Here is a 57,671-nt window from a genome sequence, read left to right as displayed (position 1 = left end):
AAACGCTCAGGCAGTTACTTTGTCAATAAATGAAATGTTGGGCAGTATTGCTTATAGCCCAAGTGTGCCAAGATATATCAGACAGGGAAATAGCCAGGCTGTTAATAAGCTCATTCAGGATATGAATTCCGGAAAAGTGGGCGCTTTAATCATGGATGGTGTTAATCCTATGTATACGCTCCCTAATGCTACTGAGTTTTCTGAAGGTGTTGCAAAAGTAGATTTATCGGTCACTTTCTCTACAAATTGGAATGAGACTACGGAAATTACAGAATTTACAGCGGCAGCTAACCACTTTTTAGAATCCTGGGGGGACGCTGAACTTGTAAAAGGATATTACAGCCTGATACAGCCTACCATAAAGGAACTTTTTGACACCAGGCAATTTCAGCAATCACTCCTTCAATGGATGGGTAGTGATTTAAGTTATTACGACTACATTAAAGAGACATGGAATTCCGGTATTCTGGGAGATGCTTCTTGGAATAAAGCACTTCATGATGGTGTTTTTGTATTGGAATCAAACACTGAAGGAGGAACTTCTGCTACAAATAATAGGTCTGGTAATCAGACAATGGAACAACAATCCGAAGCTAATACAGCTATAGCTCCAATTTCTTCAGCGGTAAGTTCGCTGGCCAATGCATCGGCCGATGGAATGGAACTGATCCTTTATCCAAAAATTGGAATGGGTGACGGTAAGCAAGCCAATAATCCTTGGTTGCAGGAATTTCCGGACCCCATTAGCAGGGTCTCATGGGATAATTATGTTACCGTATCCAGAGCAGATGCCTCCTCATTAGGACTTATAAATGAAAATGTGGCTAATGGCGGCTTGAACGGAAGTTATGCCAAACTTACGGTTAACGGCGTGGCACTTGAAAATGTTCCCGTACTCATTCAGCCAGGTCAGGCAGCTGGTACTGTGGGTCTATCATTTGGTTATGGCAGGCAGGTAGGTATGAAAACTGAAATGCAGACCGGGGTTAATGCATATGCTCTATATCAGGGATTTAATAGCATTCAAAATGTCACTCTTGAAAAGGCAACAGGAATGCATGAGTTTGCATGTATTCAGCTTCATAATACCCTTATGGGCAGAGGTGATATCATAAAAGAGACCACCTTAGAGATATTTAATACAAAAGATCATTCGGAGTGGAATCATGTACCTCAGGTATCATTGAACCATCAGGAAGTTCCTGCTACAACGGTTGATCTTTGGGATAGTTTTGACAGGTCTATAGGGCATCATTTTAATATGTCTATAGATTTGAACGCCTGTACAGGTTGTGGTGCTTGTGTTATTGCTTGTCACGCAGAGAATAATGTGCCTGTTGTTGGTAAAGAAGAGGTTCGCAAATCGAGAGATATGCATTGGTTGCGAATAGACAGATATTATTCCTCAGAAGATACTTTTGATCAGGACAATACCAAAAAAGATGAATTTTCAGGAGCTTCACAGACAAAGTCGGGCTTTGAAGAAATGGAGCAGGCGGCAGTCAATCCACAGGTTGCATTTCAACCTGTCATGTGTCAGCATTGTAACCATGCACCTTGCGAGACCGTATGTCCGGTAGCGGCAACTTCACATAGTCGTCAGGGCCAGAATCATATGGCTTATAACCGATGTGTGGGTACCAGATATTGTGCCAACAACTGTCCTTATAAAGTGAGGAGGTTTAACTGGTTCCTTTTAAATAATAATGAAGAATTTGATTACCATTTCAATAACGATCTTGGTAAAATGGTAATTAACCCTGATGTTACCGTACGTTCGAGAGGGGTAATTGAGAAGTGTTCTCTTTGTATACAAATGACCCAAAAGACCATTCTTGATGCAAAACGTGAAGGAAGAGTAATTGTAGATGGCGAGTTTCAGACTGCTTGTTCCAATGCTTGTAGCAATGGGGCAATAGTGTTTGGGGATTCAAATGATGAAGAAAGCCAAGTAACAGAATTAAAGAAAGATGACAGGATGTACCACTTATTAGAGAGTGTAGGAACAAAACCGAATGTGTTTTATCAGGTAAAAGTGAGAAACACAAATGAAGCATAATCAATAAAGAAAGAATACAACTATAATAGAACTATATGGCGTCGCATTACGAAGCACCAATACGTAAACCCTTAGTCCTTGGGGACAAAGGCTACCATGATGTATCGGTAGATATTGCAGCTCCGGTTGAAGGACGGGCTAACACACAGTGGTGGATTGTTTTTTCCATTGCATTGGCAGCACTCCTTTGGGGCGTAGGTGCTATAATTTATACAATTTCTACAGGTATTGGAACCTGGGGACTGAATAAAACAGTAAACTGGGCGTGGGATATTACAAACTTTGTTTGGTGGGTTGGTATTGGTCATGCAGGAACCCTGATTTCTGCGGTTCTATTATTATTCCGACAAAAATGGAGAATGGCGATTAACCGATCTGCGGAGGCCATGACCATATTTTCTGTAATCCAGGCGGGTTTGTTTCCAATAATTCATATGGGTAGACCTTGGTTGGCATATTGGGTGGTGCCTATTCCTAACCAATTTGGTTCACTATGGGTTAATTTTAACTCTCCCCTGTTATGGGATGTTTTTGCGATATCAACGTATTTGTCTGTTTCATTGGTTTTCTGGTGGACAGGATTACTTCCTGATTTCGGTATGATCCGGGATAGGGCCGTTAAGCCTTTTCAAAAGAAAATTTACGGTCTGGTAAGCTTCGGGTGGACAGGTCGTGCAAAGGATTGGCAACGTTTTGAAGAAGTTTCCCTTGTTCTCGCTGGTTTGGCAACACCGCTGGTACTTTCAGTACATACCATAGTATCTTTTGATTTTGCCACTTCAGTTATTCCGGGATGGCATACCACCATTTTCCCGCCTTACTTTGTTGCCGGGGCTATTTTCTCAGGGTTTGCCATGGTTCAAACGCTGTTAATTATCATGAGAAAAGTAAGTCATCTTGAGGATTATATTACGGTTCAGCATATTGAACTGATGAATATAGTGATCATGATTACTGGCTCTATTGTAGGATGTGCTTATATCACAGAGCTTTTTATTGCCTGGTATTCGGGAGTGGAATACGAACAATATGCTTTTCTAAACAGAGCAACAGGACCGTATTGGTGGGCCTATCTTTTAATGATGAGCTGTAATGTTGTTTCACCACAAATTATGTGGTTCAAGAAAATCAGGACCAGTATAGTAATTTCATTTATTATTTCTATTGTAGTAAATGTAGGTATGTGGTTTGAAAGATTTGTGATCATAGTTACCTCATTACATCGTGATTATTTGCCCTCTTCATGGACCATGTTCTCACCAACTTTTGTAGATATTGGAATTTTCATAGGAACAATAGGATTCTTCTTTGTACTCTTTTTACTATATTCAAGAACCTTCCCGGTAATTGCACAGGCTGAGGTAAAATCAATATTAAAATCGTCAGGAGCCCGTTATAAAGCCCTTCGAGATGCAGGTAAACCATTATATACAATAAGTAAAAATGGTATTGTAAGAGAAACCATTATTAATAATAATCCGGAGGCTGAAGTCTCTTCAGAATCAAATCAAGGAGAAAGTTTACTTAGTGCACTAGGTAGTTTTGATTCGGGAACTCAGGATCCAGACGATCTTAAGAAAGTAAAGGGGATTGGTCCTTTAATGGAAAAGACCCTAAACAAATTGGGAATTTTCAGCTTTTTACAAGTGAGTAAAATGACCCAAAAAGAATATGATTTGCTTGATTCCCTTACAGGTGCATTCCCTGGCAGAGCACAGAGAGATGATTGGGCAGGACAGGCAAGAATGTTTTTAAACAACGATAAATAATTATGGCAGCTACTACTGTTATCCACGCATACTATGATGATGATGATGTATTGATGCACGCCGTTAAAAAGGTTAAAGCTGAAAAACATCATATAGAGGAGGTCTATTGTCCGTTTCCTGTGCATGGTTTGGACAAAGCAATGGGCTTGGCTCCAACCAGAATAGCAATTACATCCTTTATGTATGGCTGTTTGGGATTAATTGTTTCGATTGTTATGATGAAATACATAATGATTGACGCCTGGCCAATGGATATTGGGGGGAAACCCAGCTTTAGCTATATAGAAAACATGCCTGCCTTTGTACCCATTATGTTCGAATTAACGGTGTTTTTCGCTGCACATTTAATGGTGATCACATTTTATTTGCGCAGTAGGCTATGGCCATTTAAAAAGGCAGAGAATCCTGATGTGCGAACAACAGATGCGCATTTTATTATGGAAATTGAAGTACATAACAATGAGTCTGAATTAAAAGATTTATTGTTAGATACGGGAGCTGTAGAGTTGAACATTATTAAAAACAGTCATTAGATAATGAAGCGTTTTATAAAAATAGTAATGATTCTGGTAGTAATTGGTTTTGTTTCTGCCTGTGCAGATAACAAGACTCCAAACTATCAATATATGCCAAATATGTATGAACCGATAGGTTATGAGACTTATCAGCAGGTTGATTTTCTTCCAAGTGGATCTGAAGCTATGACCCCGCCGGAAAATACCATTCACAGAGGATGGTTGCCTTATGAGTTTGCTAATGATCTGGAGGGTAAGGAAATGGCAAGATTGCAAAATAGTCCGTTGGATTCTTTGCAAAGGGAAGTTAATCTTGCAAAGGGTAAGGAACTATATACTATATATTGTGGCATTTGCCATGGCAATCAGGGTAAAGGACAGGGAACTCTTGTAAAAAGAGAAAAAATACTAGGTGTACCCAGCTATGATGATGCTGCGAGGAATATTAGTGTTGGAAGTACCTATCACACGATTTATTATGGGTTAAATTCCATGGGATCATATGCGGGACAACTTGATTATGAAGAACGTTGGCAGGTGTCGGAGTACGTAATGCAATTGAAACAAGACTTAACAAAATAATACATAGACCTTTAATATGTACACGTTTTCAAACAGACTAAAAATAACTTCTTTAATTCTCATGGCCGTTGGGGTATTGGGAATTGGCATTGGCTTTGTATCCGCACCTGGTACGGTAGAGGAAGCCAAAGCTATGGTTGCCGCGCATGATGACGGTCACGGAGATTCACATGGGGAGGAAGCATCACATGCAATAGCCTCCGATCATGGAGAGGCCACTGATCACAGTGCAGCTCATGATGAGCACTTGCTGCATCAACTACAGAACAGACCTTGGTCTGCCTTATATGTGGCAGCTTTCTTTTTCTTTATGATTGCCTTAGGGGTTCTTGCGTTTTATGGAATTCAAAGGGCATCGCAAGCTGGCTGGTCACCTATGCTATTCAGGGTAATGGAAGGAATCACAGCATACCTTGTTCCGGGAGGGATAATAGTATTTGTTATTCTGGTACTATCTGTATTACATTTTAATCATATGTTTACATGGATGGATGCTGATGTTGTGGCTCATGATAAATTGCTGCAAAATAAAGCGGGGTATCTTAATCCTACTTTCTTTCTCATAAGAGCTGCAATTTTCCTTGGAGGATGGATTGGTTATCGTGAAATATCGCGAAAACTTTCTATTGCGCAGGATAATGCGGATGATAATTCCAATTTTAAAAAGAACTTCAGATTCTCTGCTGCTTTCCTGGTGTTTTATCTTATTTCAGAATCCATTATGTCCTGGGATTGGATAATGAGTGTTGATCCGCACTGGTTCAGTACGCTATTTGGATGGTATGTTTTTGCGAGTATGATCGTTTCTGGGATAACTGTAATTGCTATGGTAACCATCTACCTCAAATCTAAAGGATATTTACCGGATGTTAATGATAGTCATATTCATGACTTGGCTAAATTCATGTTTGGCTTTAGTATATTCTGGACCTACCTTTGGTTTGGTCAGTTTATGTTAATATGGTATGCAAATATTCCTGAAGAAGTCACTTATTTTGTTACGAGAATTGAAGACTATAATCTGCCGTTTTTTGGTATGGTAGTAATGAATTTTGTGTTTCCATTGTTACTGCTAATGAATAGTGATTTTAAAAGAGTGAATTGGTTTGTGATTATGACGGGTATCGTGTTACTTGCAGGACATTATTTAGATATATTTAATATGATAATGCCGGCAACGGTGGGCGACCAATGGTATATTGGGATTCCTGAATTGGGCGCTATCCTCTTTTTCGCAGGAGCATTTATTTTCTGGGTGTTCAGAGCATTAACCCATGCGCCCTTGCAACCTACCCGAAATCCTTTTATAGAGGAAAGCAGGCATTTTCATTATTAGTAATTTTAAAGTATAATTTCAATACATACAATGACTACATTATTGATCTTAATTGTTTTAGTACTAGTGGCAATTGCAATTTGGCAAATGACCAAAATCTTTGAATTGTCCAAACTAAAGACAGTAGATTCACAAGTGGCAACCGATAAGGATAACAAGTATAATGGTTACTTGTTGTTTGCTTTTTTGATATTTATTTATGGGATTACCATATTTAGTTTTTATAAATACACGAAAGTATTATTGCCTGAAGCTGCTTCAGCCCATGGGGGGGATTATGATTACCTATTGCTTGTTTCATTTATTATCATCTTTTTTGTTCAAACCATTACTCAGGCTTTATTGCATTATTTTGGGTTTAAATATCGCGGGGAAAAAGGGAAAAAGGCCTTATTCTTTGCAGATAATGACAGGTTGGAATTCATTTGGACGATAATACCAGTGATCGTTTTGGCCGGATTAATCTTGTGGGGTTTATATACCTGGACCAACATAATGGATATCAATGACGAGGATGACCCACTAATCGTTGAACTTTACGCTCAACAATTCAATTGGACGGCAAGATATGGTGGGGCAGACAATGTATTAGGAGGTGCCAATGTTAGAATGATTGATATTGATAAGGCAAATGTTTTAGGATTGGATGAATCTGACCCTAATGCTTCTGATGACGTTATTGTAAAAGAATTGCATCTCCCTGTTGGTAGAAAGGTAAATTTTAAAATGCGTTCACAGGATGTATTGCATTCCGCCTATATGCCTCATTTCAGAGCTCAGATGAATTGCGTACCTGGAATGACCACTGAGTTTTCTTTTACACCAACCATAACTACTGAGGAGATGAGGATGAATCAGGATGTGGTAGATAAGGTAAAAAGGACAAACGAAATCAGAGCAGAACGCGCAGCTAATGGAGAAGACAACTCGGATCCATGGGAATTTGATTATATCCTGCTGTGTAATAAAATTTGTGGTAAATCGCACTATAATATGCAGATGAAGATTATAGTAGAAAGCGAGGAAGATTATAATGCATGGATGGAAAGTCAGCAGACTTTTAGTCAGACTATGGCATCAATGCAATAAATAAAGCTATAAAGAAGTAAAATTAATATAAAAAAAATTCGATTATGTCTGTTACTGCACATGCCCACGTTGATGATCACGCAGATGATCACGTACATCATCATAAAGAGACATTTGTAACAAAGTATATTTTTAGTCAGGATCATAAGATGATTTCAAAACAGTATCTTATTACTGGTTTGATTATGGGTTTTATTGGTATTGCAATGTCTCTTATATTCAGAATGCAATTAGCCTGGCCCGGTGAATCATTTCCTATTTTCGAGACTTTATTAGGAGGTTGGGCTCCCGGAGGTGTTTTGGATGCAGATATGTACCTGGCATTGGTTACTATACACGGTACTATAATGGTATTCTTTGTTCTAACAGCCGGTTTGAGTGGTACTTTTAGTAATCTTCTAATACCGTTGCAAATTGGCGCAAGGGATATGGCCTCAGGTTTCCTGAATATGTTATCATATTGGATGTTCTTTGTGTCCAGTGTAATCATGATTATTTCACTTTTTGTGGAGGCAGGACCTGCAGCTGCAGGATGGACTATCTACCCTCCTCTTAGTGCATTGCCTATGGCTCAGCCTGGATCTGGAATGGGAATGACACTTTGGTTGGTTTCTATGGCTATCTTTATTGCCTCTTCCTTATTAGGGTCATTGAACTACATTGTTACAGTAATCAATCTAAGAACCAAAGGGATGTCTATGACAAGGCTTCCTTTAACCATATGGGCGTTTTTCGTTACCGCAATAATTGGAGTAATTTCTTTCCCTGTATTACTATCTGCAGCCTTACTCTTGATAATGGACAGAAGTTTTGGAACATCTTTCTTTTTATCGGATATTTTTATTCAGGGTGAAGTCTTACATTATCAGGGAGGATCTCCTGTATTATTTGAGCACTTGTTTTGGTTTTTAGGGCACCCTGAAGTATACATAGTGCTCTTACCTGCTCTTGGAATTACTTCTGAAGTTATGTCCACGAATGCCCGTAAACCAATATTTGGTTATAGAGCTATGGTGGCATCAATTTTAGCAATTGCATTTTTATCTACAATTGTATGGGGACATCATATGTTTATTTCGGGAATGAATCCATTCCTTGGATCCGTATTTACGTTTACTACCCTTTTGATAGCAATCCCATCTGCGGTTAAAGCATTTAATTATATAACCACATTGTGGAAAGGTAATTTGCAACTTAATCCTGCAATGCTATTCTCAATAGGATTAGTGTCAACATTTATTACCGGAGGTTTGACAGGGATTATTCTTGGCGATAGCACATTGGATATCAATGTTCACGATACGTATTTTGTAGTTGCTCACTTTCATCTGGTAATGGGTATTTCGGCCTTATATGGATTATTTGCCGGAGTCTATCACTGGTTCCCCAAAATGTTCAAAAGAATGATGAATAAGAACTTGGGCTATGTACACTTTTGGATTACGGCGATTTGTGCATATGGCGTGTTCTTTCCCATGCACTTTGTTGGAATGGCAGGGGTACCAAGGCGTTATTATGAAAACACCGCATTCCCTATGTTCGATGAATTAACGGATGTAAATGTTCTTATTACTGTTTTTGCACTGATAGCCGGTCTGGCTCAATTAGTTTTCTTATATAATTTTATCAGTAGTATTTTTTATGGGAAACCTACTGAACAGAATCCATGGAAATCTAATACACTGGAATGGACTGCACCAATTGAGCACTTCCACGGAAACTGGGAAGGTAAGATTCCAGAAGTACATAGATGGGCTTATGATTACAGTAAAACTCAGGATAATGGAGAATATGTAATCCCTGGTCAGGATTTTGTGCCTCAAAACATTCCGCTTCAGCAGGATGAAGAAGAATTGAATCATTAAAGAGAAAATTGTTAGTTCATATAATATAGCCCATCTTTTGATGGGCTTTTTTATATTAGTATTGGAGGATTATGTATAAGCCTTTTATAAAATAATTAGCTTGACTTATTTTTAGCGGGAATAATTATTAAATTCGTTATCGTGAAGAACTTTATTCTATTTTTTTTAGCATTCACCACTTTAGCGGTTAGTGCCCAGCGAAAACCTAAAATTAAAGGCAATAAATCCATCGTGGACGTTAACGAAGATCTGCCATTCTTTAATGCCATTGAAGTTAAGGATGATCTTGAAATCTTTTTAAAAGAGACCACTATTCCCGGATATTCTATTTCTGCAGATGATAATTTGATAGATATTTTAAGATTTGATGTAGTAGACAGCACGCTTATTATAAGATCGTTTTACAAGATTACAGCCAAAAAACAACTTGATATAACGGTTAACTACAATGAGTTGGAGAGTATAGTTCTACATCAAGGGAAGGTTGTTACAAAAGATTTGATTAATGCCGATAAACTTGATATCAGCATATTTGGTTCTTCCAAACTTGAATTAAATGGCAAGGCTTCAATTGTCCATATAGAGATGGAAGGAAGCAGTTCCGGGGATCTTAACCTGCAGTCAGATTCTTTAAATCTTATATTAAAGGATAAAATAAATCTTAACATTTATTCTATAACAGGTAAAAGTAGTATCGAAATGCATAATAATGCCTCCGCGGTGGTTGAAGGAACTGCAGATACGTTGAATATAAAATTATCTGGAAGCAGCGACCTCAAGGCAGAAAAAATGGAAAGTGCAGTCATTAACGCGCGTCTTGAAGAAACAACCAAAGCAAGGTTATACGCCTATAAAAGTATTGAGCTCTCTTCAGCCGGTTCGGCCAAGACTTATTTGTGGGGTAACCCAGTGATAATTTTGAATGAATTTCTGAATACTTCAGAGTTATATAAGAGGGAAGATTAGTTTTTAGAATAAACTGTAAACAAAAAAAACCCCCATGGCCCGAGGCGATGGGGGTTTTAACTAAACTCAAACTTGTCAGGACTGCAAGGCATGGTCTACGCTTGGCCCTGCCTCCACAATCTTGGCGTTTACGTTAGCTGCAAACTTTTTAAAATTTTCATTAAAAAGCCCTACAAGTTTCTTCTTAACTTCCTGATATTGCTCCTTATCTTCCCAGGTATTCTTTGGTATGAGAATTTCAGAAGGTACATTCGGGCAGCTAAGTGGAATTTGAAAACCAAATTCCTCATCTGTTGTAAATTCAACATTGTCAAAATCATGATGGTGTATTGCATCAATCATTGCACGGGTATACTTCAGGCTCATCCTTGAACCTACACCATGTGCTCCACCGGTCCATCCGGTATTAACCAACCAGGCCGTAGCTTTATGTTCTTTTATTTTTTCTGCCAGTAATTCAGCATATTTATTTGGGTGCCACATCATAAATGCTGCTCCAAAACAAGCACTGAATGTTGCCTGTGGTTCTGTTACACCCATTTCAGTACCGGCTACCTTTGCAGTATATCCTGAAATAAAGTGATAACTGGCCTGTTCAGGAGTTAGTTTACTTACCGGAGGCAATACACCAAAAGCATCACAGGTAAGGAATATTATATTTTCCGGATGACCTGCTACACAAGGTATTTGTACATTATCTATATATTCAATCGGATAAGAGGCTCTTGTATTTTGTGTTATAGAGGTATCTGTGTAATCTACTTCCCTTGTGAATTTATCATAGACCACATTTTCCAGAACTGTACCAAACTTAATGGCATTATATATATCCGGTTCTTTCTCGGGTGAAAGATTTATGGCTTTAGCATAGCATCCTCCTTCAATATTAAATGTACCCTTGTCTGTCCAGCAGTGCTCGTCGTCTCCAATTAACCTGCGTTTAGGATCAGCACTTAAAGTGGTCTTTCCTGTTCCTGATAAACCAAACAAAATAGTTACGTCATCCTTTTCGCCCACATTTGCAGAACAGTGCATGGGCAATACATTTTCTAGTGGCATTAAATAATTCATAACGGAGAAAATACCTTTCTTCATTTCACCGGCATACTGCGTTCCGAGAATGACGATTTCTTTGCGTTCCAAATTCAGATCTACACTGGTCTTAGAAGTCATTTCTGATGTATACCTGTTAGCCGGAAACCCACCTGCGTTAAGAACAACATAATCCGGTTCTCCAAAATTTTCCAATTCTTCTGCTGTTGGCATGATTAACATATTCTGCATAAACAGAGCATGATAGGCTCTTGTGCATATAATTCGAACTTTAAGCCTGTATTTTGGATCCCAACCGGCATAAGCATCAACTACGAAAAGGTGATCACAAATATTTAAGAAATCTAATGCGCGTTCATGATTTACCATAAAGGTATGTTCATCTAAACCTATATTGATAGGCCCCCAGTCAATATTATTTTCAGAATCGGGATGTCTAACGATTCTTTTATCCTTTGGGCTACGACCTGTTTTCTCGCCAGAGTAAGTCATCAGTGCGCCTACACTGGAAATAGCCGTTCCCTTTTCTAATCGCAATCCTAATTCATAAAGCACAGGAACACTACTATTCCTATATACCTGCTCCGTTTCTATCCCGTATTTTTGAAGATTAAATGATGTTTTCATTAATATTTTGTTTTTGGTGATTGTACTTTTCTAACTCTCGATAATTTAGTGATAATTCATAAATTCTATGCAAAGAATACAATAAATTTTCGCAAAAAAGATGACGAATATCATATAGTTGCCGGGAATTGCGACATTATAAAAAAGTAAGAACATTTTGTGATATTTACCCCTTTTGTTTTTTAGTATCTTTGAAAATATGAACGATAATCTTGATCCAACAGGCTCTTCATTTTCACAAGAGGAATTGGATATTGAACGTGTACTAAGACCCATAACTTTTGATGATTTTACGGGTCAGGAGCAGGTATTAGAAAATCTCAAGATATTTGTGCAGGCGGCCAACCAGCGCAATGAAGCCTTGGATCATACCTTATTTCATGGCCCGCCTGGTTTAGGAAAAACTACACTGGCACATATTCTTGCCAATGAATTGGGGGTTGGAATAAAAATTACTTCAGGACCAGTTTTAGACAAACCCGGCGATCTTGCAGGATTACTAACCAATCTGGATGAACGCGATGTATTGTTCATTGATGAAATTCACAGATTAAGTCCTGTAGTTGAAGAGTATTTGTACTCAGCTATGGAAGATTACAAAATTGATATCATGATTGAGACCGGCCCAAACGCCAGGTCGGTGCAGATAAATTTGAACCCCTTTACACTAATTGGTGCCACCACACGCTCGGGATTGTTAACGGCTCCTATGCGGGCGAGATTTGGAATAACCAGCAGACTTGAGTATTACAGAACTGAACTACTATCCACTATAGTATTGCGAAGTGCAGAGATTCTAAAAGTTCCTATTACAGATGATGCAGCAATTGAAATTGCGGGAAGAAGCAGGGGAACACCAAGAATAAGCAATGCCTTGTTAAGAAGGGTAAGGGATTTTGCTCAGATAAAAGGAGATGGTAATATTGATATGGACATATCCAGATATGGATTAAAAGCCCTTAATGTAGATACTCACGGATTGGATGAAATGGATAATAAAATATTAACTACCATAATCGATAAATTTAAGGGCGGGCCTGTAGGCATTACTACATTGGCTACAGCCGTTTCAGAAAGTGCGGAAACAATTGAAGAGGTTTACGAGCCTTTTTTAATCCAGCAGGGATTCATTATGCGCACACCAAGGGGGAGAGAAGTAACAGAACTGGCATATACCCATTTGGGCAGAACAAAAGGAGGCACACAACCCGGTTTGTTTTAGTTTATTTATAGTATGTCAGGCTGAGCGCAGTCGAAGCCTAAAATAATTAAAGATTCCAATAAGTCAGGCTGAGCGCAGCCGAAGCCTAAAATAATTAAAGATTCCAATAAGTCAGGCTGAGCGCAGCCGAAGCTCAACCATAACAGAAAATGTATAGTTATTACGTTTATATATTAAAATGTTCAGATCAATCCTATTATACAGGAATTACAAATGACCTTGACAAACGAATAGAACAACATCAATCGGGATGTAAAAAAGATAGCTATACTTATAATAGAAGACCTCTTGAACTTGAATTTTATCAGGAATTTAGTGATGTATTGCAAGCTATCTACTTTGAAAAAAAAATAAAGGGCTGGACTAGAAGAAAAAAAGAAGCTTTGATTCGTGGTGATGATCAATTGCTTCAAATTCTGTCCGAGTGTAGGAATGCAACACATTATAAATACCACGACCGTTACAATTAATGGCTTCGACTGCGCTCAGCCTGACAGATAGCTTATCAATGAAAGACCTCCATACCATCTCTCAATTCGACGTTTTTAAAAACAGAAAAACAATTCTTAAAAACCCCTTGCCTTTTCACAGGGCGAATTTTGAAAAATATGGCGATATTTTCAGGGTCAAAATTGGGTTTAGGAAAGCTGTAATTTTCACTCGGGATGCTACCATAATTAGACATATACTTCAAAAACAGCATAAGAAGTATCAGAAATCAGAACTTCAAACAGTCGATTTAGCCAAATATATTGGACACGGAATTCTTACTTCTAATGGAGAACACTGGCGCGTACACCGGCGGATGGTACAACCTGCATTTCACAAGAAGAAGCTCCAAGGTTTATTGAGCATCATGAAACAGGCTATTGATGCTGAATTAAAAAGAATTAAACCCGGCACTTCTCAGGATGTTTTTCCTTTAATGGGCGATTTGGCATTCCAGGTGGTCGCACAAGCCCTTTTTAGTCGGTCAGATATTCAAAAAGACATGCAACGACTACAGGATTTTACCGAGCGCAATCAGAAGATGTTAATTAAAGAAATGAGGCAACCTTACCTTAAGTGGTGGTTTAATATAAGTGGTGAAATAAAAAAGCATCTGAACCTCGCCGAACAGGGAAGGAATATTTTAAATAATATTATCGAAGAACGCCTGGCTTCTAAGGAAGATAAGGATGATTTGCTGGACATGCTTTTAAATGCTACCTATGAAGATGGTACACATATGCCCAGGCATCAGTTAATAGATGAAGTCCTTATTCTGTTTACCGCGGGCCATGAGACCACGGCAAATGCGCTTAGTTTTACATTATTTCTGTTGGCTAAACACCCGACCATTCAGAATAAAGTTTTAAAGGAAGTTGAAAATATAGATCTGGAAGCTGATGACCTGATGCAGTGTCTGTCTCAATTAACCTATACGAAACAGTGTATAGAGGAGGCCTTAAGACTATATCCGCCGGCATATGTCATTGATAGGACTGCTATAGCGGATGATGTGGTTCAGGGGCAAAGCTTTCCCAAAGACACCTTGGTTTTAATGTCTATTTACGAATTGCACAGGTCATCTGCTTTTTGGGAAGCCCCTGAGAAATTTAATCCGGACCGTTTTGATACCGCATTAAAAAGAGACTATTCTAATTATTATTATCCTTTTGGTGCTGGTCCCAGAATGTGCGTGGGGAATAATTTTGCCATGTATGAGATGATCATCGCCATAGCCCAAGTCATTAAGAAATTTCAAATTAGTACAGATCTTAATACTGTTGAAGTTAACCCCCTGATCTCATTGAAACCCATAACAGTCCCTCTCTTTTTTGAAGAACGATCAATTGTATGATAATTAAAATCGTATTTAGTTAGATAAAGAAGAGATTATGGAATATGTAAAAAATGAGGGTTTACTGTAAGTATGAGAAATGAAATTGCAACCATAATCCGCCCGGCAACAGCTAGTTAATTTTCAATAGGATAAATTGTATCTTAGCTTGAAGCCATCGCAGGTATTATCCCTTAAAAGCTTAAAATACTTTGTTTAGCACAAAAAATAAGAATGCTCAGCTCATAAAAACCGAAGCCAAACGCCTCGGTTTTTTGTCTTGTGGGTTTTCTAAAGCAGAATTTTTAGAGGAAGAGGCACCTCGGTTAGAGAAGTGGCTGAAGAACAATATGCATGGGGAGATGCGGTATATGGAGAACCACTTTGACAAGCGCCTGGATCCCCGCTTGTTGGTAGATGGGGCCAAATCTGTTATTTCACTCTTACTGAATTATTATCCTCAGGAAATTCAAAACGAAGACACCTATAAAGTCTCCAAGTACGCCTATGGCCAAGATTACCATCATGTTATCAAATCCAAATTAAGACAACTTCAGGAATTCATCTCGGAAGAAATTGGAGAAGTACATGGCAGGGCCTTTGTAGATTCCGCCCCTGTGCTAGACAAGGCTTGGGCAGCCAAAAGTGGCCTGGGTTGGATGGGGAAACATTCTAATCTTCTCACCCAACAAATAGGTTCCTTTTACTTTATTGCGGAGCTGATTGTAGATCTGGAACTGGAATACGACTCCCCGGTTACGGATCATTGTGGCAGCTGTACGGCCTGTATAGATGCCTGCCCAACAGAAGCCATTGTGGAACCTTATGTGGTGGATGGCAGCAAATGTATTTCTTATTTTACCATAGAGCTTAAGAATGAAATTCCAACCTCTGTAAAAGATAAGTTTGATGACTGGATCTTTGGTTGTGATGTTTGTCAGGATGTATGTCCCTGGAACAGGTTTTCCAAAGCTCACCGCGAACCGCTATTTAATCCGCATCCGAAACTTTTGTCTATGACCAAAAAGGATTGGGAAGAAATCACGGAAGACGTTTTTAAAAAAGTATTTCAAAAATCCGCAGTGAAGCGAACCAAGTATTCCGGCTTGGAGCGAAATATCAAATTCCTCAAATAGGCAAAGGGTGGTAGTGTAATGAAGTTAGTGTAACTTCATTTATGGGCCAAGGGCCAACTACAACGTTTTCGGTAATTTTCGATTTGTTTTAAGTGTTAAGTTTCAGTTGCCAAACCATTTAATATACTATATTGTGAGGCAGAATAAGCGACCAAACCACCTTTATCATGAGTATAATTAAAAAGCCGACCTTAAGTTTTTGGCAGATTTTCAACATGAATGTTGGGTTTCTTGGAATCCAGTATAGTTTTGGACTACAACAAACTGCTATAAATCCTTTGTTTTTATTTTTAGGAGCTTCTGAAGAAATGCTTCCTATTTTAAATATCGCGGGTCCAGTTACGGGTCTGATCGTGCAGCCTATTATCGGAGCAATGTCAGATAAAACCTGGTCTCCAAAATGGGGAAGACGTAAGCCTTATTTTTTAATAGGTGCGCTAATCGGAAGTATGTGTTTATTTGTTTTTCCGTCTAGTCCAGTACTTTGGTTTGCCGTAGGCCTTTTATGGATTTTGGATGTTGGCAATAATATGGCTATGGAACCTTATCGTGCCTTTGTAGGGGATAAATTACCTGAAAAGCAGTTGAGCCTAGGGTATCAAATGCAAAGTTTATTTGTAGGGGCTGGTATCTTATTGGCTATGGGTTCTATAGTTTTATTTCAAAAGATATTTGGTGCTGAGGTTGTTGAAGGCACAGATGTTGTTCCTACCTGGATGTATTATTCTTTCTATGTAGGAGGTGTCCTTTCTATAACTACTGTTTTATGGTCTGTTCTAAAGACTCCGGAAATTCCTCCTTCCGCAGAGGAATTAGAAGAAATCAATCATGATAAGAGCCAACCGATTGGTGCGCGTATTGCCAAGCCTTTTGCAGAAATAGCAAGTGCTATAAGAGAAATGCCATCGTTTATGTGGAAGATAAGCGCGGTGTATTTGTTTCAATGGTACGCTCTTTTTGTCTATTTTCAATACATTACCCCACTGTTTATGAAAACAATGGGTTATGGTATTTCGGAAGCTGCATCGCAGTCCGCTCAAATGAGTTTGACCTATAATATAGTTACAATGGTAGTTGCGCTTGCCCTAGTACCGCTTACCTTAAAATATGGAGGTAAAAAAATATACGCTTTTAGTCTAGTAGGTACCGGCTTGGCACTCTTCGTAATACCATTTATAGAGAATTCCCTACTGGTTTTAGCGCCTATGGTTTTATTCGGAATTGGATGGGCCGCCATGATGGGTATACCTTATACCATGGTTTCAAAAGTGGTTCCTCAAGAACGGAGAGGGGTTTATATGGGAATTTTGAATATGATGATTGTGATACCTATGGGAATTGAAACCTTAACGTTTGGCCCGATTTACAAATATTTGTTGGGGGGCAATGCAATCAATGCGATTCTTTTTGCCGGAGGGTTCTTTATTATTGCCGCGATATTGGCCATGCGCTTAAATGTGACCGCGGAAAAATCCCAGGCATAGGGTAATACCGAAAAAGGAAAACTCAATTATCCCATAACTTCTATAGATGGATAGTGCATTATGAGAATTTTCTTTATTTCTGCAAAAATTAATGAAGGTTCCAAAAGAATTATCCAAAGATTGATGTAATTTTAATTGTATTCAAAGATATGTTCGTATCCCAAGAAATACTCTTAAATTTGAGATTCAAAATGTATTCATGGCCGACGAGAAAAAAAGAAGAGAGGCACTGATCTATCATGCCAAACCTACACCGGGTAAAATTAAAGTTGTTCCTACGAAGCCCTACGCCACTCAACGAGATTTGGCTCTTGCATATTCTCCCGGCGTAGCCGAGCCTTGTCTGGAAATTAAAAAGGATAAGGAAAATGTATATAAATACACTGCCAAGGGAAATATAGTAGCTATTATTACCAATGGTACTGCTGTCCTGGGACTTGGAGATATTGGCCCGGAGGCTTCCAAACCAGTTATGGAGGGCAAAAGTTTACTATTTAAAATTTTTGCGGATATAGATGGTATTGACATAGAACTTGACACTAAAGATGTCGACAAGTTTGTTGAAACCGTAAAGATTATTGCACCCACTTTTGGGGGAATAAATCTGGAGGATATTAAAGCTCCTGAAGCTTTTGAAATTGAAAGAAGATTAAAGGAAGAGCTTGATATTCCTGTGATGCATGACGATCAGCACGGAACGGCTATAATTTCATCTGCAGCATTGTTAAATGCATTGGAGATAGCAAATAAAAAAATTGAAAAAGTAAAAATCGTTGTTAGTGGAGCAGGGGCTGCAGCGGTTTCATGTACAAGACTTTATAAAGCCTTTGGAGCTGTATCAGAGAATATCGTAATGTTAGATAGCAAAGGTGTAATTCGCCAGGATGCAGAGAATCTTTCCAAAGAAAAACTCGAGTTTGCCACAAAGCGGAAGATAAACACTTTGGAGGAAGCCATAATTGATGCAGACGTATTTATCGGCCTTTCAATTGCCGATATCCTGACTCCGGCAATGCTTAAATCTATGGCAAAAGACCCAATAGTCTTTGCTATGGCAAATCCTGATCCTGAGATAAAATATGACTTGGCCTGCAGCACCAGAGATGATGTTATTATGGCTACCGGTAGATCCGATCACCCCAATCAGGTAAATAATGTGTTGGGTTTTCCATTTATATTTCGAGGGGCACTGGATGTCAGGGCAACCAAAATTAACGAAGCCATGAAAATGGCGGCTGTAAAGGCATTGTCTGAATTGACCAAGCAACCAGTCCCTGAACAGGTAAATATTGCTTATGGCGAAACCAGATTAACTTTTGGCAAGGATTATATAATTCCAAAACCTTTTGATCCAAGACTCATAGCCGAAATACCACCTGCGGTAGCAAAAGCAGCCATGGAGAGTGGTGTTGCCAAGGCCCCTATAGAAGACTGGAACAGGTATAGGGAAGAACTTCTAAAACGATCCGGAGATGATAATAAGGTGATGCGCCTGTTGATGAGTAGAGCCAAGAGAAATCCAAAAAGGATTGTTTTTGCCGAAGCGAATCATATTGATGTGCTGAAAACTGCTCAAATTGCCCATGAGGAGGGTATAGCTATCCCTATCTTGTTGGGAAACAAAGAGGTCATCCTTGAATTGAAAAATGAATTAGAGTTTGATGCAGATGTGCTAATTATTGATCCTAAGGACGAATCTTCTGAAGCGAAAAGAAAAAGTTACGCAGCTAAGTTTTTCGAAGCAAGAAAAAGGAACGGAGTTACCTTATATGGTGCGAGCACTAAAATGAGGGAGCGTAATTATTATGGGGCAATGATGGTCCTTGAAGGAGATGCAGATGGAATGATTTCAGGGCATTCAAGGGCATATGCAAATGTGGTGAAGCCAATTTTTGAAGTCATAGGAAAAGCAAATAATGTTTCAAAGGCGGCAACGGCCCATATTATGATTACCCAAAGAGGTCCTTTAATTCTTGCAGATACCTCAATAAATATTGATCCTACTGCAGAAGAATTGGCAGAGATAACTCAGATGACAGCCAATCTGGGTATGGCCTTTGGTTTTGATCCAGTTTTGGCACTTCTATCGTATTCTAATTTTGGTTCTTCCAACCATCCACATGCAATTAAGGTAAGGGAAGCGGTCAAGATTCTACACTCAAGAAGTCCAGAATTAATAGTGGATGGCGAAATACAAACTGATTTTGCGCTCAGCAAAAAACTTCGAAAAAGTCAGTTCCCTTTTTCCATGCTGGGAGGGAAAAAAGTGAATACATTAATTTTCCCTAATCTTGAATCTGCAAATATTACTTATAAACTGCTTAAAGAACTTCATGCTGCGGATTCAATTGGTCCAATTATGCTGGGCCTAAGAAAAGCGGTTCACGTTTTGCAATTGGGGGCTAGTGTTGAGGAGATGGTAAATATGACTGCCGTGGCAGTTATAGATGCTCAGGAGCGAGAGAAAAGGCGGAAAGTCAAAATGGGATTAAGTAACGAGACGGATCAATAAACCATTTCATCAACAAATAAAGTACGAATGATTACCCATTTAAAAGGCAGGCTTGTAGAAAAGAATCCCACTTATGTGGTAATAGAATGTGCCGGAGTTGGTTATTTCGTAAATATTTCACTTCATACTTTTTCAAAAATCACAGATTCTGAAAATATTCAACTTTACACGCACTTACAGGTAAAGGAAGATTCGCATACCCTTTATGGTTTTGCAGAAAACTCTGAAAGAGAAATATTCAGATTATTACTGTCTGTTTCTGGAATCGGATCAAATATTGCAAGAACCATGCTTTCTTCACTAACACCCTTACAGATTAAAAATGCAATTGCATGTGGGGATGTTCCTACAATTCAGGCGGTTAAGGGTATAGGTGCAAAAACAGCCCAACGCGTTATTTTAGACCTAAAAGACAAGGTTTTAAAAATCTATAATATTGACGAAGTTTCACCAAATTTAAACAATACAAATAAAGAAGAAGCGTTATCTGCTTTAGAGGTTCTCGGGTTTGCCCGAAGGCAGTCAGAAAAGGCTGTAGACAAGGTTTTATCCCAGGACCCTACTCTAAGCGTAGAGGACATTATAAAACAAGCGCTTAAAAATTTGTAAATAAGTTTGAAAACAGGGGCAAAATCAATTCTTAAATCATATTCATTTAAGCTTTTTTTACTTTCCTTCATTTTTCTTGGAGTTATAAATACAATACGGGCTCAGGAAACTAATGAACAGGAAACCGATTCTGTACAGATAGATTCTGTTCAGACAGGATTTGCCTTGGGGAGAATTTTACTGGAGAACCCTAATAGCATTGTTTCCAAATATACTTATGATCCCAAGCTTGACAGATATATCTATTCTGAAATGGTGGGAGATTTTGATATTAGCTATCCCATAATACTTACACCTGAACAGTATTTGGATCTGGTACAACAAGAAAACATGAAGTCCTATTTTAAGGAGAAAATAGATGCCTTCTCAGGAAAAAAAGCAGGTTCCGAAGAAGCTCGAAAAAACCTGCTTCCTAATTTCTACGTGAATAGCGGATTTTTTGAAACCATATTTGGGGGGAATACTATCGAAGTAATACCTCAGGGATCTGTTGCCATGGACCTTGGTGTAATTTGGCAAAAAAATGATAATCCGGCACTTTCTCCAAGAAACCGTACCAATCTCTCATTTGATTTTGACCAGCGTATTAGTTTAAGCTTGCTGGGAAAAATTGGTGAGCGTCTGCAGGTAACTGCTAATTATGATACTGAAGCTACTTTCGACTTTCAGAATTTAATAAAATTAGATTACACACCCACAGAAGACGATATTATAAGAAAAATAGAGGTTGGTAACGTAAGTTTCCCTCTAAACAGCTCTCTGATTAGAGGAGCACAAAGCCTTTTTGGTGTAAAAACTCAATTGCAGTTTGGCAGGACCAGTGTAACTGCGGTTTTCTCTGAGCAGCAATCTCAAAATAGTTCAGTAGTAGCTCAGGGTGGCGGCACCTTGAATGATTTTGAATTGTCTGCTCTGGATTACGATGAGGATAAGCACTTTTTTTTAGCTCAATATTTTAGGGATCAGTATGATGGGGCTTTAACCAATTATCCTTTTATCAAAAGTCAGGTTCAAATTACACGTCTTGAAGTTTGGGTCACAAACAGGGGTCAGCAAACACTTAATGTAAGAAACATAGTAGCCATCCAGGATTTAGGCGAGGCGCTTAAGGAAAAAACAAGGATTGGATTGGCAAATGGTGAACCGGCAGGGTTTTTTAATACCTCAGGTTCCAACCAGGATTTACCCAGAAATAATGCGAATGACTATGATCCGCTGTTAATTGATAATGGAGGGGTGCTAAACTCGAACATAAGGGATATTGCTACGGTTGATGATGGTTTTGACATAAATACTGGATATCAGGTAAATCAGGGATTTGATTATGCTATTTTGGAAAACGCCAGAAAACTTGAAACGGGAAGGGACTTCCAGTTTGATTCTCAATTGGGATATATTTCTTTGAACCAACGCTTAAGTAATGATGAAGTACTCGCTGTAGCCTTTCAGTATACCTACAATGGCGAAATATTTCAGGTTGGTGAATTTGCGAATGGCGGAATTGATGCTACAACGGTTACCCCAGGTGTCGAAGTTCCGCAAATTAATAACAATACACTTGTTTTGAAATTGCTAAAAAGTAATATTACCAATGTGAATGACCCTATCTGGGACCTGATGATGAAAAACATATATGCCACGGGTGCTTTTCAATTAAGTCAGGAAGATTTTAGGTTCAATATCTTATATTCAGATCCGACCCCAAGAAATTATATTTTACCGGTGGTTGAAGGTCCGGGTTCCGGATGGCCCGATGAAAATTCTCCTGATGGGGCTTTGCAGGATAGAATTCTTCTGGATGTTTTTAATCTGGATCGCCTTAATACTTTTAATGACGTTCAGAGTGGTGGAGATGGTTTCTTCGATTTTGTTCCCGGGATTACCGTCAACACTCAAAACGGCCTCTTACTTTTCACAAAAGTTGAACCTTTTGGGGAGTTTCTGTTTGATGTATTAGGGGGTGGTACTTATGATGTTGATAATGATCAGGGATATAATGAAAACCAACAAAAATATGTTTTCAGAAATATGTATGCCCTAACTAAAGCGGCATCTTTACAAGATGCTGAGAAAAACAGATTTAAGCTAAAAGGACGTTATAAATCGGAAGGATCAAGCGGTATCCCTATAGGTGCCTTTAATGTTCCCAGAGGATCAGTACGAGTAACTGCGGGTGGCCGGCAATTGCAGGAAGGAATAGATTATACGGTAAATTATCAGGCAGGAACAGTTCAGATATTAGATCCCAGTTTGCAGGCTTCAAATACACCAATAAATATCTCTGTAGAGAACAATGCGATTTTCGGTCAGCAAACCAGGAGATTTACTGGTTTTAATATTGAACATCAATTCACCAAGAATTTTATTTTAGGCGGAACTTTTCAAAACTTAAATGAAAGGCCTCTTACCCAAAAGTCTAATTATGGAGTGGAGCCGGTAAACAATAGCATCTTTGGTCTTAATGCTAATTTTTCCACCGAAGTTCCTTTTTTAACCAGGTTGGTAAATAAATTACCTAATATAGATACAGATGTTGCCTCAAATGTATCTGTTCGTGCTGAAGCCGCATACCTCAACCCTAACTCTCCTAAAAATGCAGACTTTCAGGGAGAAACTACAACTTATTTAGATGATTTTGAAGGAGCCCAGGCACTAATAGATATCCGTTCTTCATTAGGCTGGTCATTGGCCAGCACACCGGAAGAGTTTAGAATTGATGGTGAGCAGGATTTGGAAACAGGTTTTGAAAGAGCAAAAATGGCCTGGTATACGATAGATCCTATATTTTATACGAATCAACGTCCTTCTGGTATTAATGATAATGATATATCTACAAATGAGACCCGTAGAGTTTTTATAGATGAAGTATTTCCACAGGTAGATATCGCCCAGGGTCAAACTACCGTTCAGAATACGTTCGATATGGCCTATTATCCGGGTGAAAAAGGACCATATAATGCAAGCTCAAATTTTGATGGCCTCCAGCCAAATCAAAAATGGGCGGGAATGATGCGTTCTTTGAGCAGTACAAATTTTGAGCAATCGAATGTTGAGTTTGTTCAGTTCTGGGTTATGGATCCATATGTAGATGGTATAGCTACCGGTCCGGGTGAATTGGTTATTAATTTAGGGAATATCTCTGAGGATATTCTGGATGATGGAAGAAAACAATATGAAAACGGTTTACCGGGACTAGACAGCAATGATCTGACCACAGCAACCGATTGGGGCGTGGTTCCAGCTACCCAATCTCTTGTTTATGCTTTTGATGCCAGCGAAACTAACCGTTCTCTGCAGGATATTGGTTTTGATGGCCTTGATGATAGTCTGGAAGCTGCACAAGGGTACAATGGTCCCGCTGAAGATCCCGCTCTCGATAACTTCCAATACTATTTGAACAGAGATGGGGGCATTTTAGAACGTTACCTTGACTTTAATAATCCACAGGGAAATTCACCTGTTACCGTAACAAATACCGATCGGGGGTCCACAACTTTGCCCGACGTGGAAGACGTTAACCGTGACCTTACAATGAATACTATTAACAGCTATTTTGAGTATCGTATTCCTATTAAACCTAACACCACTATTAACGATCTCTATGTTACTGATATCAGTGAAGGATCAACGCCAGAGTTGCCAAATGGAACTACACTAAACCGCAGATGGATTCAGTACAAAATTCCATTAAGTGATTTTACGGATGCAGTAGGAGGAGTAACAGATTTTAGATCTATTAGTTTTATGCGGATGTATCTTACGGGCTTTACAGATGATGTGGTTTTGCGATTTGCTACCCTGGATCTTGTACGTATCGATTGGAGAAATTATTTAAAATCCCTGTCATCAAATAACGATGATCCAACGGATGATGCTACTATAGTTGATGTTAATACTGTAAACATAGAAGAGAATAATTCCAGAACGCCTATTCCTTATGTTTTACCTCCGGGAGTGCTAAGAGAACAATTAAATAATAATAACACTATCATTCGTCAGAATGAACAGTCGTTATCATTCAAAGTCGAGAATCTTGAGCCTCAGGACTCCCGAGGTGTCTTTAAAAATGTAAATATTGATATCCGACAATACAAGAAGTTAAAAATGTTTTTACATGCTGAAAAGATTGTGAATTCTGATTATCTGGATGATGATGTACCGTTGGTCGCATTTCTAAGGATAGGTACAGATTTCTCTGAAAATTTTTATCAGATAGAAGTCCCTTTAAAGTTTACTCCTTTTGGTTCTACAACTCCGGAAGAAATTTGGCCGGAAATAAATGAATTGGATATTGCTCTAAGCGACCTCACGAAAGTTAAATCACAAGGTATTGCTGACCAAACCCTAAATGAAATTAGTTTTTATGAAATAATTGATGGGGAAGTTGTTTCGGTTGATGAATTTGCTCCCAGGGTATTGGGGCAGATCCGAATTGGAATCAGGGGAAACCCTTCTATAGGTACGCTGCGAAGCGCTATGTTGGGAGTTAAAAATATTGATAATCTTCCCGCTCGCGGTGAAGTTTGGTTTAACGAATTACGTATGGCAGGTTTGGATAATAATGGGGGTTGGGCAGCACTTGCCGCCGTTGATGCTAACATAGCTGATTTTGCTAATGTCACTGCCACGGGAGGTAAAAGCACTCCGGGATTTGGTTCAGTAGATCAAAGGCCAAATGAACGTTCCAGAGAGGACGCAGTAGCCTACGATGTAGTCACGAATGTATCTGTCGGACAACTTCTGCCTAAAAAATGGAATGTTCAAATTCCTTTTAATTATGGAATTTCAGAGCAATTAATAACACCCGAATTTGATCCTGTCTATGACGATTTAAAACTTGAGGACAGGATAGATGCGGCCGCTACGCAGGCCGAACAGGACGAAATTAGAGAGCAGTCAGAAGACTATACAAAGAGAACAAGTATAAACTTTATTGGTGTACGCAAAAATAGGGGTCCTGAAGCTAAACCCCATATTTATGATATTGAAAATTTTACTTTTAATTACTCTTATAACCAGACAGATCACAGGGATTTTGAAGTTGCGAGTTTAAAGGATCAGAATATAAAGACAGGTTTTGTTTACAACCATAATTTTAACCCTGTTTCGGTCGCACCTTTTGAAAAAAAGGATTCCTTATTTACAGGGAGTTACTTAAAATGGTTGAAAGACATAAATTTTAATCTGTTGCCGACCAGTTTTTCAGTTCAGTCAGATTACAATCGTCAATTCAACCAGCAACGTTTTAGGGATGTACTGGAAGCTGGTGTAGAAAAACTTGCATTACCATTGCTCCAGCAAAGAAACTATCTTTTTAATTGGCAATATGCGCTAAATTATAGTTTATCCAAATCATTGCGCCTGAATATCACGGCCTCCAACAATAATATTGTAAGAAACTATTTTGAAGAAGATGGCAACCCTGATTCAGATATTAACCAGGACCTGAATATTTGGAATGGCTTCTTTGATATCGGAGAACCCAACAGGCATGCCCAGCAGTTTCAGTTAAATTATGATATTCCACTAAACAAGATACCTATCCTTGATTTTATCAATGCGCAATATACTTACACCAGTAATTTTGATTGGCAACGAGGTGGCGACGCTCTAAATGAAGTGGTACAGGAAGCCCTTGGAGATCCCAATGCTGTTATTAACACTATTCAAAATGCCAATACACATACGATTACCACTGCACTGAGCATGCAACGACTTTATGATCAAATAGGTCTTAAAAGGAGGAGCGGCAAAGGGGAGGTTGGGGATACTCCTGTTCGCCGCGATAAAGCCGGAAATCCTGCTGCCGGGGAGAAAAAGCCCAAAAAGAAGAGTAGTGCCGGATTCAACACGGTTATTGATATAGTAACAATGGTAAAACGTATTAACGTCAATTACAGAGAGAATAACGGTACGGTTTTACCCGGATATACCCAGTCTATCGGATTTATTGGAACCACAAGGCCAACTTTAGGTTTTGTCTTCGGAAGCCAGAAAGATGTGCGTTTTGAAGCAGCACGTAATGGCTGGCTTACCCCTTATAATGAATTTAACGAACAATTTATAAAGCGTACAAACAAACAGCTGAACATTACCGCTACGGCGCAACCCGTTCGGGATTTGACTATTGATTTATTGGCAGACAGGCAATTTTCCAGCAGTTTACAGGAGAATTATGAGATCGACGCGGGAGAGTATATCCCGCAAACACCTAACACTTTTGGAAACTTCAGTATATCCACAATAATGATTGGTACATCATTTAGTAAAAGTGATGAATTTGAATCAAAGAATTTTGAAACTTTCAAAAATAACAGGCTTGTTGTTTCAGAAAGGTTATTCTCAGACAGGTCGAGTCCGGATGAAGGCCTGGATGAGAATGGATATCCTTTAAGATATGGCCCAACAAGTCAGGACGTAATTCTACCGGCTTTCTTTGCAGCCTACACCGGTCAGGATGTAAATAGGGTTAATTTAGATGCTTTTAGAGATATTCCCGTACCAAATTGGAATATTAAATATACCGGGTTAATGCGGATTAAATCCTTTAAAAAGATGTTCAAACGTTTTTCATTGAGCCATGGTTACCGATCTGCCTACAGTATAAATACTTTTCAAACTAATCTGGAAAGATCTCAGCTTGTCAATGATAATCTTCCGCCCATTAATCCGGAAACACAGGATTATCTTCCGGAGAATATTATTAATAATGTTGTCCTTACAGACCAGTTTAATCCTTTAATTAGAGTGGATTTTGAAATGCAAAGTTCGCTGAGTATTTTGGCAGAAATAGGTACGGACAGAGCGTATTCTTTTAGCTTCGACAATAACTTACTTACAGAGATTAATGGCCAGGATTATACCCTTGGGCTGGGATATCGTTTTAAGGATGTAAAATTTGTAACAAATATTGGAGGGCAGAAGCAACGACTAAAAGGCGATTTAAACCTTAAGGCAGATTTTACTCTAAGAGATAATCTTACCATTATTAGAAATCTCAGCTTGGATAACAATCAGATAACTGCTGGGCAGAATTTATTGTCTACTAAATTTACAGCAGACTATGCCCTAAGTAAAAACCTGAACGCTTTATTCTTCTTTGATTATTCATTCTCGAAGTTCGCTGTTTCTACTGCATTTCCTCAAACTACAATCAATACCGGGTTTACCATTCGATATAATTTCGGAAACTAAAGTTGTTTTAGCCGTTTATTAGAATAAACGTCCTTACAATATTTATTTAGGATATTGTTTTTATATGTTATCCGCACAATAGAGGATTTAACCTCTTATCCTGTCTATTTTTTTTGAAAACCAACAGATTATCTACTACATTTGCGGGCATAACAAAATAAATTAAAATGAATATACCATCCGAATTAAAATATACCAAAGATCACGAATGGATAAGGATTGATGGGGATATCGCTACCGTTGGCATTACAGATTTTGCACAGGGGGAACTTGGTGATATAGTTTATGTTGAAGTAGAGACACTGGATGAAACTTTAGATAAGGATGAGGTTTTTGGTACTGTCGAGGCCGTAAAGACAGTTTCTGATCTTTTTCTGCCACTTAGCGGGGAGATCATTGAATTTAACGAATTGCTGGAGGATGAACCGGAGAAAGTAAATTCAGATCCCTATGGTGATGGCTGGATGATTAAAGTAAAGATAAATGATGCCTCGGAGATTGACGGTCTTATGAGTGAAGCAGATTATAAGGAGCTTATTGGTGTTTAAACGTTATGGGTTTACTATTGGCTTTATCTGCTGGATTTTAATTATTACTATACTCAGCCTATCCTCATTTGAAGACATAGACACGGAGGGGATAAACATCCCTCACCTGGATAAATTGATTCATTTCTTTTTCTATTTTGTTGCTGCAATCCTGGGAATACTGTTAATTAGAGAACGCACAAAGGGCCAATTTAAGCTGTCCCGGGCTATTATAATTACTGCGCTGAGCGTTATTATTTATGGTATAATTATTGAAGTAATTCAAGATACATTTACCGAGAACAGAAGTGGTGAATTATATGATGTTCTGGCGAATAGCCTTGGTGCTTTTTTTGGTGCAGTTTTTATAATTATACTTTTTTCGGGTAAAACGCAGTTAAAATGGAAAGATTAATTGCTTTTTAATCAAATTAATAGTTAAATTAGCGAATATTAAAATTTTAGAAGATGGAACTAAAAAAGAATCCAAAAGCCGATTTAAGAAACAATAGTGGACTCTATTTTGTTTTAGGTTTGGCCTTTGTTATGTTAATTGTTTGGGGTGCATTTGAGTGGAAAACTTACGATAAATCCAATGAATATGACATTTCTTTAAATGTTGAGGATAATTTGGATGAGGAAGTTCCCATGACAGAACAGATCAAAACACCTCCACCACCTCCACCACCAGCTGCTCCTGAAGTAATTGAAGTCGTAGAGGATGAGGAAGAAGTAGAAGAAACTGTTATTGAATCAACAGAGACTAGTCAGGAAGAAGAGGTTATTGAAGTTGAGGATGTTGATGTTGAAGAAATGGAAGAAGATGTAGATGTTCCATTTGCGGTAATTGAAGATGTGCCTGTATTTCCTGGTTGTGAAGGAGCCAGCGATAAAAGAGCATGTTTTAATGAAATGATGCAAAAACATATCCGTAAAAATTTCCGTTATCCAGAAATTGCTCAGGAAATGGGTGTTCAGGGAAGAGTAAATGTAATGTTTACGATTCAGAAAGATGGAAGCATTGGAAATATTAGATACAGAGGTCCGGATAAAAACCTGGAAGCAGAAGCATTGCGAATTATTGAAAAACTTCCCAGAATGACTCCTGGCAAGCAGAGAGGAAGAGCGGTTAGGGTACCTTTTAGTATTCCAATTACCTTTAAATTACAATAAGCTCAAAAACTATAAATATTTTTAAACCCTGACCAGACAACGGCAGGGTTTTTTTCTGTTCCAAATTATTCGCCCTTTAAACTTTTATAGAAGGTCTCGCGCATGACTTCTGGTTTAATAAAGCCATTACCATGAGTGTTATCATAGGCCGCACTAATGCTGGTGTCGGTTTTTACTTCTTCAAGGCTTTTTCCTGCTTCAATAGCAGCCAGAATACCAGTCTTTACATCTTCTAACATGGCAACATAAATTTCCAGCTCTTTTTTTGTGGAAGGCCCGCCATGACCAGGAATAATTTTTGTCTCTTCACCTATTACCATGAGCACTTTTTTATGAGCATCAATAAAACCCTGTAAACTACCACCACTATTCAAATCAATATAGGGATACCTCCCGGCAAAATAAGTGTCACCCAAATGTATAACGTCATTATTAACAAAATAGACCATGGCATCGCCATCTGTGTGGGCATTATGAACATGAAAAGCCATGATCGTTTCTTCTCCGTCATGAAATGTAATATCCTCCGAAAAGGTAACTTCGGGCAGCATTTTATTGTAATACTCTTTGGTAATTTTTTTATCATCTAATTCTTTTTGCTGATTGGCCATAACCCGTTTCCGGACATTGTCGTGTGCTACAAGTGTGGTAAGGTCATTATTGAAATTCGCGTTTCCTCCGGTATGGTCACCGTGCATATGTGTGTTAAAGAGAAATGCAATGGGCTTATCGGTCAGCGATTCAATAGCTTTTTTTATTTTCTCGCTTAACCGATCAAATTGGTCATCGATCATAAAGACATTCTTTTGACCGATGTAGACACCTATGTTGCCACCTTGCCCTGTAAGCATATAAACTTCATCCGAAAGCTTATCAATGCCAATAACCACTTCCTGGTCTTGCGCAGATGACAATGAAATGCAAATGGTTGAGATAAAGACCAGAAACATAACTTTAGTTTTATAAATATTCATAGATTCCTATATTTATTAGTGTATACTTTAAAGATAGCATAAACAAACGTATTTCGTTGCAGGAAAATGTAATGGGCCTTATCTTTGCCACCGCATAAAAGCGAACATTTTACTTCGCATTCAATAGATTAAGGATTTCAAATGAAGACGGTCGTTGGAACGGCAAACAATACAAAAAGCGTATTGACTTTTGCTGATTTTAAGGAGATTACCAAATCGAGACTCGCACTCAGCGTTGTCTTTTCATCTTTGGCCGGCTATCTTTTAGGGGCCTATGAGGTAAATCCCTTGTCACTTCTTCTGTTGGCATTTGGAGGTTACTGCATGGTAGGTGCGTCAAATGCATTTAATCAGGTTATAGAAAAAGACCTTGATGCTTTGATGAACAGAACAAGGAACAGACCCATTCCTGCGGGTAGAATGTCTAGTAATAAATCCATGACCCTGGCTATAATTATGACAATTTTAGGCGTGGTTAGCCTATATATCCTCAACCCTAAAACGGCTATGTTTGGGGCTATTTCAATATTCCTTTATACGAGTGTTTATACTCCTTTGAAAACAAAAACTCCGCTATCAGTTTTTGTTGGCGCAATTCCGGGAGCAATTCCGTTTATGCTCGGCTGGGTAGCTGCCACGAATAATTTCGGAATAGAACCGGGAACACTTTTCATGATCCAGTTTTTCTGGCAATTCCCTCACTTTTGGGCGTTAGCCTGGATGCTGGATGAAGATTATCAAAAAGGAGGATTTAAAATGTTGCCTACCGGGAAAAAAGATAAGGGTACCGCAATTCAGATAATAATGTATACAATTTGGATGATAATTATCTCCGTAATTCCGGTTTTTGGAATAACCGGGAGATTACATTTATCTATTCCGGCTGCTTTAATAATCCTTATTATGGGATTAGTAATGTTGTTTTTTGGCTTTAGATTATTTGAAAAAAGAGATAATAAATCGGCCAGGAAACTCATGTTAATTAGTGTAAGCTATATCACTCTTATGCAATTGGTTTATGTTATTGATAAATTTTTATAATTCATATGGATCTTACACAAGGGACAAGTAAAGAAAAGAATGCCAGGGCGAAGAAAATGATGCTGTGGTTTGGAATAGCAAGTTTGCTTATGGGATTTGCGGGATGGACCAGCGCCTATATTGTAAGTAGTTCTCGTCCAGATTGGCTTAAAGAATTTGAACTACCATCGGCATTTTTATATAGTACTCTGATTATCATACTAAGTAGCGGCACTTATATCCTGGCAAGTAAAGCGATTAAATCAAATAATGCAAGCCTGGGTACCAAATGGTTGCTGCTTACACTAGTATTGGGTATTGCATTTATTTTTATTCAGTTCTCTGGATTTTCACAGCTGATTAACCAGGGTTATTATTTTACGGGTCCTACCAGCAATATTACAATGTCCTACATTTTTTTAATTGCAACTGTGCACATTGTTCATGTCATTGCAGGACTAATTTCACTTTTGGTAGTATTGTATAATAACATTAAGAATAATTACTCCAATACGAACATGTTGGGAGTTGAACTGGGGGCGACTTTTTGGCATTTTTTAGATCTGTTATGGGTCTATCTAATACTGTTTTTTTATTTCTTTGGATAATAAATGAATACAAAATTTGATTTGTATCATAATTGGGCTTTTCTATAGTTGAAAAAAATGTAAATTTGCCATTATTCTTATAACACGATATATTTGTTTATGGATTCTACGGTAACAACGAGTACAGAAGAAAGCGTTTGGGGAGGCGGAAACCGACCTTTAGGAGCAAGTTATGGAAAGCTAATGATGTGGTTCTTTATAGTTTCCGATGCTTTGACGTTTTCAGGATTTTTAGCCTCTTATGGTTTTTCTAGGTTTAAGTTTATTGAAACTTGGCCAATAGCTGATGAGGTATTTACTCACGTTCCATTTTTTCATGGAAATTTCCCAATGTACTATGTTGCATTTATGACATTTATCTTAATTATGTCATCGGTAACTATGGTACTTGCAGTTGATGCTGGTCACAAGATGATGAAGAATAAGGCCATTATATATATGTTCCTTACCATTATCGGAGGAGCTATCTTTGTGGGCTCACAGGCATGGGAATGGGCTACATTTATAAAGGGTGATTATGGCGCGATAGAAACAAGAGGTGGAAGAATTTTGCAGTTTGTAAAGGCAGACTCCGGTGAAAGGGCTGCACTATCAGATTTTGCGAAGACATTGCCATCTGAACGCGTTGATCACGAAAGTAGAAATGGAGTATGGTTTTACCAGGGTGAAGCACTTCCAACTTATAGTGTAAATGAAGTTGTAGAAGGATTAAAATCGAATCCCAACATCCTGATCAGAACGGAAACCATAAATGAGGAAGGAGAAAAAACTCTTTTGACCAGGGAAGAATCATTGACAAAAATCAAGGATGCAAAATTAGTGGTTGAAGGAGCCAATTTAATAAGGAACGAATATGGGAGTCGACTTTTTGCTGATTTCTTTTTCTTTATTACAGGCTTTCACGGGTTCCACGTATTTTCAGGTGTAATTATCAATATCATAATTTTCTTTAATATTATCCTGGGTACCTATGAGAGAAGAGGTCACTATGAAATGGTTGAAAAAGTGGGGCTTTATTGGCATTTTGTAGATTTGGTCTGGGTATTTGTTTTCACCTTTTTCTATCTGGTTTAATAAAAAAAGAAGTACTAAAAGAATATCATATTTAATATAATACTATTTAAAATGGCACACGCGCACAAGCTGGAGATTTTTAGAGGACTAATAAAATTTAAATCCAACACTCAAAAAATTTGGGGTGTATTGATTTTCCTGACGATTGTTACCGGAATAGAAGTAGCGCTAGGGATATCTAAACCGCATGTTCTGGTAGTTAATACTTTTTTGGGGATGAAACTGCTTAACTGGATTTTTATAATCCTAACCCTGGTGAAGGCTTACTATATTGCATGGGATTTTATGCATTTGCGTGATGAGAAAAGTTCCTTGCGAAGGGCTATTGTATGGACACCAATTTTTTTGGTAGCCTACCTTATTTTTATACTCTTGTTCGAAGCAGATTATATTTATAATGTCTTTAAAGACGGCTACGTAACTTGGAATTTCTAACAAGGAATTAACAGCACTTAAAGACGGTATAACAGCCGTCTTTTTTATTTTTGTAATGTCTAAATAAATAACCAATGAAAAAGACATTCGTCTTAGTGGTACTTTTTATCTTGCCACTGGTTGCCTATTTATTTTTTGCCTCAGGGGTAAACAATTTTGGAAAACTCCCTATACTGACTGAAGGGGTATTAGATATTCCTGAAAATACAGATAAAGTTACCTTCGAGGATAAGATTACTATTTTGGGTTTTTTGGGAAATAATGTAGAACTTAAAAAGGGCAACGCATTTAATCTGAATCAAAAAATCTACAAGCCGTTCTATGAGTTTAATGATTTTCAAATGGTAATGATTATGCCCATGGGAACTGAGGATAAGATTGAGGAATTAAAGTTGGAACTTGGAAATTTAGCGGATATTAAGAACTGGAAATTTGTATTTATTACAGATGAAGAAATCAGGGCGGTTTTCAATTCACTAAAGACAAATCTTAGTCTTGATGAAAACTTGGGAACCCATTATGTTTTTATAATTGACAAGAAGAAAAACCTCAGGGGTAGAACAGACGATGAAGAGGAGACTACCAAATATGGCTTTAAGGCCACTTCTGTTGCAGAGCTTAACAACAAAATGGAGGATGACGTCAAAATCATTTTAGCGGAATACCGTTTGGCCCTTAAGAAGAACAATGCAGATAGAACAAACTAATGAAAAATAAATACACGTATGTCTGGGTCTCACTGGTTGTCCTGGTTTTTGGTATCATTTTTATACCTAAAATCATTGAACGCATAAAGACAGGGACTATCACGCAACATGATCGCATGAATCTTGCTGACAATGGTGAAACACTTGGTTTTATCTATTTGAATAATGAGAAAAGAAAGGTTCCGGCTTTTTCATTTCTAAATCAGGATAGTCTGTTAATTTCACAAAAAGACTACGAAGGAAAGGTGTATATAGTTGAGTTTTTTTTCACAACATGTCCTTCAATTTGTCCTGTTATGAATACTAATCTGGTTGAAATTCAGGAAGAATTCAGGGATTTTGATAATTTTGGTGTAGCCTCATTTACAATTAACCCGGAATACGATACACCAAGGGTGTTGAAAGAGTATGCTGAAAAATATGGCATAAATGATATGGATTGGCATCTAATGACGGGGGACCGACAAGAAATCTATGACCTTGCAAATATTGGGTTTAATATTTTTGCTGCGGAAAATTCGGGAGTCCCCGGCGGATTTGAACATTCTGGTTTATTTGCACTGGTTGATAAAAATGGATATCTCCGCTCAAGAACTGATGATTTTGGAAACCCAATTATTTATTACCGGGGAACAATAAGCGAATCTCAGGGAGAAAATAATGAAGGAGAAAAAGAAGAGATTAGTATTTTAAAGGAAGACATAAAAAAACTTCTAAGTGAATAAACTAAACAAAACAATAAAGGAACGGAAGTTTAACAGGATAATTACCATAATATCAATTTTGGTTCCTTTGGTAGTAGCTGTTTTATTTGGCGTAAAAATTCCAAATTCTGAACCTTTAGGATTTCTGCCTCCTATTTACGCAGCGATTAATGGACTTACAGCAGTCTTACTTATTTATGCTGTTTGGGCCATTAAGAATGGTAAAAGAGTTTTGCATCAGAATATTATGAGTGCTTGTATTATCCTGTCTTTGCTTTTCTTACTCATGTATATTGCTTATCATATGACCGCAGATTCCACATCATATGGAGGAGTAGGTGTAATAAGGTATGTTTACTATTTTATACTTGTTTCGCATATAATTTTATCCATTGTCATTATACCGCTTGTTCTTAAGACTTATGCCCGGGCGTACTTAAAAGATTTTGAACGCCACCGTCAACTTGCCAGAATTACATTCCCTATCTGGTTATATGTGGCCGTTACAGGAGTTATTGTTTATTTAATGATTTCACCATATTATGAATATTAAAAGTTTGTATTTTATCAATACCATTTATAAAAAAATAGTAGATTGAAAATTAAAGGTCTTTTACTCGTAGTTTTATTCTTTGTACTGCCAAGGCTATCAACAGCTCAATGTGCAATGTGCAGGGCAGTTCTTGAAAGTCAGGACGACAATTCTATGGCTGAAGGAATTAATAATGGGATTGTATATTTAATGGCGCTTCCGTACATTTTACTAGGTGTTCTTTTTTACTTTGTTTACAGGAAAATGAGGTCATAAGATTAAAGGCTCAACTTTAACACTATTTTACAAATCCTACTGTAACAATTCCGGTTTCTGAAAGTCTTATTTAGTAGTAGTTATAACACCAATCGTTAATCATCCAACTCCATGTTCGATCTCGAAAGATGGCAGGAAATATTCGATACTATCCGTAAAAACAAATTACGGACCTTCCTTACTGGTCTTTCTGTTGCCTCTGGAATTTTTATACTTGTAATTTTACTAGGTTTTGGTCAGGGGATGCGTAACGGTATTGCCCATGAATTTGAAGAAGATTCTGCCACCAGTGTATGGGTTTGGCCAGGAGTTACGTCTAAAGAATTTAAAGGACTTAATCCGGGTAGGAGTATCCAACTGAAAAATGAAAATTATGCATCTTCCCTGGCCTTGTTTGGAGATGAAATTGAATACAAATCGCCTAGGGTATTTGTGCGGAATGTCACGGTAAATTACGGAAAAGAGGCCTTGGTTTATGGAATACAGGGCGTTTCCTACGATTTTCAGTTTATTGAAAATGCAAAAATGTCTGAAGGGAGATTTTTAAATTACCAGGATGAAGTAAATACGGCTAAGGTCGCCATTATAGGAAATAAAATTAAGCACGATGTATTTAAGGACGTTGAAACCCCTTTGGGTGAGTACATAAATATATCTGGTGTATTATTTAAAATTGTTGGGATCTATTCCGAGAGGGAAGATCGGGAAGAAGAGCGTATTTATATCCCAGTAACTACAGCACAGCGAGTATTTAATGGGGGAGACCGGATTAATAATATGAGCTACACAATGCCAATGATGGAAAATTTTGACGAGGCTGTGGTTCAGGCTATAGCTTTTAAGGAAAATTTACAGGCACACCTTCAGAAGGTTCATACAGTGTCCCCAGAAGATACAGGCGCAATACAGGTATGGAGTGCATTGGAGGAAGCGAAGCGCTATTATAGTCTCACTGGAAATATTAAGTTCTTTTTCTGGTTTGTAGGGATCTGTACAATTATTGCCGGGGTTGTGGGTGTAAGCAACATTATGTTGATTGTTGTTAAGGAAAGAACAAGAGAAATAGGAATTCGAAAAGCCTTGGGAGCAAAACCCTGGTCGATTGTAGGAATGATTTTGCATGAATCTATTTTTGTAACAGCCATTTCCGGTTTTGCAGGACTTATTTTTAGCATGGGGCTTTTGGAAATAGTAGGGCCATATATAGAAGTGGATTACATCCTAAACCCTTCGGTTAATTTTAATGTTGCCATTTCTACAGTTTTCGTTCTGATTTTTGCCGGAGCAGTTGCTGGATTTTTCCCTGCATGGAGGGCGGCAAGTATTCATACTATCGATGCCTTAAGAGACGAATAATTTATTTGAGAATATGTTTAACAGAGATCGATGGAAAGAGATTTTAGAAGTACTGACCACTAATTGGTTCAGAACTTTGCTTACCGCTTTTGGTGTTTTCTGGGGCATACTCATATTAATTATTTTACTTTCTGCAGGAAAGGGCCTTGAAAATGGTATAAAAGCAGATTTTGGAGATATTGCTACAAATTCTATGTTTATGTGGACGCGCAGTACAACTAAAGCACACATGGGCTTACCTATTGGAAGAAGATTTCGATTTAAGGTAGAAGATGTAAAGAGTATAAGTGATAATATACCCAATCTACGGTTTATATCACCCAGAAATCAATTAAGGGGCTTTGGGAACGACAATAATGTGGTAAGAGGGCTAAATACCGGGGCATATAACATATATGGTGACTATCCTGAGATAATCAACCAGGACCCCATGACCATTACCGAAGGACGTTTTATAAATCAGAATGATATTCTGGAAAAACGGAAAATAGCAATTATTGGGGCCGGAGTTAGAAATGAGTTGTACGATAAAGGAGAAGAAGTAATAGGGAGCTATATAAAGATTCAGGGGGTAAATTTTATGGTAGTGGGTACCTATAAGAAGAAGAGTAATGATGGAGATGGGGAAGAGGCACAAAAGGAAATATATGTACCATTTACTTCTTTTTCGCAGGCATTTAATATGGGCAATGACGTAGGTTGGATGGCTATTACCGCCCATGATGGAACGTCTATTTCCAGTATAAAAGAAGATATTGTTAATTTAATGAAAACCAAACACAAAATACATCCTGAAGACACAAGGGCAGTTGGTTATTTTGATCTCTATGAACAGTATAACAGAGTAGAAAGCTTATTCGGGGCAATGAGTTTTATCGCCTATTTCGTAGGGATTTTAGTCTTATTATCCGGAATAATCGGTGTGAGCAATATTATGCTGATTGTGGTTAAGGAGAGGACCAAGGAAATAGGAATACGCAGGGCATTAGGTGAAGATCCCTGGTCTATTAAAAAGCAGATTCTTTTAGAGTCAATCTTTCTTACAATTATATCAGGTATGACAGGAATTATCATTGGAGCACTATTTATTTATGGTGTTAATGCCTTATTAGATGCTAACGGCCCTGTGGATATGTTTCTGAATCCCAGTGTGAGCTTAGGTGTAGTTACCGTGGCACTACTCATTCTGGTATTGTCAGGATTACTTGCAGGTTTTATTCCCGCTCAAAGTGCTATAAAAGTAAAGCCAATAGATGCTTTACGAACAGAATAAATTTGAAACATCAATCATTTAAACTATAAAAAATGAAAAAGTCAGTAACCATTATCATTCTAATTGTCATTTTTGTGGCTTTCGGAGGATCTATGTATTACCTCTATCAAAAGAATGAACAGGATCCAATAGTATATGAAACCGAGAAACCTTCTACCCAGACCATTATCAAAAAAACAGTGGCTACCGGCAGTATACTACCTCTGGAAGAAGTCCTTATAAAACCCAATATTTCAGGGGTTATTGAGGAAATTTTTGTCGAGGGAGGAGATTTTGTAAAATCTGGGGACTTACTGGCAAAAATAAAAGTAGTGCCCAACCTTAATGCACTTAATGATGCCAAAAATAGTATTGATGAGGCTAAAATTGCTTTGAATGACCAAAGGCGAAATTTTGATAGGCAAAGCAGTCTTTTTAGCAAAGGGGTAATCTCAAAAGTAGACCTGGAACGAGCACAGGTAAGCTATGACCAGGCAAAGCAATCCTATAGTGCAGCAAATAAAAGATATGATATTGTTAAAACAGGAACTACTAAAGGTTATGGTAATTCCGCAAACACCTTGATCAGGTCTACTGTAACCGGAATGGTCTTGGAAGTACCTGTAGAAGTAGGTAACCAGGTGATTGAAAGTAATAATTTTAATGAGGGGACCACCATTGCAGCTATTGCAGATGTTGATAAAATGATATTTGAAGGAAAGGTGGATGAATCTGAGGTGGGAAAAATAAAGGAGGACCTGCCATTGGAAATTACTGTTGGAGCTCTAGAAAATGTAACTTTTGATGCTATTTTGGATTATATCGCTCCTAAGGGTAATGAGGAAAATGGAGCTATTCAATTCGAAATTAAAGGAACCCTGAAGAAACAGGATTCAGTCTTTATTCGGGCAGGTCTTAGTGCTAATGCATCTATAATACTGGACAGAGCAGATAGTGTTCTTTCTATAAAAGAAGCGTTGGTTCAATTTGACCCGGAAACCAAAAAACCATTTCTGGAAATTGCTACCGGGGATCAGCAATTTGAAAGAAGGGATATAGAATTGGGGATTAGCGATGGAATTTATGTAGAAGTGAAGTCTGGTTTGGATAAAGAAGATGAAATAAAAGTATGGAATGAAGTGAAACCCGATGAGTTTGAAGGATAGCTTTTTAACAAAATATTTTGTAGATTATTTGTAACATTTTAACAACTTGTCTGTCCTATTGTCGGATTTGAATTAGTTTAACTCTTAAGACACTAACCATGATTGAAATAAAAGATTTGCACAAATCCTATAAGATGGGGAGCAATGTCCTGCATGTTTTAAAGGGTATAAATTTTACTGTTGAAGAAGGAGAATTAGTTGCAATTATGGGCTCATCCGGTTCGGGAAAATCTACCCTTTTGAATATTCTTGGGATGCTGGATGTGGCCGATTCCGGCGAATACACCCTGGATGGTGTGCCAATAAAAAACCTCAATGAGACTAAAGCTGCCAATTACCGGAATAAATTTTTAGGATTTGTTTTTCAATCATTCAATCTAATCAATTATAAAAGTGCCCTTGAAAATGTAGCCTTGCCCTTATATTACCAGAAAGTTCCCAGAAAAGAACGGCAGGAAAGGGCATTGAAATACCTGGACCAGGTGGGCCTTAAGGAGTGGGCTAATCATTTGCCCAGTGAACTTTCAGGAGGTCAGAATCAAAGAGTAGCCATCGCGAGGGCTATGGCGTCAGAGCCAAAGGTTCTTCTTGCAGATGAACCTACAGGAGCCTTAGATAGCACTACTTCCTATGAAGTGATGGATTTAATTCAGAAAATTAACGATCAGGGCAATACCATTTTAGTGGTAACTCACGAAGATGATATAGCACATATGTGTAAACGAATCGTTTACCTTAAAGACGGTGTTATTGTTGAAGATAAAAAAGTAAAGCAAGTAAGGGCATCAGCGCATGTTTAACCGAGACACCTGGAACGAGATATTTGAAACTATTCAAAAAAATAAACTTAGAACCTTCCTTTCAGGTTTTACAGTGGCCCTGGGGATATTAATTTTTGTTTCTCTTTTTGGTCTGGGAAACGGCCTAATTAACACCTTTGACAAATTTTTCCAGGAAGACGCCACCAATGTACTCTATCTGTTTCCGGGAAAAACGACACTCCCATATAAAGGGTATAAATCATCGAGGCGAATTGAATTTGAAAATAGCGACCTTGCCGATATTAAAAAGAATTTCCCGATGTTCCTTGAATATGTAACCCCGAGAATTTCAAGAAACAGGTTGGTAAAATTCGAGGAAGAATCTGATAATTATACAACCACCGGTGTAGATTGGGGCCACCAATTTGCTGAGAAGACAATTATAATGAAAGGCCGGTACTTAAATGTGGAGGATATTAAGAAAAAGGCAAAGTATGCAGTGATTGGGCGTTTAGTGGAACAGGACTTATTTGGATCTAAAAATGCGCTAGGTAAATATTTGGATATTGGGGGAAGTGTTTTTAAAGTCATTGGCGTTTTTCAGGACGATGGGGGCGATAGGGAAGAACGTGGCATATATGTCCCTTATACCACGCTCCAGCTAATTGAAAAAAACACTGATAAAATAGACCAGATAGTTGTAGCCTTTAAACCGGAAATGGGTTATATGGGAGCCATGGCCTTCGAAAGTAGTCTGGATAAGTTCTTCAAAGACAAGAAATTCATAAGCCCGAAAGATCAAAATGGAATTTTTATCAGAAATGTTGCAGATCAATTAGAGCAAAATCAACAATTTGCGCGCGTCCTGCAAATTATCGTGGCGTTTGTGGCTTTTGGGACTATAATTGCGGGAATTATTGGGATTAGTAATATCATGGTGTTTGTCGTTAAGGAACGCACTAAGGAATTGGGAATACGAAAAGCCTTGGGCGCTACGCCAAATGCAGTAATCAGTACAATTCTGCTCGAATCGGTGTTTATTACAACAATATCAGGCTTTACGGGGATGCTAATTGGAATTGCATTGCTAACCTCTTTAGGAGAAAGTTTGGCTGAAGATTATTTCATTACTAATCCATATATAAATACTGGCGTGGCAATATTTGCAACCCTGATATTAATAATATTTGGTGCAATTGCGGGCTATATTCCGGCTAAAAGGGCAGCCCGTATTAAACCTATAGTAGCATTACGAGATGAATAGTATTCGATTTCTTTTTGACAAAAATACCTGGCAGGAAATTTTCGGATCTATCGGAAAAAATAAGACCAGGACTATAATTACGGTTATAGGAGTGCTATGGGGTATTTTTATCTATATCGCTCTGGCTGGCGCCGCAAAAGGAATGGATAACGGATTTGAAAAAAACTTCGAAACTGTTGCCAAAAATAGTATTTGGGCCTGGTCTCAAAGTACAAGTATGCCCTACGCAGGTTTTAAGACCGGCAGGCAGTTACGACTAAAAGTCCAGGATGCTATTGTGTTGAAAAACCGAATTCCTGAAATACAATATATAGCACCTGTAAATACACGAGGAGCATTTGGAGGAGCATCCGCTTTGACAGTACGGGGAATTAAATCCAATAGCTATGCGGTGTATGGCTACTTTCCCGAAATAGCAAAGATTGCTACACAAAAAATTTATGATAACGGAAGGTTTATAAATGATGAAGACATCGCTCAGGCGAGAAAAGTTTGTGTTATTGGTGATCGCACCCAGCAGGAGTTATTTGATAAAGATGAGGATCCAATAGGCGGTTATATTAGGGTTGAAAATATTTATTTCCAGGTAGTTGGAGTACATAAATTTACGCAGACTACGCCATTTGGTACTGACGGGGACATCTTTATTCCCTTCACAACTTTCAAAAAACTTTATAATACAGGGAATGATGCTCAGTTTTTCACAATAGCGGCATATGACGATGCCGATGTTGTTCAGGTAGAAAAGGATATTAAAGCTGTTTTACGAAGTATTCATAAGGTTCACCCAGAAGATGAACGCGCTTTTGGAGCCTTTAATCTTGGTGAAATATTTGGTAAGATTATGGGCTTTGCCAATGGGATAACCTTTTTATCCTTAATTGTTGGGATAGCCACCATCCTGGCCGGGGTGATCGGAATTGGCAATATTCTGCTAATATCCGTGAAAGAGCGAACCAAGGAATTAGGAATTCGCCGGGCTTTAGGCGCAACACCTAGGGAAGTGCGTTCTCTGATTATTTTGGAATCTGTATTTCTTACCATGTTTGCAGGGGTTATAGGTATTATACTTGGGGCAGGTGTTTTAAGTTTGATCAATAACCTCACCAAGGATGTTAATTTTCCATATACGAATCCAACGGTTCCTATACCATATGTCCTGGGAGCATTAGCTATTATGATAATATTGGGAACACTAATAGGTTCAATTCCTGCACAGCGGGCAGTGAGCATTAAGCCCATAGATGCGTTAAGAGAAGAATAAACAAAACCATTAACTATATACTAACACATTAGATTAAGATGAATAAAATTGTAAAATATGTATTGATTGGGATTGTAGGGCTCGGAGCATTGTGGGCTGCTGCTTTTTTTATAAAATCCAATAGCAAATCAGCCATAACATACGAAACTAAAAAGCCATTTATTTCAAATATTGAGAAGAAAACGGTTGCTACAGGTAAAGTAATCCCGGAAGATGAGATTGAGATCAAACCTCAAATTTCCGGAATTATTGAAACAATTTATCTGGAAGAAGGGGCCCAGGTTAAAGCAGGCGATTTAATTGCCGTAATTAAAGTAGTGCCCAATGAGCAATCCTTAAATCAGGCCCGTGGAAGGGTAAGGAATGCTGAGATTGCACTGAATAACACAGAAATTGAATACAAAAGGAATAAGGCCCTTTTTGATAAAGGGGTTATTTCCAGTCAGGACTTTAATGCCTTGCAGTTGCAATATGATCAGGCAGTTCAGGAATTGGACAATGCCCGTGCAGATTATCAGATTATTAGAAGAGGTTCTGCCGGAGGTTCTTCAAGTGCTAATACCAACATTAGGGCAACGGTTGCGGGCACATTGTTGGAAATTCCGGTAAGGGAAGGAGATCAGGTAATTCAGAGCAATAACTTTAACGATGGGACAACCATCGCTACCATTGCCGACTTGGGCAAGATGATTTTTGAAGGAAAGGTTGATGAAGGGGAAGTAGGGAAACTAGAGATAGGCATGCCCCTTGAAATTAGTTTGGGAGCCATTGATGATCAAAAATTTGAAGCAAAGTTAAAGTTCATCGCGCCAAAAGGAATAGAAGAATCAGGTGCCGTTCAATTTAAAATTGAAGGTGATGTGGTCGTTGAAGGCGACTTTATGATCAGGGCCGGATATAGTGCTAATGCATCACTGGTACTTGAGAAAAAAGACAGTGTTATGGTAATACCTGAAGCACTCCTGCAATTTGATAAGGAAACAGATGAACCCTATGTTGAAATAGCTGTGGGCGATCAGAAATTTGAGCGCAAAAATGTTGAAATAGGAATTTCCGATGGCGTTAACGTGGAAATTATCTCGGGCTTAACTGAAGAAGATGAAGTGAAAGTCTGGAATAAAACTGAACCTATTAAAAAAGGTGAAGACGAAGAGGAGGAAAGTGAAGAAGAAGATTAATTAACCTAAATACGAATAGTCAATCAATTATAATTATCAAAAAACGACAGATGAAATTTAAACTAACTGCACTATTATTCTTATGTGCTATAGGAATGGCAATAGCACAGAAAAAGATATGGACCCTTGAAGAATGCGTTACTTATGCGGTAGAAAATAACCTCTCCATCCAACAATTCGAACTGGATCTGGAGAATGCTACTATAGATAAATCGGATGCCGTTGGGGCCTTTCTTCCCAATTTAAACGGGACTTTAAATGGTCAGAGCAATACTGGTTTGTCTTTTGATCCAACTAATAATCAACCGGTTAACACCACGCAAATTACTTCTTCGGGGAGTGTTACTTCATCAGCGGTACTATTTAATGGCCTTAGGAACATACACAGGCTTAACAGGGCTAAACTTAATGCAATAGCAAATCAATACCGTTTAGACGACCTGGTAAACGATATTCGTTTAAATGTGGCCATAAATTATTTAAATATTTTGTCCAATAAGGAAGCTGCCAAAGTTGCTAAAGCACTATATGCTGTAACGGAACAGGATTTAAAAAGAACCAGAGAATTAGTTGAGTCAGGCGTTGTTGCACGAGGAGATTTATTGGAAATAGAGGCAACTGCTGCAACCCGTGAACAACAAATTATAAATGCTGAAAATGACGTGCTCATATCACGTATTAATTTGGCCCAATTACTTCAGATTACGGACTATGAAAATTTTGATATTTCGGATACGGAATTTGAGGTACCTCCGGCGGACATATTGAAAAATTCACCAAAAGATATTTTTAATAAAGCCATAAGTTATTGGTATGAGACCAAATTTTTCGAGACCAATGTCGAATTGGCCGAAAAAGACCTTTCCATAGCCAAAGGAGCAGCTTATCCAACACTTAGTGCTTTTTTTAATTACAATACCCGTTACTCGGATCAGTTTTTGGATCCTATTACCGGGCAGGTAATCCCCTTTAAAGAACAACTTTGGATTAATGATGGTATCGCTTTTGGCGCACAAATAAATATACCCGTCTTTAATGGCTGGAGTACACGGAATAATATTAAGCGCTCACAAATAGATGTCAAAAAGGCTGAATTGGAACTGGAGCAGAATAAACTGAATCTGGAAACAAATATAAATCAGGCCTATGTGGATGTTATTAATAGCTCGAAAGCCTATGACGCGGCTCTTAAAACCCGGGAAGCGAGGGTATTGGCTTTGGACTACTCCAAAGAAAGATTTGATGTTGGTATTATGAATTCATTTGATTATAGCCAGTCGCAAGCAAGGGTTGATAATGCAGAAGCAGAGGTAATCCGAACTAAATACGACTACGCTTTTAGAATAAAAGTATTGGAATTCTACTTTGGACTTCCTATTGTAATTGATTAAATATAAATTTTAAATTAGTTTGGGCCTGTTGAGTGTTTAAACCCCAACAGGTCTTTTTATATTTGCTCCTCAGATATGGCTTTAATTTTAAATATTGAGACGGCAACCACCAATTGTTCTGTAAGCATTGGTGAAGATGGCCGTATGCTTGCACTAAAGGAACTGAATAGTAGTTCCTATTCCCATTCAGAAGATTTACATTTTTTTATAAAGGAATCTCTGGAGGCGGCATCCCTATCAACCAATGATCTCGATGCCATTGCGGTAAGCAAGGGCCCGGGTTCTTATACGGGCTTGAGGATAGGTGTTTCCGCAGCAAAAGGTCTTTGTTTTGCCCTGGACCTTCCTTTAATAGGAATTTCCACTTTAGAGAGTATGGCTTCTCAAATTAAACTAAAGGATAGCGTAATAATACCTGTTCTAGATGCCAGACGTATGGAGGTGTATTCCGCAGTGTATGATTCGAATTATAAGAAGCTAAGGGAGACTAAAGTAGAGGAGGTAAAGCCAGATTCGTTTGCCCAATATGCGGCGCAGGGAAAGGTATATATCATTGGAAGTGGAGCAGTAAAATGCAGGGAAATATTGCAACATCCGAATTTTGTATTTGATGATTCCATAATACCTTCAGCCAAAGAAATGTGTCAATTATCCTATAGGCAGTTCAGGGCGAATAATTTTCAAAACACCGCTTATTTTGAACCGGATTATTTAAAGGATTTTATTATTCAGCAAAGCAAGAAATAAATACCTTTCTACGAAATAATGACTTACAAAAATGGCCCCTTATATTACTTGGGGTTATGCACCACTCTTTGTGGAAATGGAATTTCGATATTGGCTTCATCAAATCTGCTTTTAAGTTCTTCCATTACAAAAAAATGAGCTGCCCAAAAGTCTTCGTTTTTAGCCCAGAAACGCAAGGTCAGATTTACAGAACTATCTGCTAATTCGCCGACAAATACCTGTGGCTCGGGTTCTTTTAGTATAGTTGTTTGTTCCGCACATATTTCCAATAAAATGTCTTTAGCTTTTTTAATATTGGAGCCGTAGCCAATACCCACATCAATTTTGTCCCTCCTGGTTTCTTCTGCGTTGTAATTAATGATGTTATTGTTAGAGAGTTGTCCGTTAGGGATAATTGCTACCTGATTACCAAAGGTATTTAACTTGGTAGTGAAAATGGTAATTTCCTTGACCGTACCATCTACTCCCTGAGCGGAAATAAAATCTCCTACTTTAAAAGGCTTGAATAAAAGGATTAATATTCCTCCCGCAAAGTTGGCCAAAGAACCCTGAAGTGCGAGGCCAATCGCTAGTCCGGCAGACCCCAAAACAGCGAGTAGTGAAGAAGATTCCACGCCTAACTGCGTTATCACCGCAACAAAGAGAACAACCTTTAAGCCCACACTTATCAAATTCATAAGAAAAGATTCCAGCGTAGGGTCGTAATCTTTTTTGTCAAAAAATTTGCGCGTAAGGCGGTTGATAAATTTAATAAACCATAAACCGGCTATTAAAATAATAACAGCTGTGATCATATCGGGAAAAACCTCCCAAAACCAGCTTATGGCGTTTTCTACATGTTTGTCATAGTTGGATAAATCTTGCATAGCTTATTTTTTTGAAAGGCAATATTATTAAAACAAATCAAATATTACCAGTAAAAGGGGTGAAAAAGTAATGGAAATAGGCATTCTTATTTAAGTTGATTTAATACATGTTCAATATTGGTGGTTGGTAACTTGCAGGAACCATGTTCACAGAGGTAAATAAGCGTACTATTTGCTACAAATCTGTTTTGAATTAGTGATAACTCGCTCTCTTCTTTAGCGCCAGCAAACACCGCGTTGGGTAAATAAGATTGCTGCATGTTACCAGCTGTTTTCAAATAGTCTTCCCCAACTATACTTATTTCATAAAAGGGATTTTGAAAATACAATACCAGATGAAGCCAATTGGCATAACTGGCCGTATCTTTCTCAAAACTTTGCTGCAGATTCACCACCATTTGATGTGCAATTTTTTCGTAATTCATATCCGGAAAAAAACGGGATAATTTAAATAGATTTTTAGCCATAATAGAATTCGAAGATGGTATCACATTATCTGCCATTTCTATGGTTCTCCTAATAATAAATGAATCTTGTTTGGGAGTGAAGAAAAATAAACCACTGCTGTCATCTGTAAAATTGGCAATGCAATAATCTGATAACTCTTTTGCCTCATTAAGCCAATTTTCTTCAAAGGTTATTTCATAGAGACCTATAAAGGCATCTATGACCGAGGCATAATCTTCCAGATAACCATTGATGGTACTTTTTCCGTTTTTATGATTGTGGTAAAGGCTGCCATCTTTTTTTATAAATGTTTCCTTAATAAATGTGGCATTTTCTAAAGCCAGATCCATATATTCATCATTTTTGATAAACCTGTAGGCGTCTGTCAATCCTTTCAGCATTAATCCATTCCAGGAACAAAGTATTTTATCATCTAATCTGGGGCGCTCTCTTTTTTCCCTGACCTTGTTTAAGATTTGTTTACATTCTGCAATAGCTACATTCAATTCTGAAACAGAAAGTTTGTGTTTTTTAGCTATTGCCTCGTCCGATTCATCCCTTATTAATACGTAGTTACCATGCTCCCAAAGTCCAAAGTCATTGATGTTGTAATAGTCTTTGAACAACTCAAACTTATCGGCAAGAAGGGTCTGTAATTCTGCTTTCTGCCATACATAAAATGCACCTTCTTCTAATTCCCCGGTTTCATTTAGGCTATCGGCATCCAGTGAAGCATAGAAAGCCTTGGTAGTGTCCATAAGCTCTGAGGTAACAAAGTCAATGGTTTCTTCCACCACTTTCTTGTAAAGAGGGTTTTGTGTTACGGCATATGCTTTGGAATATAGACTTATTAATTGGCCGTTGTCATAAAGCATTTTTTCAAAATGGGGAACATGCCATTTTCCGTCAACAGAGTATCTTGAAAAACCACCCCCCAGATGATCAAAAATTCCTCCGTAAGCCATTTTCGTAAGTGTTAAATTGACGTACTCCAAAATGTCATCATCTTTTCTGGTAGTGCCATAATGCAATAAAAAATCCAAGTTGCCGGGCATCATAAATTTAGGGGCCCGGTTATACCCCCCATAATTATGATCAAAATAGCGAGACCATTTTTTAACCGAATCATCTAATTGATCCTCAGTTAAAATCTGAGAATTGGAGCCAACTTCAACAAGATTAATTGCCTTAATCCCTTCTGCGAGGTCTTTAGCATATCCGTTTATTTTATCGGGCTGTTCCTTGTAAAGTCTGGTGAGCTCTTTTAAAACCTTCATCCAGTCGTCTTTCTTCACATAAGTCGCTCCCCAAAACGGACGCCCGTCTGGTAAGGTGACTACGTTTAATGGCCATCCACCTCTTCCTGTCATCATTTGAACTGCATCCATATAAAGATGATCTATATCCGGGCGTTCTTCCCTGTCTATTTTTATATTGACAAAATTTTCATTCATCAGATTTGCAACTTCTTCATCTTCGAAGCATTCTTTTTCCATAACATGGCACCAATGACATGCAGCATAACCTATACTTATAAGCACTAATTTATTTTCATCTTTGGCTTTTTCCAAGGCTGTTGTACTCCAGGGTTCCCAGTTTACAGGATTATGAGCATGTTGCAGCAGATACGGGCTGCTTTCGTTTATTAGGGCATTGGTATGTTTGTACGACATGGTTTCTTTTTTTTGAGAGCAGCCATTTAAGGTAATTAATACTAAAAGTAATGTGTAATTAAACTTAGACATAGACAAAGTTACTACTAATTAAAGAGCATAAAAAAAGCGCCATAAAGGCGCTTTTAATTTTTTTCAGACTCATTACTTAACTTCAAAAGTGATTTTAACATTTACGCGATAGTCGTCTATTTTACCATCTTTAACAGTAGCACTTTGTTCACTTACATATACGGAACGTATATTATTAACAGATTTGGAAGCATGAGTAACCGCATTTTTAGCAGCGTCTTCCCAGCTTTCATTTGAGTTTGCTAGTAATTCAATAACTTTTAAAACTGACATAATACTTCTTTTTAGTTGTACGTTAAGGTAGCAAATTAAAAGCTAGGGAACAACAACTTCAGCTGAATTTATCCGTTTAAAGCAACCACTTCAGACACCTTATCTCCCATCATATTTTTTAACATGGTTTCAATACCATTTTTCAGGGTATAGGTAGAAGAAGGACATCCGCTACAGGCACCCTGGAGAATAACATTTACTGTTTTACTCTCTTTCTCATAAGACTGAAAAAGTATATTTCCGCCATCGCTGGCAACAGCTGGTTTTACATATTCTTCCAGAATGTCAATGATCTCCTGGGAGGTATCATCTATTGTTTCGTTCTCTGTATTTGGATTAGATGTGGCTATAGATTTAACAGCAACTTCTTCACTGGAGACTACTTCATTTCCATCGGCAATAAAATTCCGGATCAATTCCCGGAGCTCCATGGTAATCTCATCCCAGCTTGCAGCATCGTATTTCGTTATGGAAACATAGTTTTCATCCATAAAAACCTCTTTAACATAAGGTAGATGAAATAACTTTTTGGCCATGTCAGAGCCTTTTGCTTCATCAAGATTTTTAAATTCAAACATAGCAGGAACTATTTTCCTATTTGCAACGAATTTCATCACGGCCGGATTTGGAGTGATTTCGGCATATATGGTAACAGCTACTTTCTTGTTATCTTCTTCTTCATTAACAATAGGTTCCCCGGCGTTTAAATATTCAACCAACTGTTGTGCCACCTCGTCCTTAACTGATGGCCAATCTACAATGTCAAAGCGTTCCAGGGCTATGAAATTCCCCGAAATATATACTGTCTTTATAAATGGAAGGTAAAATAATTGCTGAGCCAGCGGAGAATTTTTGGCATCATCTATATTCTTGAATTCGAAATTACTACCATTGGTTAGAAAATGATTAGCCTCAAATTTTAAAATGGCCGGGTTATTGGTTTCTACTACTGTAATAACGTATTCTTTCATGGTATTTGTTTTCTGCAAAAATACAACCATTTTCCCTTCCTACGCATATATAATAATGTTGTATTTCATCCGTTATACTTTATATTTGACCTAAACTTCAATAATCACGCCCTATTCTTAAATGAAAAAACTCCTGTTGATTTTGTTAGCCTCTGTAGCTTTTTCCAGCTCTTTGACCGCTCAGGAGGGTGTTCCTGTGTATTTTGATTATTTAGCCGACAATTACTATTTAGTATTCCCCTCTATGGCAGGTATTAGCGAGGGTGGTAAAATAAGACTCACGGCCAGAAAACAATGGTTTAGTGTGGATGAGGCTCCAAGTTTACAGACACTTAGCGCAAATTACAGGATTCCCGAGAGTTCAAGCGGAGTAGGGGTTATCATTTTTAATGATGCCAATGGCTATCACTCTCAAACGGGAGCAAAACTTACTTATGCGCATCATTTGCAGTTAGGACCGGAAATCAGGATATTAAATCAGTTGTCATTCGGGTTGAGTGCAGGTTTTATTCAAAGTAGTCTTGATGAATCAGAATTCAGGTCGGTTATCCCTGATCCTATAATAACGGGCGGAAAAAATAGTGTTGGTTATTTTAATATAGATTTAGGCATGTCCTATAACTATATGGAATTCTATGCAAATTTCGCAGTCTTAAATCTTTTGGGTACCGGACGAGACCTTTATACAGCTATTGAATTTGATAATTTAAGAAGGTATTTAATTAATGCTGGCTATATCTTTGGTAAAAACTTGTGGAAGATTGAACCTTCGGTTCTTTTTCAATTAACAGAATTTACCGAAGAGAAAACCGTGGATATCAATGCCAAGGTTTATAGAGAATTAGGCTTCGGTACTATTTGGGCAGGTCTCTCATACAGAAGAAGTTTTGATGGTGCCCAATTCCAGGTTGATGGCACTCTTGGTGAACAGAGACTTCAATTGTTTACTCCAATCGTGGGCATTAATTATAACAGATTTATGTTTTCCTATAATTATTCTTACCAATCCGGAGATATTAGATTAGATAACGGAGGGTTTCACCAGATTACCCTGGGTTATGACTTTGGACCTGCCAGGGAAAACAGATACGACTGTTTCTGTCCATCTGCAAATTAAAAATGGGCTTAACAACGTATTCTGCTAAACCCACTTTTAATAATTAGTACAACTTTAGTTTATTCCCATTTAAAACTTTTCCTTGCAGCCTGTCTTTTTATGGCATTTAACATTGCATTTTCAAGCTCTCCTTTTTCCTGTTGGGCATGCTTGCTAATATAGATTTCCCGTTTGGCATTTAGTTCCTGTATTTCTTTTTGAATCCTTTTTCTTTCGGACTTTTTCTTACCTATGAATGAAGTAAGTTCTGCCTTCGACTTATCTCTTAGTGCTTTGGGTAATGCCTCTTTTTTTATTGCTGATACATCAAATTCATCCTCCTCCGATGCATCTATCAAATCCCATGACGAATTCTTATACATCCCTGAACTTTTACTAACTGCCCGCTTGACGGCTACAGCCTCTTCCAGCTCCATAGCGTTGCTGTCTTGTTGTGACTGTAATTCCAGTTTTCTATTTCCCATGGCACCATAGGAGATATAGGTGCTGTTCAATTTTGAATTTAGTTTAATGATAACATCATCATAGGGAGTATTTATATGAACAATCTGTTTATTATGATCTATTGCCATATATTCTCCACCGGTGAGGGTAGCTCCCTTTTTCCAATCCGTGTTAATACCTTGCTGATAGTTACCGCAAAATATGGTGTTCACAATGATCTCTTTTTCTCTGGCATTAGTCACGGCATCCCTGTAATTAAGTTTCCCCTGAGTAAAAGGCTCATTTCCTGCGATAAATATCATTTTTAAATTATCAGGATTTTTACCCCAGTCTAATTGACGTAGGGAGGTTTGAATAACTTCACCACAGTATTCTTCTCCGCCATTGGTGCTTAGTGAAAAAAGCTTTTCAGAAATCTCATCCAGATCGCTGCTGAATCCGATAACCTGTTGAATATAGCCTTCCCTTGAAGAAAGTCCGTCATTTCCATATTGGTATAGTGCAATCTGAAGATTAGGCCTGTGCCCATTACCACATTTTGCATAAGAGAACTGATTCACAATATCCCATAGTTGTGCTTTGGCCTGATTAATTAACCCGTCCATACTATTACTTGTATCCAACAGTAGTGCTATTTTTACAGCGTTGTTGTCCTTGCCTTTTTTGTCAATTAAAAATTTTTCTATCCCGGAGTTATTTATTTCCTCCTTGTTTCGTGGGGCATAACCGAATGCCGTGCCAAGAGTCAGAGTTAAAAATATAAGACCAATAGTGTGTTTTAAATTTTTCATGATGTAATTTTTTAATGATAATTATTAGCTAAATGTAGGTCCGAACTTTTTCTCAAAAAATAAGGAATGAGCAAAACGACCCCCTGGTTGAGTGAACCGGCACAATGATTGCGTAAAGCTTATTATTCAGGGATAAACGGACCAGGATTTGAAATGAGGGCATTTTTTAATACCGTATAAATCAAGTAAGTTTATCCTTATAAATGCAAATCATGCAAAAGAAGAGGTACCTGTTTATGGCTTTTTATCTTGCTCTTTTTGTAGGCTATTCTCAGCCGCAAAAGAAGGCAGAAGATTCAGGGGAAACTTCCTATCTGGTTTATTTAGATTCAGCGCAATTTTATAAGAAAGCCAATATTGCAAAAAGCATTGATTTTATCGCACAGGCAATTGGTAGTCTTGGCAAAAATCCCGGGAAGAAGGAACTTGCCTTGGCGCTCACTTATTTGGGGGAGGTGTATCAATATCATAAACAATACGATCTCGCTATTTCTAATTTTGAGGATGCTCAGGAAGCCTATAAAACCTCCAAAACTGCTTTATTGCTTGGCAAGGCCTATCTTCAATTACAAGAGTATGAAAATGCGGCAACAGTATTGCATCCTCTTGAGGAAGTAAAAGGCCTGGTGCCTTATCAAAAAATTGGGTTATATGAACTATTAGGGGATGTCTATAAGGGATTTGATGAAACTAATAAGGCGATCGCCTATTATGAAGAAGGTTTAAAAGTAGCGGTTAAAAATCAGGTTAGCCCAAAAATACCCGACTTAAATTCTAAAATTGCGGATGCCTATGCCCAGGATAACAGGCTTGAAGAAGCGGAAAGTTATTACGGTAATTCATTGGAGCTTTCAAGTCAGCAGGCTCCCCAACGGGCTATTCAGGAAAAAGAAAAGGTGGCAGATTTCTACAATAGAAAAAATCAGTATGAGGATGAAATAAAATTGAGAAAAAAAAGTCTGAATGAATTGCAGGCACTGCCGGGGATGGCAGCAAAATCTGCAGGAGCTAAAGCTGAAAAGGATTCTATTACGGCTCAACGGATTAACTACAAGATAGCAAATGCCTATGCCGCTCAGGATAAGTACGATGAAGCCATACCCTATTTGGAGGAGAGTATAAAAGAAGCGGATAGTGAAAATGACCTTATTGTTCAAAAGGATGCTACGCGTAAACTTTCTGAGGTATACAGGGATAAAGGTGATTTTTCGAAAGCCTTTGAAACCTATCAGAAATATGTAGCAATAGTAGATACACTTTATCTTCGAAAAGAACAGGAAATTTCTCAGGCCTCGAGATTTAGCAGAGAAATTGCCGCTAGTCAGGGTAGAATTACGGGCCTGGAAAAAGAAAGGGAACTTTCACAAAGTAAATACGATCTGGCATTAACCGAGCAACAACTGGCCCTGGAAAGCAACAGAAGGCAAAAATGGATAATTTATTCTCTTGTAGTGGGAATGTTGCTTACTGCTCTCGCTGCCTACTTTTTTTACAGGAGTAACAGACAACAGCAGTTGGCTAATAACTTATTAGCCTTAAAGTCTTTGCGTTCCCAAATGAATCCGCACTTTATATTTAACGCTCTGAATTCGGTAAATAATTTTATAGCCAAAAATGATGAACGTAGTGCTAATCGGTATTTAAGCGAATTCTCAACTTTAATGAGGGCCGTACTGGAAAACTCGGAAGAAGATTTTATTTCACTGTCAAGGGAATTGGAACTCATTGAACTTTATGTGAAATTAGAACATTCGCGTTTTCCGGAGAAGTTTGATTATACCATAAATTTGGATGAACAAATAGATACAGAGGCTTTCCAAATCCCTCCCATGTTGCTTCAGCCTTATATAGAAAATGCCATTTGGCACGGACTTAGATATAAGGAAGAGAAGGGAACCTTGAGTATTGAATTGACCCAAAAAGGAAGGGATATAATTGAAATCCGCATTTCCGATAACGGGATCGGAAGAAAAAGGTCACGGGAGTTAAAAACGAGTAATCAAAAAACCCAAAATTCTAAAGGGATGGGGAATATTAAAAAGAGGATCGGTATTCTCAATACGATGTATAAAGATAAAGTGTCGGTTTCCGTGCAGGACCTGAACGAAGATGCTACGGGCACGCGGGTAATCTTAACTTTAAGGAAGGTGGTATGATGCTAAAGGCAGTTATTATTGAGGATGAAAGCAGCAGCAGGGAAATTCTGCGTAATTACCTGGCAAAATATTGTAAAAATGTAGATGTACTGGGTGAGGCGGCTAGTGTAAAGGAAGGTTTAGAACTACTTGCTCAAACACAGCCGGATGTTGTTTTCCTGGATGTGGAAATGCCTTTTGGAAATGCCTTTGATCTATTGGATCAATTGCCGGAAAGATCCTTCGAAACCGTATTTGTTACGGCCTATAATTCATATGCTTTGGAAGCCTTGAACAATCACGCTGCATATTACCTAATGAAGCCCATAAATATAGATGACCTTATTAAATCAGTTTCCTATGTGACTGAAATAAAAGAAAAGGAAAATGCATTGGAGGACCGGATTCTTAAGTCTAAACTGAATAAGGCGGAAGGTAAAATAACACTGCCTCAACAAGACGGCTTTCAGGTACTAAATATATCCGAGATCCTCTATTGCAAGGCCGATGATAATTACACAGAAATCTATCTGGAAAACAAAAAATTACTGGTAAGCAAGACATTAAAGTACTTTGAAGAGGCACTTACCGATTTCCCTTTTGCCCGCATCCATAAGTCTTATCTCGTAAATGTAAATGAGGTGATAAAATATAGAAAAGGTAAAGGGGGGAGTGTAATCGTATCCAACGGAAAAGAATTATTGGTTTCCGCTTCCAGAAAGAAACAATTATTATCGTATTTTGAATAACTTTCCGGACTTTAACCGGTACCTATAAATTACTAGTTGTTATGATCATTAAAACAGTTAACGGTAAAACACCACAGATAGGGGAGGATTGTTTTATCGCAGAAAATGCCACCATTGTGGGAGAAGTCACGATGGGAGACCAATGCAGTATTTGGTTTAACGCTGTAGTAAGGGGTGATGTGAATTATATCACCATGGGGAACAAAGTTAATGTGCAGGATGGAGCTGTTATTCACGGCACTTATCAAAAATTTGCCACCACCATAGGGAACAACGTTTCAATAGGTCATAATGCTTTGGTGCATGGCTGCACCCTAAAGGATAATGTATTAATAGGGATGGGCAGTATAGTCATGGACGGTTGTGTGGTAGAAAGCAACAGTATTATTGCGGCCGGCGCCGTGGTTACCGCGGGAACCCATGTGCCGGCAGGGTCTGTCTTTGCCGGAATGCCGGCAAAAAAGATCAAGGATATCAGTGTGGAATTGAGTTCAGGCGAAATAGACAGGATTGCCAATAATTATGTAAAATATTCAGGTTGGTTTAAAGAAAATTAGCAATTAGAACTCAATTATCATTATTTTTGTTCAACCAAAAAATTGATTAAAATGAATGCATTTATTTTCCCCGGGCAAGGGGCACAGTTTTCCGGAATGGGACTTGATATGTATGAAAAATCTCCTTTGGCTCAGGAATTATTTGAAAAAGCCAATGACATACTTGGGTTTAAAATTACCGATATTATGTTTGAGGGTTCTGCTGAGGACTTAAAACAGACAAAAGTTACGCAGCCCGCTATTTTTTTACACTCGGTTGTTTTGGGAAAAATGATGGGAAAAGATTTTAAGCCGGATATGGTTGCCGGACATTCATTAGGTGAATTTTCTGCATTGGTATCTAATGGCGCGTTGAGCTTTGAAGATGGCTTGTTATTAGTTTCTCAAAGGGCAAAGGCTATGCAAAAAGCCTGTGAGCTAATTCCCAGTACCATGGCTGTTGTATTAGGTTTAGAGGATGAGGTGGTGGAGAAAATTTGTGAGGCAACAGAAGGTATTGTTGTTCCGGCAAACTATAATTGCCCCGGGCAATTAGTTATTTCGGGTGAACTGGAAGCAGTAAATCATGCATGTGTGGCATTAAAAGAGGCAGGTGCCCGAAGGGCTCTGGTATTGCCTGTAGGCGGGGCATTTCATTCACCTTTGATGGAACCTGCCAGGGAAGAATTGGCAGCAGCCATAGAAAATACGAATTTTAGTAAACCTAGCTGTCCTATTTATCAGAATGTTACAACTACGGCTGTTGTAAATGTAGATGAAATTAAACAAAACCTGATCTCTCAACTTACAGCCCCGGTTAAGTGGACACAAAGTGTACGACATATGGTTGCAGATGGGGCGACGCTTTTTACAGAAGTAGGTCCCGGAAAGGTATTACAAGGGCTGGTTAAAAAAATTGAACCTTCAGCTGAAGCTACTTCGGCGGTAGTATCTTAGGAGAAAAACCTTTAGATTTTGTATTTCAACCTAAAAAGTCAGTTTTAAGCCCTTTTATTAGTCAGAAGACTACATTTTTAGTAATATTGGTTCCCTATTTTGCCTAACCTGCCTTAACTGCTATGGTTTGAATTTTAATGAATTCAATGATGATAATTATGGGTGTAAACCTTAAAAATAAATTTTTAGTCGGGGATTATAGTAAGAAGCTTTTAAAAGGCATTTCTTTTTTAGGGCTTTTCTTGCTTTTGGTAATGAATGGCTTTGGGCAAAGTGTTACAGTCGGTTTCTCCACGGCAAATAGCTCAGATGACGAAGATATTGGGGGAAATTTACCAACTTTATTAGTTACGGGTACAGTTAGTTCGGCTACTACGGTAACATTAAGTGA

At 38.1% G+C, this 57,671-nt stretch carries 48 protein-coding genes (1 of these 48 running past the window's edge); 41 read left to right on the top strand and 7 right to left on the bottom strand.

What is annotated here, in order from left to right; all coding sequences use genetic code 11:
* The 8 genes from Q0874_RS14915 to Q0874_RS14880 all read left to right on the top strand — a co-directional run.
* Positions 1 to 2,059: the 3' portion of a TAT-variant-translocated molybdopterin oxidoreductase gene (locus Q0874_RS14915; RefSeq protein WP_299164319.1), read on the top strand. Its footprint begins 1,064 nt before the window's first position; 2,059 of the gene's 3,123 nt are visible here — the last part of the coding sequence; the start codon falls outside the window, past its left edge; the stop codon is at positions 2,057 to 2,059.
* A 35-nt stretch (positions 2,060 to 2,094) separates the two neighbouring features.
* Positions 2,095 to 3,828, top strand: coding sequence for an NrfD/PsrC family molybdoenzyme membrane anchor subunit (gene nrfD, locus Q0874_RS14910; RefSeq protein WP_299164318.1), 1,734 nt, complete (start codon positions 2,095 to 2,097; stop codon positions 3,826 to 3,828).
* 2 nt (positions 3,829 to 3,830) lie between these two features.
* Complete coding sequence (locus Q0874_RS14905) at positions 3,831 to 4,361, top strand: DUF3341 domain-containing protein (RefSeq protein ID WP_299164317.1); 531 nt, start codon at positions 3,831 to 3,833, stop codon at positions 4,359 to 4,361.
* Between the two features lie 3 nt (positions 4,362 to 4,364).
* Entirely contained in the window at positions 4,365 to 4,925 is a 561-nt protein-coding gene (locus tag Q0874_RS14900; protein ID WP_299164316.1) for a cytochrome c, read from the top strand.
* Positions 4,926 to 4,941: 16 nt separating this feature from the next.
* Positions 4,942 to 6,261 (top strand): quinol:cytochrome C oxidoreductase, encoded by a 1,320-nt coding sequence (locus tag Q0874_RS14895; RefSeq protein ID WP_299164315.1) that lies wholly within the window; start codon positions 4,942 to 4,944, stop codon positions 6,259 to 6,261.
* 30 nt (positions 6,262 to 6,291) lie between these two features.
* Positions 6,292 to 7,350: a cytochrome c oxidase subunit II gene (locus Q0874_RS14890; protein ID WP_299164314.1), complete on the top strand. Its 1,059-nt coding sequence runs from the start codon at positions 6,292 to 6,294 to the stop codon at positions 7,348 to 7,350.
* A 44-nt stretch (positions 7,351 to 7,394) separates the two neighbouring features.
* On the top strand, positions 7,395 to 9,215 hold the full coding sequence (locus tag Q0874_RS14885) for a cbb3-type cytochrome c oxidase subunit I (protein WP_299164313.1): 1,821 nt from the start codon (positions 7,395 to 7,397) through the stop codon (positions 9,213 to 9,215).
* Between the two features lie 141 nt (positions 9,216 to 9,356).
* Positions 9,357 to 10,181 carry a DUF2807 domain-containing protein gene (locus Q0874_RS14880; RefSeq protein ID WP_299164312.1) on the top strand — a complete coding sequence of 275 codons (825 nt, stop codon included), beginning with the start codon at positions 9,357 to 9,359 and terminating at the stop codon, positions 10,179 to 10,181.
* A 75-nt stretch (positions 10,182 to 10,256) separates the two neighbouring features.
* Here the strand turns inward: Q0874_RS14880 and pckA are convergent, their stop codons facing one another.
* Positions 10,257 to 11,861: a phosphoenolpyruvate carboxykinase (ATP) gene (gene pckA / locus Q0874_RS14875; RefSeq protein ID WP_299164311.1), complete on the bottom strand. Its 1,605-nt coding sequence runs from the start codon at positions 11,859 to 11,861 to the stop codon at positions 10,257 to 10,259.
* 199 nt (positions 11,862 to 12,060) lie between these two features.
* Between pckA and ruvB the strand changes: the two genes are divergently transcribed.
* The 11 genes from ruvB to Q0874_RS14820 all read left to right on the top strand — a co-directional run bounded on the left by ruvB (position 12,061) and on the right by Q0874_RS14820 (position 29,540).
* Complete coding sequence (gene ruvB, locus Q0874_RS14870) at positions 12,061 to 13,083, top strand: Holliday junction branch migration DNA helicase RuvB (protein ID WP_299164310.1); 1,023 nt, start codon at positions 12,061 to 12,063, stop codon at positions 13,081 to 13,083.
* A 149-nt stretch (positions 13,084 to 13,232) separates the two neighbouring features.
* Positions 13,233 to 13,553, top strand: a complete 321-nt coding sequence (locus Q0874_RS14865; RefSeq protein ID WP_299164309.1) for a GIY-YIG nuclease family protein — start codon at positions 13,233 to 13,235, stop codon at positions 13,551 to 13,553.
* A gap of 38 nt (positions 13,554 to 13,591) precedes the next feature.
* On the top strand, positions 13,592 to 14,926 hold the full coding sequence (locus tag Q0874_RS14860) for a cytochrome P450 (RefSeq protein WP_299164308.1): 1,335 nt from the start codon (positions 13,592 to 13,594) through the stop codon (positions 14,924 to 14,926).
* 191 nt (positions 14,927 to 15,117) lie between these two features.
* Positions 15,118 to 16,041, top strand: a complete 924-nt coding sequence (gene queG, locus Q0874_RS14855) for a tRNA epoxyqueuosine(34) reductase QueG (RefSeq protein ID WP_299164307.1) — start codon at positions 15,118 to 15,120, stop codon at positions 16,039 to 16,041.
* A gap of 167 nt (positions 16,042 to 16,208) precedes the next feature.
* The gene (locus Q0874_RS14850; RefSeq protein ID WP_299164306.1) at positions 16,209 to 17,525 is read left to right on the top strand and encodes an MFS transporter; all 1,317 of its coding nucleotides are present in this window, start codon (positions 16,209 to 16,211) and stop codon (positions 17,523 to 17,525) included.
* Between the two features lie 199 nt (positions 17,526 to 17,724).
* Positions 17,725 to 20,037, top strand: coding sequence for an NADP-dependent malic enzyme (locus tag Q0874_RS14845; RefSeq protein ID WP_299164305.1), 2,313 nt, complete (start codon positions 17,725 to 17,727; stop codon positions 20,035 to 20,037).
* Between the two features lie 27 nt (positions 20,038 to 20,064).
* Positions 20,065 to 20,646: a Holliday junction branch migration protein RuvA gene (ruvA, locus tag Q0874_RS14840; protein WP_299164304.1), complete on the top strand. Its 582-nt coding sequence runs from the start codon at positions 20,065 to 20,067 to the stop codon at positions 20,644 to 20,646.
* 6 nt (positions 20,647 to 20,652) lie between these two features.
* On the top strand, positions 20,653 to 27,840 hold the full coding sequence (gene sprA / locus Q0874_RS14835) for a cell surface protein SprA (protein ID WP_299164303.1): 7,188 nt from the start codon (positions 20,653 to 20,655) through the stop codon (positions 27,838 to 27,840).
* A 167-nt stretch (positions 27,841 to 28,007) separates the two neighbouring features.
* The gene (gene gcvH, locus Q0874_RS14830; RefSeq protein ID WP_299164302.1) at positions 28,008 to 28,388 is read left to right on the top strand and encodes a glycine cleavage system protein GcvH; all 381 of its coding nucleotides are present in this window, start codon (positions 28,008 to 28,010) and stop codon (positions 28,386 to 28,388) included.
* Positions 28,354 to 28,782: a VanZ family protein gene (locus Q0874_RS14825; RefSeq protein WP_299164301.1), complete on the top strand. Its 429-nt coding sequence runs from the start codon at positions 28,354 to 28,356 to the stop codon at positions 28,780 to 28,782. Before gcvH ends, Q0874_RS14825 begins: the two co-directional genes overlap by 35 nt.
* A gap of 53 nt (positions 28,783 to 28,835) precedes the next feature.
* Positions 28,836 to 29,540 (top strand): energy transducer TonB, encoded by a 705-nt coding sequence (locus Q0874_RS14820; protein WP_299164300.1) that lies wholly within the window; start codon positions 28,836 to 28,838, stop codon positions 29,538 to 29,540.
* A 65-nt stretch (positions 29,541 to 29,605) separates the two neighbouring features.
* Here Q0874_RS14820 and Q0874_RS14815 read toward each other — a convergent pair whose 3' ends face one another.
* Positions 29,606 to 30,490 carry an MBL fold metallo-hydrolase gene (locus Q0874_RS14815; RefSeq protein WP_299164299.1) on the bottom strand — a complete coding sequence of 295 codons (885 nt, stop codon included), beginning with the start codon at positions 30,488 to 30,490 and terminating at the stop codon, positions 29,606 to 29,608.
* 165 nt (positions 30,491 to 30,655) lie between these two features.
* On the opposite strand from Q0874_RS14815, the gene cyoE reads away from it, so the two are divergent.
* From cyoE to tsaB, 16 genes are all read left to right on the top strand, one after another.
* Positions 30,656 to 31,555, top strand: a complete 900-nt coding sequence (cyoE, locus tag Q0874_RS14810) for a heme o synthase (RefSeq protein WP_299164298.1) — start codon at positions 30,656 to 30,658, stop codon at positions 31,553 to 31,555.
* A gap of 5 nt (positions 31,556 to 31,560) precedes the next feature.
* A complete protein-coding gene (locus tag Q0874_RS14805; protein WP_299164297.1) occupies positions 31,561 to 32,142 on the top strand; it encodes a heme-copper oxidase subunit III in 582 nt (193 codons plus the stop codon).
* A gap of 99 nt (positions 32,143 to 32,241) precedes the next feature.
* The gene (locus tag Q0874_RS14800) at positions 32,242 to 33,216 is read left to right on the top strand and encodes a cytochrome c oxidase subunit 3 (RefSeq protein ID WP_299164296.1); all 975 of its coding nucleotides are present in this window, start codon (positions 32,242 to 32,244) and stop codon (positions 33,214 to 33,216) included.
* A 51-nt stretch (positions 33,217 to 33,267) separates the two neighbouring features.
* On the top strand, positions 33,268 to 33,651 hold the full coding sequence (locus Q0874_RS14795) for a cytochrome C oxidase subunit IV family protein (RefSeq protein ID WP_299164295.1): 384 nt from the start codon (positions 33,268 to 33,270) through the stop codon (positions 33,649 to 33,651).
* Positions 33,652 to 33,725: 74 nt separating this feature from the next.
* The gene (locus tag Q0874_RS14790; RefSeq protein WP_299164294.1) at positions 33,726 to 34,358 is read left to right on the top strand and encodes a hypothetical protein; all 633 of its coding nucleotides are present in this window, start codon (positions 33,726 to 33,728) and stop codon (positions 34,356 to 34,358) included.
* Positions 34,358 to 35,083, top strand: coding sequence for an SCO family protein (locus tag Q0874_RS14785; RefSeq protein WP_299164293.1), 726 nt, complete (start codon positions 34,358 to 34,360; stop codon positions 35,081 to 35,083). Before Q0874_RS14790 ends, Q0874_RS14785 begins: the two co-directional genes overlap by 1 nt.
* Positions 35,076 to 35,615, top strand: a complete 540-nt coding sequence (locus Q0874_RS14780; RefSeq protein ID WP_299164292.1) for a DUF420 domain-containing protein — start codon at positions 35,076 to 35,078, stop codon at positions 35,613 to 35,615. The genes Q0874_RS14785 and Q0874_RS14780 overlap by 8 nt, the downstream gene beginning before the upstream one ends.
* Positions 35,616 to 35,981: 366 nt before the next feature.
* Positions 35,982 to 37,226 carry an ABC transporter permease gene (locus Q0874_RS14770; RefSeq protein ID WP_299164290.1) on the top strand — a complete coding sequence of 415 codons (1,245 nt, stop codon included), beginning with the start codon at positions 35,982 to 35,984 and terminating at the stop codon, positions 37,224 to 37,226.
* Between the two features lie 13 nt (positions 37,227 to 37,239).
* Positions 37,240 to 38,499 (top strand): ABC transporter permease, encoded by a 1,260-nt coding sequence (locus tag Q0874_RS14765; RefSeq protein ID WP_299164289.1) that lies wholly within the window; start codon positions 37,240 to 37,242, stop codon positions 38,497 to 38,499.
* A 32-nt stretch (positions 38,500 to 38,531) separates the two neighbouring features.
* Positions 38,532 to 39,644 carry an efflux RND transporter periplasmic adaptor subunit gene (locus Q0874_RS14760; protein WP_299164288.1) on the top strand — a complete coding sequence of 371 codons (1,113 nt, stop codon included), beginning with the start codon at positions 38,532 to 38,534 and terminating at the stop codon, positions 39,642 to 39,644.
* 98 nt (positions 39,645 to 39,742) lie between these two features.
* A complete protein-coding gene (locus Q0874_RS14755) occupies positions 39,743 to 40,444 on the top strand; it encodes an ABC transporter ATP-binding protein (RefSeq protein WP_299164287.1) in 702 nt (233 codons plus the stop codon).
* On the top strand, positions 40,437 to 41,669 hold the full coding sequence (locus Q0874_RS14750) for an ABC transporter permease (protein ID WP_299164286.1): 1,233 nt from the start codon (positions 40,437 to 40,439) through the stop codon (positions 41,667 to 41,669). The genes Q0874_RS14755 and Q0874_RS14750 overlap by 8 nt, the downstream gene beginning before the upstream one ends.
* Entirely contained in the window at positions 41,662 to 42,933 is a 1,272-nt protein-coding gene (locus Q0874_RS14745; protein ID WP_299164285.1) for an ABC transporter permease, read from the top strand. Before Q0874_RS14750 ends, Q0874_RS14745 begins: the two co-directional genes overlap by 8 nt.
* Before the next feature lie 38 nt (positions 42,934 to 42,971).
* A complete protein-coding gene (locus Q0874_RS14740; protein ID WP_299164284.1) occupies positions 42,972 to 44,111 on the top strand; it encodes an efflux RND transporter periplasmic adaptor subunit in 1,140 nt (379 codons plus the stop codon).
* Between the two features lie 50 nt (positions 44,112 to 44,161).
* Positions 44,162 to 45,502 (top strand): TolC family protein, encoded by a 1,341-nt coding sequence (locus Q0874_RS14735; RefSeq protein ID WP_299164283.1) that lies wholly within the window; start codon positions 44,162 to 44,164, stop codon positions 45,500 to 45,502.
* Positions 45,503 to 45,577: 75 nt separating this feature from the next.
* Positions 45,578 to 46,249 carry a tRNA (adenosine(37)-N6)-threonylcarbamoyltransferase complex dimerization subunit type 1 TsaB gene (tsaB, locus tag Q0874_RS14730; protein ID WP_299164282.1) on the top strand — a complete coding sequence of 224 codons (672 nt, stop codon included), beginning with the start codon at positions 45,578 to 45,580 and terminating at the stop codon, positions 46,247 to 46,249.
* Positions 46,250 to 46,293: 44 nt separating this feature from the next.
* Here tsaB and Q0874_RS14725 read toward each other — a convergent pair whose 3' ends face one another.
* The 4 genes from Q0874_RS14725 to Q0874_RS14710 all read right to left on the bottom strand — a co-directional run bounded on the left by Q0874_RS14725 (position 46,294) and on the right by Q0874_RS14710 (position 50,551).
* Complete coding sequence (locus tag Q0874_RS14725; protein ID WP_299164281.1) at positions 46,294 to 47,115, bottom strand: mechanosensitive ion channel domain-containing protein; 822 nt, start codon at positions 47,113 to 47,115, stop codon at positions 46,294 to 46,296.
* Between the two features lie 86 nt (positions 47,116 to 47,201).
* Positions 47,202 to 49,235 (bottom strand): thioredoxin domain-containing protein, encoded by a 2,034-nt coding sequence (locus tag Q0874_RS14720; RefSeq protein WP_367275449.1) that lies wholly within the window; start codon positions 49,233 to 49,235, stop codon positions 47,202 to 47,204.
* A gap of 144 nt (positions 49,236 to 49,379) precedes the next feature.
* Positions 49,380 to 49,580 (bottom strand): dodecin family protein, encoded by a 201-nt coding sequence (locus tag Q0874_RS14715; RefSeq protein ID WP_299164279.1) that lies wholly within the window; start codon positions 49,578 to 49,580, stop codon positions 49,380 to 49,382.
* A 68-nt stretch (positions 49,581 to 49,648) separates the two neighbouring features.
* On the bottom strand, positions 49,649 to 50,551 hold the full coding sequence (locus Q0874_RS14710; protein ID WP_299164278.1) for a NifU family protein: 903 nt from the start codon (positions 50,549 to 50,551) through the stop codon (positions 49,649 to 49,651).
* A gap of 121 nt (positions 50,552 to 50,672) precedes the next feature.
* Between Q0874_RS14710 and Q0874_RS14705 the strand changes: the two genes are divergently transcribed.
* A complete protein-coding gene (locus tag Q0874_RS14705) occupies positions 50,673 to 51,668 on the top strand; it encodes a type IX secretion system membrane protein PorP/SprF (RefSeq protein ID WP_299164277.1) in 996 nt (331 codons plus the stop codon).
* Between the two features lie 59 nt (positions 51,669 to 51,727).
* Here the strand turns inward: Q0874_RS14705 and Q0874_RS14700 are convergent, their stop codons facing one another.
* On the bottom strand, positions 51,728 to 52,903 hold the full coding sequence (locus tag Q0874_RS14700) for a VWA domain-containing protein (RefSeq protein ID WP_299164276.1): 1,176 nt from the start codon (positions 52,901 to 52,903) through the stop codon (positions 51,728 to 51,730).
* 212 nt (positions 52,904 to 53,115) lie between these two features.
* Here Q0874_RS14700 and Q0874_RS14695 point away from each other — a divergent pair, with 212 nt between their 5' ends.
* The 5 genes from Q0874_RS14695 to Q0874_RS14675 all read left to right on the top strand — a co-directional run.
* Positions 53,116 to 55,059, top strand: coding sequence for a histidine kinase (locus Q0874_RS14695; protein WP_367275448.1), 1,944 nt, complete (start codon positions 53,116 to 53,118; stop codon positions 55,057 to 55,059).
* Positions 55,056 to 55,787, top strand: a complete 732-nt coding sequence (locus tag Q0874_RS14690) for a LytTR family DNA-binding domain-containing protein (protein WP_299164274.1) — start codon at positions 55,056 to 55,058, stop codon at positions 55,785 to 55,787. The genes Q0874_RS14695 and Q0874_RS14690 overlap by 4 nt, the downstream gene beginning before the upstream one ends.
* A 41-nt stretch (positions 55,788 to 55,828) precedes the next feature.
* Positions 55,829 to 56,344 carry a gamma carbonic anhydrase family protein gene (locus Q0874_RS14685; protein WP_299164273.1) on the top strand — a complete coding sequence of 172 codons (516 nt, stop codon included), beginning with the start codon at positions 55,829 to 55,831 and terminating at the stop codon, positions 56,342 to 56,344.
* Positions 56,345 to 56,395: 51 nt separating this feature from the next.
* The gene (gene fabD / locus Q0874_RS14680; RefSeq protein ID WP_299164272.1) at positions 56,396 to 57,280 is read left to right on the top strand and encodes an ACP S-malonyltransferase; all 885 of its coding nucleotides are present in this window, start codon (positions 56,396 to 56,398) and stop codon (positions 57,278 to 57,280) included.
* Between the two features lie 146 nt (positions 57,281 to 57,426).
* Positions 57,427 to 57,671, top strand: a 245-nt coding sequence (locus tag Q0874_RS14675; protein ID WP_299164271.1) for a hypothetical protein, incomplete at its 3' end; no start/stop codon positions are given.

Source organism: uncultured Eudoraea sp. (assembly GCF_947490415.1).
Classification (GTDB): Bacteria; Bacteroidota; Bacteroidia; order Flavobacteriales; family Flavobacteriaceae; genus Eudoraea.
Note: the sequence above shows the minus strand (reverse complement) of the source record. Positions and strands in the feature narration are given on the sequence as shown.

Bases quoted from the DNA above. Each gene is read 5' to 3' on its own strand.
- Q0874_RS14715 (WP_299164279.1), bottom strand. From the start codon at position 49,580: ATGTCAGTTTTAAAAGTTATTGAATTACTAGCAAACTCAAATGAAAGC.
- Q0874_RS14750 (WP_299164286.1), top strand. From the start codon at position 40,437: ATGTTTAACCGAGACACCTGGAACGAGATATTTGAAACTATTCAAAAA.
- Q0874_RS14885 (WP_299164313.1), top strand. From the start codon at position 7,395: ATGTCTGTTACTGCACATGCCCACGTTGATGATCACGCAGATGATCAC.
- Q0874_RS14705 (WP_299164277.1), top strand. From the start codon at position 50,673: ATGAAAAAACTCCTGTTGATTTTGTTAGCCTCTGTAGCTTTTTCCAGC.
- Q0874_RS14735 (WP_299164283.1), top strand. From the start codon at position 44,162: ATGAAATTTAAACTAACTGCACTATTATTCTTATGTGCTATAGGAATG.
- Q0874_RS14685 (WP_299164273.1), top strand. From the start codon at position 55,829: ATGATCATTAAAACAGTTAACGGTAAAACACCACAGATAGGGGAGGAT.
- Q0874_RS14770 (WP_299164290.1), top strand. From the start codon at position 35,982: ATGTTCGATCTCGAAAGATGGCAGGAAATATTCGATACTATCCGTAAA.
- Q0874_RS14745 (WP_299164285.1), top strand. From the start codon at position 41,662: ATGAATAGTATTCGATTTCTTTTTGACAAAAATACCTGGCAGGAAATT.
- Q0874_RS14890 (WP_299164314.1), top strand. From the start codon at position 6,292: ATGACTACATTATTGATCTTAATTGTTTTAGTACTAGTGGCAATTGCA.
- Q0874_RS14895 (WP_299164315.1), top strand. From the start codon at position 4,942: ATGTACACGTTTTCAAACAGACTAAAAATAACTTCTTTAATTCTCATG.
- Q0874_RS14700 (WP_299164276.1), bottom strand. From the start codon at position 52,903: ATGAAAAATTTAAAACACACTATTGGTCTTATATTTTTAACTCTGACT.
- Q0874_RS14725 (WP_299164281.1), bottom strand. From the start codon at position 47,115: ATGCAAGATTTATCCAACTATGACAAACATGTAGAAAACGCCATAAGC.
- Q0874_RS14865 (WP_299164309.1), top strand. From the start codon at position 13,233: ATGTATAGTTATTACGTTTATATATTAAAATGTTCAGATCAATCCTAT.
- Q0874_RS14850 (WP_299164306.1), top strand. From the start codon at position 16,209: ATGAGTATAATTAAAAAGCCGACCTTAAGTTTTTGGCAGATTTTCAAC.
- Q0874_RS14755 (WP_299164287.1), top strand. From the start codon at position 39,743: ATGATTGAAATAAAAGATTTGCACAAATCCTATAAGATGGGGAGCAAT.
- tsaB (WP_299164282.1), top strand. From the start codon at position 45,578: ATGGCTTTAATTTTAAATATTGAGACGGCAACCACCAATTGTTCTGTA.
- Q0874_RS14690 (WP_299164274.1), top strand. From the start codon at position 55,056: ATGATGCTAAAGGCAGTTATTATTGAGGATGAAAGCAGCAGCAGGGAA.
- Q0874_RS14765 (WP_299164289.1), top strand. From the start codon at position 37,240: ATGTTTAACAGAGATCGATGGAAAGAGATTTTAGAAGTACTGACCACT.
- Q0874_RS14710 (WP_299164278.1), bottom strand. From the start codon at position 50,551: ATGAAAGAATACGTTATTACAGTAGTAGAAACCAATAACCCGGCCATT.
- pckA (WP_299164311.1), bottom strand. From the start codon at position 11,861: ATGAAAACATCATTTAATCTTCAAAAATACGGGATAGAAACGGAGCAG.
- fabD (WP_299164272.1), top strand. From the start codon at position 56,396: ATGAATGCATTTATTTTCCCCGGGCAAGGGGCACAGTTTTCCGGAATG.
- Q0874_RS14845 (WP_299164305.1), top strand. From the start codon at position 17,725: ATGGCCGACGAGAAAAAAAGAAGAGAGGCACTGATCTATCATGCCAAA.
- Q0874_RS14860 (WP_299164308.1), top strand. From the start codon at position 13,592: ATGAAAGACCTCCATACCATCTCTCAATTCGACGTTTTTAAAAACAGA.
- Q0874_RS14785 (WP_299164293.1), top strand. From the start codon at position 34,358: ATGAAAAATAAATACACGTATGTCTGGGTCTCACTGGTTGTCCTGGTT.
- Q0874_RS14720 (WP_367275449.1), bottom strand. From the start codon at position 49,235: ATGTCGTACAAACATACCAATGCCCTAATAAACGAAAGCAGCCCGTAT.
- Q0874_RS14760 (WP_299164288.1), top strand. From the start codon at position 38,532: ATGAAAAAGTCAGTAACCATTATCATTCTAATTGTCATTTTTGTGGCT.
- ruvA (WP_299164304.1), top strand. From the start codon at position 20,065: ATGATTACCCATTTAAAAGGCAGGCTTGTAGAAAAGAATCCCACTTAT.
- Q0874_RS14800 (WP_299164296.1), top strand. From the start codon at position 32,242: ATGGATTCTACGGTAACAACGAGTACAGAAGAAAGCGTTTGGGGAGGC.
- Q0874_RS14795 (WP_299164295.1), top strand. From the start codon at position 33,268: ATGGCACACGCGCACAAGCTGGAGATTTTTAGAGGACTAATAAAATTT.
- Q0874_RS14695 (WP_367275448.1), top strand. From the start codon at position 53,116: ATGCAAAAGAAGAGGTACCTGTTTATGGCTTTTTATCTTGCTCTTTTT.
- Q0874_RS14815 (WP_299164299.1), bottom strand. From the start codon at position 30,490: ATGTTTCTGGTCTTTATCTCAACCATTTGCATTTCATTGTCATCTGCG.
- Q0874_RS14805 (WP_299164297.1), top strand. From the start codon at position 31,561: ATGGATCTTACACAAGGGACAAGTAAAGAAAAGAATGCCAGGGCGAAG.
- ruvB (WP_299164310.1), top strand. From the start codon at position 12,061: ATGAACGATAATCTTGATCCAACAGGCTCTTCATTTTCACAAGAGGAA.
- Q0874_RS14905 (WP_299164317.1), top strand. From the start codon at position 3,831: ATGGCAGCTACTACTGTTATCCACGCATACTATGATGATGATGATGTA.
- nrfD (WP_299164318.1), top strand. From the start codon at position 2,095: ATGGCGTCGCATTACGAAGCACCAATACGTAAACCCTTAGTCCTTGGG.
- gcvH (WP_299164302.1), top strand. From the start codon at position 28,008: ATGAATATACCATCCGAATTAAAATATACCAAAGATCACGAATGGATA.
- cyoE (WP_299164298.1), top strand. From the start codon at position 30,656: ATGAAGACGGTCGTTGGAACGGCAAACAATACAAAAAGCGTATTGACT.
- Q0874_RS14900 (WP_299164316.1), top strand. From the start codon at position 4,365: ATGAAGCGTTTTATAAAAATAGTAATGATTCTGGTAGTAATTGGTTTT.
- Q0874_RS14740 (WP_299164284.1), top strand. From the start codon at position 42,972: ATGAATAAAATTGTAAAATATGTATTGATTGGGATTGTAGGGCTCGGA.
- Q0874_RS14820 (WP_299164300.1), top strand. From the start codon at position 28,836: ATGGAACTAAAAAAGAATCCAAAAGCCGATTTAAGAAACAATAGTGGA.
- Q0874_RS14790 (WP_299164294.1), top strand. From the start codon at position 33,726: ATGAAAAAGACATTCGTCTTAGTGGTACTTTTTATCTTGCCACTGGTT.